Raw genomic sequence first — 56,007 nt, 5'->3', positions numbered from 1 at the left:
CTGTGGAAGCTCACCGGGGTGTACGCGGCCCCGGGCTGGACGGACGGCGAGGACCCCGACGAGGACATCGCCTTCGCGACGGTGGCCCCCCTGGACGGCCGGCGGATCGAGGACGTGGTCGGGGGCTTCCCGGTCGCTCCGCGGCAGCCTGCCGACGCCAGGGTGTCCGTCGTGGGCTACCCGAGCCGCGCCGATTCCCCGCTGTACTGCGCCAACGCCACGACCCTGTTCTCCGGGACCCAGCGCCGCATCGAGTGCCCGGACCTCAGCGGCGGCACCAGCGGCAGCCCCTGGCTCGTCGACGGCGCCCTGGCGGGGGTCCTCGGAGGCCACGAGGGCGGCGGGACCGTGCCGGAGGTCTCGTACAGCGCGGTCATGGGCGACCGGGCCGTGGAGCTCTACCGCGAGGCCTCCGCCGGCGGCTGACCCGGGGCCGGGCGCAGCTCGGGAGAGGGTGGCGGCGGGGCGGGCGGTCAGCCGGCGGGGCGAGGCGGTCAGCCGGCGGGGCCGATCGGCGCGGGGGACTCGAACCAGGTCGGCTCGTCGCGCAGGGCCTGGCGGATCCGGTCCACCGCGAAGGACTCCAGCGGCTCCGGCAGCGCGTCCGGTGCGAACCAGGCCACCTCCAGCGACTCGTTGTCGTTGACGCGGGCCTCCCCGCCGGTGGCCCGGCAGCGGAAGGTGATGTCCTGGAACTGGCAGACGTCCCCGTTCGGGTAGGTGATCGGCGGGAGCATCTGCACCAGCACCACCCGGTCCGGTACGCACCGCACGGCCGTCTCCTCGTACACCTCGCGCACCGCCGTGTCGGCCGGCTGCTCCCCCGGTTCCGCGATCCCGCCGACGACGGACCACCGTCCGGTGTCGGCGCGCCGGCCCAGCAGGACCCGCCCCCGGTCGTCGACGACGACGGCGGTCACCCCGGGCAGCAGCAGCAACTGGTGACCGGCGGTGGCACGCAGGGTACGGATGAAGTCGGGTGTGGTCATGCCCCGACCCCCTGCGAAGACCGGGCGGACCGGGCGGAACGGCGGGCGAACGACCAGCCGAGGCCGCCCAGGGCCACGGCCAGCAGCACGTACTCCGCGAGCGGGCCGAACCGGGTGGCCGGCGTCCGCGCGGAGCGCAGCGGGATCTCCGCGACCAGGGCGTCGGCCGTGAACATCTTGGTCTGCTGCACGATCTCGCCGTCGGGGCGGATCACGGCGCTGACCCCGCTGGTGACGGGGACCAGTACCGTCCGGCTGTGCTCCACGGCCCGGACCCGGTCCATGGCGAGCTGCTGGTAGGTCATCTCGGTGCGGCCGAAGGTGGCGTTGTTGCTGGGCACCGCGATGACCTGGGCGCCGGCCTGGACGGTGGAGCGGACCGCGTCGTCGAAGGCGGCCTCGTAGCAGGTGACCATGCCGACTCCGCTGCCCGCCATGTCGAAGACGCCGGGCTCCTTTCCGGGGCCGAAGTCGCGCCGCACCCGGTCCACGTCGGAGCTGAAGAGGCGGACGAAGGAGCGCATCGGGATGCGCTCGCCGAAGGGCTGGATCTTGCGCTTGTCGTAGGTGTCCACGGGGCCCTTGACCGGGTCCCACAGGATCATCGTGTTGCGCAGGGGGCCGGTCTCCGGGGCCAGTACGGAGCCGATGGCGACGGGCACCCCGATGGTCTTGACCGCGTTGTCGATGACGCCGTAGGCGTCGGGCTCGGTGTACGGGTCGATGTCGGAGGAGTTCTCCGGCCAGACGACGAAGTCCGGCTTCGCGACCTTGCCGAGCTTGATGTCCTGGGCGAGCTGGATCGTGCGGTTGGCGTGGTTGTCCAGGACCTGGCGGCGCTGGGCGTTGAAGTCGAACCCGGCGCGCGGGACGTTGCCCTGGATGACGGCGGCCACCACGGTGCCGTCCTCGGCCGCGTCGGAGACCAGCGGCGCGGCCGCCAGTGCCCCGGCGAGCGGGGCGGCCACGGCGGTGGCGGCGAGCAGCGCGGCGGTGGCCCGGCGGGTGTCGGCGCCGACGATCAGGACCTCGTACAGCCCGAATCCGCAGAGGGCCACGGCGAAGGAGAGCAGCGGGGTGCCGCCGACCGCGGCGAGCGGCAGGAAGACCCCGTCGGGCTGGCCGAAGGCGAGCTTGCCCCAGGAGAAGCCGCCGAAGGGGGCCCGGGCGCGCAGGGCCTCTCCGGCGATCCAGACGGCGGCGCCCCACAGCGGCCAGCCGGGGAGCCGGCTGACGAGGGCGATACCGAGGGTGGTGAGGCCGATCAGGAGGGATTCGAGGGTGACCAGGGCCAGCCAGGGGACGGGGCCGACGCCCTCACCGGTCCAGACGAGCAGCGGCAGCAGGAAGCCGAGCCCGTGCAGCACGCCGAGGCCGAAACCGGCCCGCGCGCGGCGCCCGTACAGGCACCAGCCGAGGAGGGCGAGGGCGAAGGGGGCCAGCCACCACAAGGGGCGGGGCGGGAAGCTGAGGTAGAGCAGCACTCCGGACAGGACGGCGAGCACGGGCCGCACCGACCGGGCGGCCCATCGCCGCACGGGCGCTTGCGTCCGCACGCCGTCTTCCGCCTCCGCCTGTCCCCGCGGTTCGTTCCCGGCATCGTTCCCGGCATCGTTCCCGGCATCGTTCCCGGCATCGTTCCCGGCTTCGTTCCCGGCCGCGCGGGTCGCACTGCTGCTCATCTGGCGGAGTGTACGTCCCCTCACTGTGCAGGTGACGGAGTCAGTGGGCCAGGGCGCGCAGATGGGTGCGGATCACACGTACGGCGTTCTCCGCGTCGTCGACCGTGACGGTGAAGAGCTTGCCGTCGCCGAGCCGCAGTACCAGGGCTTCCCCGCGCCGGACGATGACGGCGGTGCCGCGCTCGGGACGCCAGCGGTAGCCCCAGCCGCCCCACTGCTGCGGGGTGACCAGGGGCGCGTACTCGGCCGCCGCCACCTCCGCGAGCCGGATCTTCCGGCGCGGCACGCCGATGTGCCCGCAGCGCACCTCGATGGCCTCGGCGTCGACGGTGACGGCGGCGTGCACGAAGGCGAGGGTGCCGAAGAGGATGAGCAGGCCCGCGGCGAGGCAGCCGATCACCGCCATGAGCAGCGCGACGATGCCGGAGTCCCAGGCGTGGTCGACGGCGATCTCGATGCCGAGCGCGAGACAAGCCGCACCGGCTCCGGCGAGGACCCACTGCACGCGGTTGGAGGCCCGGCCCGTCCAGAGCGGACCCGAGGGATGACCCGTCATGTGTAGCAGCGTACTCACGTTCCACAGGGATGCCACCGGCCTTCTCGCCCTGAATCGCGGTTGAGGACCCGTACGGACACATGTGGATCTTATGGACGCGCCTGGCGGACATGCCGGCGAGGAAGCGGAACGCCGACCGGCCTCGAGCGGCACGGGCCGGGCAAGATCCGGCTACCTGCCGCTCGGCACCACCAAGAACCACCTCCCGACCCGTGACGCACTGCTGCGTGCGGTCGCCGAGCGCTGCCTGGAGCACGACCGGGCACTCGCCACCCGGCTCGCGGAGGCCGGCCCCGGACCCGCCCACCGGGCCGGACCCGCCGCACCGACCGGACACCCTGGCCTCGGCCGGGCTGGACGACCTGGGCGCCGTCGCCCATGGTGTCCTGGACCGCGTATGTCCCGGACCTCAGGAGGAGACCCCGTGACCACCCGGATCGACCGTGCCGTCGGCGCCGTGCTCGGCTCGGCGGCCGGGGACGCGCTCGGCGCGCCCTACGAGTTCGGCCCCGCCGGGCAGTTGAGCGCCCGCGGCAAGGAGATGCGCGGGGGCGGCGGCTGGGATCCGGGCGAGGCCACCGACGACACGCAGATGGCGGTGCTCGTAGGGGAATCCCTGCTGGACTCCGGCGGGCTCGAACTCCCGGACATCTTCGACCGGTTCCGGCGCTGGGCGGCCGGGGACCCCAAGGACATCGGGCTGCAGACGGAGATCGTGCTGACGAGCGGCGACCCGTGGGACCTGGCCGCCGCGCTGCACTTCCAGACCCATGCACGGGCAGCGGGCAACGGATCCCTGATGCGCGCCTCGACCTCGGCGGTGTACTTCGCCCCCTCCGGGCGGGAGCCGACCATGGACGCCGCCCGGCGGATCGCCGCGCTCACCCACGGGGACCGTGCCGCCTGGGAGGGCACGGCCGTCCTGCACGAGCTCGTACGCGTGGCCCTGGACGGCGGCGACCCCCTCTCCGCGCTCCCCGCGACGCTGGCGCACGTCCACCCGGACCACCGCGAGCGGTACGCGCGGGTCCTCGCCCCAGACTGGCATCCGGAGCTGGCCACCGAGTTCAACGGGGCGGTGTGGCCCTGCCTGGGCTCGGCGGTGTGGGCGCTGCGCACCACGACCGGCTTCGCGGACGCCGTACGGGCGGCCGTGGACCTGGGCGGCGACACCGACACGGTGGCGGCGGTCACCGGCACCCTGGCCGGGGCGCGGTACGGCGCGGCGGCGGTCCCGGAGTCCTGGACGGCCCTGTTGCACGTACCCGTGCCGGGCTACGGGGATCGCGTGCTGGACGCCGCCGGGCTAAGGGAACTCGCCCGGCGCCTCGCGACGGCCGGGGCCGCCGCCCGGGAGGCGTGAGCCCGCCGGGCGGCGGTGCGGAACCGTCAGGCTCCCGTGGCGGTGCCCGGGCGGATGACCATCAGGACGGTCGAACGGCAGGGCGGACAGGCGCAGTTCATCGTCCAGGACCCCCCGCCCGCATCCGCCGGGCCCAGCGCCTCCTGGAGACCACGCAGCATTCCGTCGAACGCATAGGCGCCCAGTTCGGCTTCGGTGCGCGCACCGCTTTCCGCGACCGCTCCGAGCGCACCCACCGGGGTGAGCCCCCACGCCTACCGCCGGGCCTTCGGCTGACCGCCGTACCGCCCGGCGGCACCGCGTCCCGGAACGTCAGGGCGTCATCCCGACAGGGCTTCGCGGCGGTGATCACTCCGACCCGCCAGCAGACGCCCCTCGGCGTATCCGAGGGCGGGCTCCGGCAGCGTGCCGGGGCGGCCGCTGAGCAGGACGGTCAGGCTGCCGGTGTGCGGCAGGCCGGGCTCCGGGCGGGCGCCGAGGCGGCGCAGGGCCTGGACGGCGACGGGCTCGGCGGAGCCGTGGAAGACGAACGCGCCGCCGCCGGTGCGCCGGTCGAGCGCGGCGCGGATGGGGGATTCGACCAGCTCGTAGTGCGTGCAGCCGAGCACCACGTCGGTGACGTCGGCCGGGGTCAGCGCGGCGGCCGCGGCGACGGCCCGTACGACCGCGGCCTCGTCGCCGGCCTCGACGGCGTCGGCCAGCCCCGGGCAGGGCACCTCGGTGACGCGCGCCCCGTCGGCGAAGTCGCGGATCAGGCCGCGCTGGTAGGGGCTGCCGGTGGTGGCGGGGGTGGCCCAGATGGCCACGCGTCCTCCGGCGGCCGCGGCGGGCTTGATCGCCGGCACGGTCCCGATGACCGGGATCCCGGGCTCCAGTGCGGCGCGCAGCGCGGGCAGTGCGTGGACGGAAGCGGTGTTGCAGGCGACGATCAGCGCGTCCGGCCGGTGCGCGGCGGCGGCCCGCGCGACGGCGAGGGCCCGGCCGGTGAGGTCCTGCGGGGTCCTCGGACCCCAGGGCATCCCGTCGGGGTCGCAGGACAGCACCAGCTCAGCGTCCGGCCGCAGCCGGCGCATCGCGGCGGCCGCGGCGATGAGGCCGATACCGGAGTCCATGAGGGCGATCTTCACTTGGTCACCTTAATCGATCCCCCCACCCGACCCGGGGCAACGGGCACGCCACTCCCTGTGCCACGCCACCCCTCCCACGGCCGCGAAGCGGCTCCCACCCACCGACCCACCGACCCAGCACTCGCACCCGCACCCGCACCCGCACCCGCGGTGAAGCGTCCCCCGGGCCCGGTCTCGCCCCCGCCCCGCGGCGCCGAGGCACCACGTGGCCTCGGCGCCCACCACTCCCCGGCCGTCGGCAGAAGCACGCACCCGGCCGGACCCGCGCCGCCGAATACCCCGGTGTCCCGCGGCCCCCGCGGTGCCGCTCGCGGCAGACTGCCGGCATGGGTTACCTCCTCGTCGCCGCGTGCGCCTCGCTCGTCGTCTGGCTCTGGCTCACCCTCGGGCAAGGCATGTTCTGGCGGACCGATACGCGCCTCCCGCCCCGGCAGGCCCCGGCCCGCTGGCCGTCCGTCGCGATCGTGGTCCCGGCCAGGGACGAGGCCGAGGTGCTGCCGCTCAGCCTGCCTTCGCTGCTCGCGCAGGACTACCCCGGCGAGGCCGAGGTCATCCTGGTCGACGACGGCAGTACGGACGGCACCGCCGCCCTCGCCCGGCGCCTCGCCGACGCGCAGCCCGGACTGCCCCTCACCGTTCTCTCCCCCGGCGAGCCCGGTGCCGGCTGGACCGGGAAGCTCTGGGCCCTGCGGCACGGCATCGCACACGCCCGCTCCGGGGCCCGCCCCGGCCCCGACTCCGCCCCGGGTTCCGGCCCGGCCCCCGGCCCCGACTTCCTCCTCCTCACCGACGCCGACATCGCCCACGCACCCGACAGCCTGCGCGAGCTGGTCTGCGCCGCGACGGCGGCCGATCTCGATCTGGTCTCCCTGATGGCCCGGCTGCGCGTCGTCAGCTTCTGGGAGCGGCTGATCGTCCCCGCCTTCGTGTACTTCTTCGCCCAGCTCTACCCGTTCCGCTGGATCAACCGCCCCGCCGCCCGCACCGCGGCCGCCGCCGGCGGGTGCGTCCTGCTGCGCACCGGGGCGGCCGTGCGGGCCGGGGTCCCGGAGTCGATCCGGCAGGCCGTCATCGACGACGTCTCGCTCGCCCGGGCGGTCCAGCGAACCGGCGGGCGGATCTGGCTCGGGCTCGCGGAGCGGGTGGACAGCGTGCGCCCGTACACCTGCCTCGCGGACCTGTGGCGGATGGTCTCGCGCAGCGCCTACGCGCAACTGCGCCACCACCCCGCCCTCCTGGCCGGGACGGTGGCCGGGCTGGTCCTGGTCTACCTCGTGCCGCCGGCCGCGCTCCTCGCCGGCCTCGCCGCCGGCCGGCCCGCCGTCGCCTGGGCCGGAGGCCTTGCCTGGCTGCTGATGGCCGGCACCTACCTGCCGATGCTGCGCTACTACCGCCAGCCGGCGGTCCTCGCACCGCTCCTCCCGCTCACGGCGCTGCTGTACCTCCTGATGACCGTCGACTCGGCCGTGCAGCACTACCGAGGACGCGGAGCGGCATGGAAGGGCCGTACCTATGCCCGCCCCAGCGACGCCTGAAACCGGACTCCACCCTTCAACTTCACGTCGTCCGAGGTCAGTGGGTTGTGACGCTTCGTCAGCGGCGGCCCGGCGCACGATCCGTGCAACACCCAACCGGTGAGTACGAGTAGGAGCAAGACGGGGCGGAAGTGACGAAATCGTGCACGTGAACGTGAAGTGAAACCTGTGGCCCTGACCTGCGAATATGCAGGTCAGGGCGGTGTTGACGGAACCTCGCTATGGACCCGGTGAAGTCGTGGGCTTAACTTAGGTCCATGACCTCCCCCCGCTCCACTTATGGCGGCGGTTACTACTCCGCGCCCTCCTTCCCGGACACCCCTATCTACGACTCGCTCGTCGCCGAACGGGGTACCCCGCAGATCGCCCCGATCCGCGTCCCCGCCGCCTACGACTCGCCGAGTGCCGGCTACTCGAGCGGTGGGTACCTCCCGGCACTCGCCTCAGCGCTCCCCGCACTGCCGGCAGCGCTGCCGCCCGCCCGCCCGCAACAGCAGCAGGCCCCGGCGTACGGATACCCGTACCAGCAGCAGGCCGCGCCCCAGCAGATGCCGCACATGCAGCAGATGCCGCAGCCCATGTCGATGCCGATGCCGCTCCAGCAGGCGCCGGTGCCGTACGTGCCTCAGCAGCCGCAGCCGTTCGCGGCCCGCACGGGTTACGTTCCGCAGCCCCAGCCGCAACAGCCCCGTCCGGTCGCCATGAGCACCGGGTACGAGGCGATGCGCCCGGCCGCGCCGCGTCCGATGCCGGCGCAGCCCGCGCCCGTGCCGGCCGCCTCGTTCGAGGACCCGTACGGACGTCCGTACCAGCCGCAGGGGCGCGGGTACTGACCGGCGCGTCCGGCCGGCTCCTTCCGACGAGGTCGCCGTGGAGTCCGTGAGGGCGGCTGGCAGAATTTCCCCATGGTGAAACTGCGTGTCCGGTCGCTCCACGTCCATCCCGTCAAATCGGTGGCGGGGACGGCACCCGACGAGGTGGCCGTGGAGCCCTGGGGCCTGTCCGGTGATCGCCGATGGGCGGTGGTGGACGGGGAGGGCACGGTCATCACCCAACGCCAGCAGCCGAGGCTGGCCTTGGCGCGGGCCCGTCCGCTGGGGGGCGGCGGGTTCGAGGTCTCGGCGCCGGGCATGGCGGACCTGACGGTGGAGGTCCCGGGGCAGGGTCCGCCGGAGCCGGTGATGCTCTTCGGCAAGAAGATCGGGACCGTGACGGCGGCGCAGGAAGCCGCCGACTGGTTCACCGCGTACCTGGGCGTACCGGCACGCCTGGTGCACCTGGACGACCCGGCCGTACGGCGGCCGGTGGATCCCCAGTACGCGCTGCCCGGCGAGACCGTGAGCCTTGCCGACGGCTATCCGCTGCTGATCGCCACCCTCGCCTCCCTGGACGCGCTCAACGCGCTGATCGCACGGGGCGACCACCCGGACGAGGGGCCCCTCCCGATGAACCGGTTCCGCCCGAACGTGGTGGTGTCCGGAGCCGAGGAGTGGGCCGAGGACCGCTGGGAGCGCGTCGCGATCGGCGACGCCGTGTTCCGCGGGGCGCGCGAGTGCGGACGCTGTGTCGTGACGACCACCGACCAGACGACGGCGCTGCGGGGCAAGGAACCGCTCCAGACCCTGGCCAGGCACCGGCGGATCGGGAAGTCCCTGGCCTTCGGGCGGCTGCTGGTTCCGGTGCGGCTGGGCACGGTGCGGGTCGGCGACGAGGTGCGCGTCCTGGCGTGAGCGCCTCCGCGGGGACGGTGACGGGGCCGGTGCCGGGGGACGGGGCGGCTCCGCGGGAGGCGGGGCGGAGGGCCGGTGGGGACCACCCGGATTGACACCTTCGAGGGGCTCTGGCGTCACCCTGGAACCAACCACCACTGCCTGCCCGTTGGAGCATGCGGGACGTGAGCACCGGACCGGGTGACACACGTCTCGCACGTCCCGGAATGCGCGTGGCCGGGGCGTGCGGGAGGCTGGGACGGCAGGCAGGCGCAGACTGGCAGAAGTAGGGGGAGCCGGAGCGTGCGGACAGCAATGGGAGTGTGGCGGTGGCGGCGCAATCCGCTGCGCCGCCAGACGGATCTATTCGAGGCCTGGGTGGCCTTCGCGACGCTGCTGTGCGTCCTGTTGGTGGCTCCGGCCATCGGCTGGGCGGCCGGCCTGCGGGTGGACGGCACCTTGCAGCGGGCCGCGCGCGAACAGCGCGACGAGCGTCATCTCGTACCGGCGGTGGTGGTCCGGCCGACACCGGATCCGCTCCTCGGCGCGGCCGCCGATCCGGCGGCTCAGCGCCAGACGCCGCAGCGTACGCAGATCGTCGCGTCGTGGACGGCGCCCGACGGCAGCAGCCACCAGGGCACGGTGCCGGCCGCGGAGGAACCGCCGCGTCCCGGCGACCGGTTCCGGATATGGACCGATGCGCACGGCCGCCTGGTCGGACAGCCCCTCGATCCCTCGTCCGCCAGTTTCCACGCGGGCATGGCCGGGCTCGCTGCGGCCCTGGGCATCGCCGCACTGGTGGAGACGCTTCGCCGCCTGGTCGTACGAAGGCTCATGCATCGGCGGTACATCCGGCTGGACCGCGCGTGGGCCGCGGCGGGACCGGACTGGGGCCGGGCGGGCGCGGGCAGCTGACCTGGCAACTCACCGGCCCCGCGCGCGCTACGGTGGAGCGCCGGAGCGGCTGCTCCGATCGCGGCCGTCGAGCCCGTCGACCCCGTGGAACCGGGGTACCGGCGGGGCGATCGAGGCGGACACGCACAACAGTGGACACACGGAACACGAGGGTGGGGGCACGACAGCACCATGGCTCAGGGCACGGTCCAGGTGACGCACGGCGGTTCCTCGCGGTGGCGTCGCCGCTCCGGTGATTATCCGACGCTGACCGCCGCGCTGGCCGTGGCGGGCGACGGCGACGTCCTGTCCATCGCGCCCGGCACCTACCGGGAGAATCTGGTGCTGAACCACGCCGTGACCCTGCGCGGTCCCGAGGGCTCGCTGGGTTCGGTGCGGATCGCTCCGCTCGACGGCGTCGCGCTGACCGTCCGCGCCTCGGCCGTCATCCAGGACCTCCACCTGGAGGGCCAGGACCCCACGGCGCCCGCGCTCCTCGTCGAGGACGGCTCCCCCGAGCTCACCGACCTGCGGGTGAGCACCCGTTCGGCGGCGGGCATCGAGGTCCGCGGGAGCGGTGCCCGGCCCCTCGTCCGGCGCTGCACGGTGGAGAATTCCGCCGGAACCGGCATCGCCGTCCTGGACGGCGGCGGCGGGGTGTTCGCCGACTGCGAGGTCGTGGCCGCCGGCCAGACCGGGGTCTCCGTGCGCGGCGGCGGCCGCCCCCGGCTGGAGCGCTGCCGGATCCACCACGCCACGGGCGCCGGCATCGCCGTGACCGGCGACGGCTCGGGCCTGGAGGCACTGGGCTGCGAGGTCTACGAGATCAAGGGCGCCGGGGTGCAGATCGCCGCGCGGGCCACGGCCGTGCTCACCGATTGCGCGGTCCACCGCACCTCGGCCGACGGGGTCACCCTCGACACGGACGCCGTCCTCACGCTCGCCGGCTGCGATATCCACGACATCCCGGAGAACGCGGTGGACCTGCGCTCCCGCTCCGTGCTCACGCTCAGCCGCACCACCGTCCGCCGCTTCGGCCGCAACGGCCTGTCCGTATGGGATCCGGGCACCCGCGTCGTCGCCGACGCCTGCGAGATCCACGACAGCACCGGCGACTACCCGGCCGTCTGGATCAGCGACGGAGCCGGGGTCTCGCTGGACTCCTGCCGGGTGCACGACGTACCGGACGCCCTGTTCGTACTGGACCGGGGTTCGCGGGTGGACGTCGTGGACAGCGACATCTCCCAAGTGCGCAACACCGCCGTCTCGGTGAGCGACGGGGCGACGGCCCAGCTGGACGACTGCCGGATCCGGGAGGCGGCCACGGGGGCCTGGTTCCGCGACCACGGCAGCGGCGGCACGCTCGCCAACTGCACCATCGACTCCGTCCAGACCGGCGTGATCGTCACCAAGGGCGCGGATCCCGCGCTGGAGCGGTGCACGGTGAGCTCCCCCGCCGAAGCCGGGTTCTACGTGTCGGCGGGCGGGCGCGGCACCTTCACGGCGTGCCGGGTGACGGGCAGCGCGGGCTTCGGTTTCCACGTCATCGACGGCTGCCGGACCTCCCTGCACCGCTGCCACACCGAGCGCTGCGCGCGCGGGGGCTACGAGTTCGCGGAGGACGGCCCGGTCGCCGAGGACTGCACGAGCGACGAGTCCGGACCGCGCCTCGCCGCCCGGTCCGCCTCCGGCGTGGGCGCCGGCTCGGGTGCGGGGATGGCGGCGGCCGGGGAGCGTACGGCGATCCGTACGGTGTCGGCCGCGCCCGGCCCCGTGGCTGCGGGCACGGCCGAGCGGGTGCCGGCCCAGCGGCCGGCCGACGAGGCGGACGCCACCGCCACCGCGACCGGGCAGCCCGCGGCCCGCGGTTCGGTCGAGGTGCTGGGGCACCTCGACGCGCTCGTGGGGCTGGACAGCGTCAAGCGCGAGGTCCGCGCGCTCACCGACATGATCGAGGTGGGCCGGCGCCGCCAACAGGCGGGGCTCAAGGCCGCCTCGGTCCGCCGCCACCTGGTCTTCACCGGCTCCCCCGGCACCGGCAAGACCACGGTGGCCCGGCTGTACGGGGAGATCCTGGCCTCCCTCGGGGTGCTGGAGCGCGGCCACCTCGTGGAGGTGTCGCGGGTCGACCTGGTCGGCGAGCACATCGGGTCCACCGCGATCCGCACCCAGGAGGCCTTCGACCGGGCGCGCGGCGGGGTGCTGTTCATCGACGAGGCGTACGCGCTGGCGCCCGAGGACTCGGGCCGCGATTTCGGCCGCGAGGCGATCGACACGCTGGTGAAGCTGATGGAGGACCACCGGGACGCGGTGGTGGTGATCGTCGCCGGGTACACGGCGGAGATGGACCGCTTCCTCACCGTGAACCCGGGAGTGGCCTCCCGCTTCTCCCGGACCATCACCTTCGGGGACTACGGGCCCGATGAGCTGCTGCGGATCGTGGAGCAGCAGGCCGAGGAGCACGAGTACCTGCTCGGGGAGAAGACCTCCGACGCACTGCTGACGTACTTCACCGACCTGCCCAAGGGGCCCGCCTTCGGCAACGGCCGCACCGCGCGCCAGACCTTCGAGTCGATGGTCGAGCGGCACGCGGGGCGGGTCGCTCAGCTGTCGGAGCCGGACAAGGACGATCTCACCCTGCTCTACCCGGCGGACCTTCCGGAGCTCTGACCGCGGGCCCCGCAGGCCTCTCGGAGCCCCTCACAGGTCCCGGCGCATGCACACCCGGGGCCAGCGGTCGAGCCCGTGCACGGCCTCGCGGTCGCGGATCTCCCGCAGGCCAGGGCCGAGGCCGCCCTCGTCCAGGGTCCGGAAACCGCACCGGGCGTAGTACGGGGCGTTCCACGGTACGTCGGTGAAGGTCGTGAGGGTCAGCGCGGCGGCGCCCTCCGCCGGGGCGCGCTCCGCGAGGTGTTCCAGCAGGGACCGTCCGATGCGGCGGCGGGCGAGGTCGGGGTGCACCGACACCTGCTCGACGTGGAGGTTCCCGTCGACGCGGTCGGCGAGGAGATAGCCGACCGGGGTCCCCGTCCCGGCGCCCTCGGCCGCGACCCAGGCCAGCCCGGCCCGGTGGTAGCCGAGGAGTTCCTCCAGTGGAAGCGGTTCGTCGTCGGCGATCTCCGGCATGCCGATGGTCCGGAAGCATTCCCCGGCGGCCCGCTCGATGTCCTGGAGGAGGGACAGCTCGTCGACGTGCGCTGCTCTGAAAAGCATGTACGGCATTGTCCCGGGCGGGACCCGGTCCGCGAAACGGGTTCACCGGCCCGTCGGCCACGCCATCCGAGCCACCCCATCGGCCGCCCATCGGCCGCCCCATCGGCCGCCCATCGGCCGCCCCATCGGCCGCCCATCGGCCGCCCATCGGCCGCCCATCGGCCCAACCCCTCTGTCGCCGGCTCGGCTTACCCCGTGGCGGACAACTGACGGACCGACAGCTAAGGTGACAGCCCGCCGGATGCCACCGGCCGTCCGCCGAACCGAGGGAGTGCCGCCATGGCCCGCCGACTCCGCCCCGTAGGACTGGACTTCATCGAGGTCGCCCCCACCCGCCTGGTCTTCTCCGGCCGGACCACCGCGGCTCCCGAGGACGTGTACCGGGCACTGGCCGAGGAAGTCGAGGGCTGGCCGCGCTGGTTCCGGGCCGTCACCCTGGCCCGGCCCACCCACGGCGGCGCCGGGCGCGAGGTCAAACTGGCGGGCGGGGTCCGGTTCCAGGAGACGATCATGGCCGCGGATCCGGAGCGGCGCTACGCGTACCGGGTCGACGAGACCAACGCCCCCGGCATACAGGCCCTGCTGGAGGAGTGGCGCCTCACCCCCTCCGGCTCCGGCACCCACGTCCAGTGGACCTTCGCGGCGGACGGCCCGACCCCCGTGCGCTTCGCCCTCACCGCGGCCCGGCCGGGACTCGGCCACTCGTTCCGCTCGGCGGTCCGCGCGCTGGACCTGCGGCTGGCGGCGCGGCGGCGCACGGCGGACCAGGGAAATCAGACGGATCCGGTGGATCCGGTGGATCAGTAGGAGCCGTCCGGCCGACGGGGAACGGTCAGATGGACCGCGGGATACGTTTCGGCCAGGTCTCCGCAGCCCCCGGCCGTCCACACCCGCGTGCTGAACTCCTGGAGGGTCAGGGCAGTCCCTCCCCCCTCGAAGTGGACCCGGGCGCAACGCCCGCACTACCAGACCCGGTTCCAGAGCCCTTCGGCGGCGGCGAGGTCCTGCCTCAACTGGGACGCACGGGAGCGAGCCGGCCGGCGCCCGCCCGTCCCGCTCCGGCCGGTCGTACTCGATGCCCGCCATGGTTCCCCCGAGGCCGCGCCGTGAAGGGCCGCCACGGTTCAGAGGCGAGGACGGGCAGCACCCCGATGCAGCCCGCGGTTGCGTTGTCCGGCTCGTCGGGGGCCGCGAGGGCTTTGGACAGTGCCGAGTTCTCCTCGCGGGTCGTGACGCTGTCGTCCTCGCCGCCACCGCGCACCACCCGCATCGTGGCCTTGGCCCGCAGGTACGCGGCGGACACGCCGAGCACCTGGTCCTCCCGGCCGCACCGGGGGCAGGACGACGGCCCGGCCCCGTCGCGCGTGCGCCCGCGGTACCGCCGCCGCTGCCCGTGGTCTCCGTCATCGCTACCCGTCCCCGCCCCGCCCTGTCGGGCGTCGGGGATCAATCGAACTGTGGATATCGGTGAGATTGATCATGGGTTCCCAGCACCCTGTGGCCGGACACTCCCCCTACTTGCAGGCTCTGCGCTGATGGGCAGGGGCTGCGATCTGCCTGACAGGAATTGGCTCAAAACTTATCGTACATCCCATGATTCATATTGATTGATTCCGGCGACATCGTCCGAGCAAATCGATTCTGCGGTCAGAAGCCTGCGTAATGTGCCGTCCACACAAGAGGCGATTCCGTTAGACGAGGAACGCCGGACGCCACCAACCTCCCCACAGGAGTTGGCTCCTTGATGACACTGCACCACATTCCCTATGCGCCGCAACGGCGCACAATGACGGCCTGGATCGCGGGGGTACTCACCCTGCTGATCGCTGTTGCCGTTTTGGTAGTGACGCCTACACGAGCAAATGCAGCAACAGCTGTCGAGCTGGGCACCGCGGAAAGCTTCGCGGTACTGGCCGGTTCGACGGTCACCAACCAAGGTAATTCCGTGGTCACCGGGGACGTCGGTGTCTCCCCGGGTTCGGCCGTCACCGGATTCCCGCCCGGGACGGTGGTGGACGGGACGATCTACACCGGTGAGGCGGCAGCAGGAGCGAAGGCCGACCTTGGCACTGCGTACGACGACGCCTTCAGCCAGCCCACGGAATTCAACCTTTCCGCGGCGCCCGTGACTCCCACGCTGTCTCCGCGCACCTACGCCGTCGAGTCCGGTCTCCTGGTCAACGGTGTCTGGACCCTGGATGCCCAGGGCAACCCCGATGCCGTTTGGGTGTTCAAGGTTCCTGCGGGCCTGACAACGGCATCCGGGAGCAGCATCGTCCTTCAGAACAGCGCCCAGGCGTGCAACGTGTTCTGGGTGACCGACGAATCGGCGACGCTCGGATCCGGCTCCACCTTTGTGGGCACCCTCATGGCGCTCACGGCGATCACTGTCAACAGTGGGGCGACCGTCGAGGGCCGTGTGCTGGCCCGCACCGCGGCCGTGACGCTGAACAACAACCTGATCACCAGGCCGGAGTGCGAAAGCACCACCACCACGACCACGGGTGATGCCGCGACGACCACGACGACGACCGGTGACGCCGCGACGGGCGACGCCGCGACCACCACGACCACGGGTGACGCCGCCACGACCGGTGACGCCGCCACGACCGGTGACGCCGCGACGACCGGTGACGCCGCGACGGGCGACGCCGCGACCACCACGACCACGGGTGACGCCGCCACGACCGGTGACGCCGCGACGGGCGACGCCGCGACCACCACGACCACGGGTGACGCCACCACGACCGGTGACGCCGCCACGACCGGTGACGCCGCGACGGGCGACGCCGCGACCACCACGACCACGGGTGACGCCACCACGACCGGTGACGCCACGGGCGGACACGACGACTGTGACTACCCCGGTAAGCCCGGTAAGCCGGGTAAGCCGGGCAAGCCCGGTAAGCCGGGTAAGCCCGGCCACCACCACAAGCCGCAGAAGCCCGGCGACTACTGGCCGGGCCATCCCGATGTGAACGAGGTGCACGTTTCGCACTGTCCGCACTGAATGTAAGACCGGCGGCGTGCGGCGGATTTCATCAATCCCGCCGCGCGCCGTCCGGGGAAGCAGGAACAGCAGGTGCGAGCAGTCGGGATGGGAAGGGCTGGGTGGGGCCGTGTTGAGTGGTGCTGAATCGCCACATGTGAAATGTCCGCAGCGGACCGGCGCTGAGCCGGCAGCGCCGAAGGACAGCGGCGGGGAAACGGGTAGCCCCCGTGGGAATTCAGGGCCACCCCGCCCGCTGAGCGCCGGAACGGGAGCTGCAGTGGCCCTGTGTCTGGCAGTGACCCTGGTCCATGTACTCCTGGTGTTCCTGTACGTGGCGCCTAGGAATGCCATCTCGAATGCGTACAGCCAGCAGGTCAACGCGTGGGTCCGGCCCGTTTTCGAGCAGAACTGGCGGCTCTTCGCCCCGAATCCGCAGTCCGTCAACCGGCAGATCTCGGCGAGGATCAGGCAGACGGCGCCGGACGGCAGCGTACAGGTGAGTGGCTGGATCGATCTGACTGCTGCGGACGATTCCGCCGTCAGGCACAACGTCTTTCCGAGCCATACGGCACAGAACATGCTGCGCCAGGCTTGGAATTCGTACCTCAAAACGCACGGCGCCGACAATCGGCCGCACTCAGATCGGGCTCTGATGATCGAGAAGTATCTGCGCAACATCGCAGCGGATCGCGTCGCCGCCCAACGCGGCGGCACCTTCGATTCCATCCAGCTGCAGGTGGTCTCGCGGCCTATCGCCGCGCCCGGCCAAGCGGGTGGGCTCCGCCCGGCCGCCGAGGCACCGACGCGGGCCGAAATCCGGCAGCTGCCCTGGTGGAAGGTGGCCCCGCATGCAACGGACTGAACAGGAATCGGTCGCGGCGCCAGCGGCGTCCGAACTCATCACCGAGCGGGCGGCCGTACGCATGCCTCAGCGCGCACTCGACCGGCTCCATGCGTTCCTCGCCTTCGTGACCGAGCGGCCGGTCTCCCTGTACGCGGCGGCGGTGTTGCGCATCGGGTACGGGCTGCTCTACCTCGTCTTCCTGCTCCGCGAGTTCCCACACCGCAACGAGATGTGGGGCCCAGGTTCACCGTGGACACCCACGCTGGCCAGGCAGATGTTCGACCAGAGCGGGTGGGCCAGCGTCCTGACCTTGTCCGACAGCCAGGTGTACTTCGAGGTCTGCTACGTCCTGGCTCTGGTCACGTGCGCGCTGTTCCTGCTGGGCTGGCGGACGAGGGCGGTGTCCGTGCTGTTCGCAGTCGTGGTGGTGTCGTTCCACGCCAGGGCGATCTTCATGGCGGACGGCGGGGACAACCTCATGGTCCTCATGACTGTCTACCTCGTCTTCACCGCGTGCGGCCGGCGCTGGTCCCTCGACGCCCGCAGGACCCGGCTCCAGGCGTCGGCGGGCAAGACTGCGGGCCCGGGGGGCGACGGTCTCCGGCGCCATCTCGGTGACGCCCGCATCATCTTGACCACCGTGCTGCACAACTGCGGCATGTTCGTCATCGCCGCCCAGGTCTGCTTCCTCTACGGATGCGCGGGCCTGTACAAGGTGCAGGGCCCCAAGTGGAGCGATGGCACCGCCCTCCACTACGTGCTGAACATCGACCTGTTCCGGCCTTGGCCGGAGCTGTCCCAGATGATCGCCGGCCATCACGTGCTGATCGCCGTCGTCGGCTATCTGACGGTGCTGGTGCAGGTCGCCTTTCCGTTCGTCCTGTTCGGCAGGTTCAAATACCCGGTCCTTGTTCTGCTGTTGGGCATGCATGTGAATATCGCGGTGCTCATGGGACTGCCACTTTTTTCCGGCGCGATGGTGGTCGCCGATGCCGCATTCCTACCGGACCGCTTCTACCGGAACCTGGAACGGCTGTGGCAGCGCACGATCCGGCGCACAGGTGGCATGGGAGCGGAAATCCCGGTCGGGACGCTACCCGCTGCAGTACCGACGCAACCCTCACCGAAGTAGGGCCTCAACGACCCGGGTTCCCTCGCATCCGGGCGGGGAGAGAGCAGGAGGCCGTGCCGCCCGGCAGGCGATGGCGGTTCTTCGCGACAACCCGGTAGATGCCACGTGCGATCCAGTTGACGGGCGGCAGCCGGAGTACGAGCCCGAGCCACCACCCGCGCCTTCGTCCGCACATCAGCATGGCGGACAGGGCGCGCGTTCCCCCGTAGACCTTGCCGCCGCCCGGGCTGATCCAAAGGACCTCGCGGTCGGCTCTGTCTTCGGTGACATTCAGGGCGGCGAGGTCGGCATACTGCCACGGGACGAATTGCACACGCGGGCGGATGGTGCGCCGAACGACCTCGATCGTTCGGCCGCAAAAACCGCAGTCTCCGTCAAACAAGAGAACGGGCTCGCTCGCCATCTGGGCTCCCCTTGACCAACGGGCTGCGTTGAAGAACCCCAGTGTGCGGTGATCAGAAGCGGATTGGCGAGCAACACGACCTACGGAGCGTCTGCTGATCCGAAGTTTGGTTACCGAAAGACAGGACCAGTGCCTGTAGCACTGCGCTGTTTTCAGATCGCCAACTGATCGGGTGACGGGCGTGGGGTGCGCAACACGCTACCTCGCCGATGTGGAGAGAGCTGTCTGCTTCCGGGGAAGGCCACGGCTACAGACCTGTCCCGGTACAGCGGGTTGAGTTCCTCGTCGAAGACGCCGGCCCGGTCGTGGTGGCCGGCGAAGGCGCGGGAACCGTCGACCCGGCCGCCGTGGCGGGCGGCTTCCGTGAGCTTCGAGTCCTGCCCGGCGTCCTCCAGCCGCTCGGTCATCAGCTGCCCGGCCGCGTCCACAGCGCGCACCCGCCCAGCCAGGTGCTCCTCGACCGGCTCATCCGGACTGAGGCCGGCGAGGACGTCCTCGGCGACGCCCTCCCACTGCTTGCCGTCCAGCAGCCTCGCCCGCGGGTCGGCCCACCGGTTCGACGGCGGGCCAAGACGTCCCGCCGGTTCAGCGCCCGGAACAGCCGTTCCAGCCCGCACACCACGTACGCGTCCCGGTCCACCGCCCCCTCGGGCAGCCCGGGGTTGGAGTACACCGCCTTGCGCCAGGCGGCGGCACCAGCTTCTGATCGTCTTCTCGCGGCAGCAGCGGCTTGGCCTTCACCTTCCGCCGCGCCAGCGCGGGCAGCCGCTTCACCGCCTCAAGCACTCGCTTGCCGCCGGAGGCCGCCCCCAGCGCAGGCGACTCCCCCAGCAGCGACAGGAACGGGTGCACGCAGCGGACGGTAGTCGACCGGGCACGACATCAGTGAGCCGTCACTCGAACCCCTGCGCGGAAGATCCATTCCGTGACAGAGCGCCCGACCCATGATCCATCTCACCGATAACCGCGGTTCGATTGATCCCCGGCGCCGCTGTCCTGTCCCGCTCCGCCCGTGCCACGCCCGAAGCCGGCACAGCGCAGTCAGCGGCCGCGGCCCCGGACAGGGAAACGTTTCAGCCGACGGGCTCGCTCCACACGCCGGTCGCCAGCATGGTGTCGAGCGTCCGCGCGTACGGCGCGATGTCGAGCCCCTGCTCCGCCAGCCACTCGTCGGAGTAGTACTTGTCCAGGTAGCGCTCGCCCCCGTCGCAGAGCAGGGTCACGACGCTGCCCGTGCGGCCCTCCGCCACCATCTCCGAGATGATCTTCAGCGCGCTCCACACCCCGGTACCGGTGGAACCGCCCGCCTTGCGGCCGATCACCCGCTCCAGTGCGCGGCACGCCGCGACGCTCGCGGCGTCCGGGACCCGCATCATCCGGTCGATGGCCCCGGGGACGAAGCTCGGCTCCATCCGGGGCCGGCCGATGCCCTCGATGCGCGAGCCGCAGTCGCTGGTGGCGTGCGGGTCGTTCCGGGTCCAGCCGTCGAAGAAGCAGGAGTTCTCCGGGTCCGGGACGCAGATGCGGGTGTCGTGCTGCATGTAGTGCACGTAGCGGGCGATCGTGGCGGAGGTGCCGCCGGTGCCGGCCGTGGCCACGATCCAGGTGGGCTCGGGGTAGCGCTCCAACCGCAGCTGCTGGTACATCGATTCGGCGATGTTGTTGTTGCCGCGCCAGTCCGTCGCCCGCTCCGCGTACGTGAACTGGTCCATGTAGTGACCGCCGGTGCGGGCGGCGAGCTCGGCCGACTCCTCGTACATCTTCATCGAGTCGTCGACGAAGTGGCATTCGCCCCCGTGGAATTCGATGAGCCGGCACTTCTCGGGGCTCGTCGTACGCGGCATGACGGCGATGAAGGGGACGCCGATCAGCTTGGCGAAGTAGGCCTCCGATACGGCGGTGGAACCGGACGAGGCCTCGATGACGGGGCGGCCGGGGCGGATCCAGCCGTTGCAGAGGGCGTAGAGGAACAGGGAGCGGGCGAGGCGGTGCTTGAGGGACCCCGTCGGGTGGGTGGACTCGTCCTTGAGGTAGAGGTCGATGCCCCAGGCCTCCGGGAGCGGGAAGCGCAGCAGGTGCGTGTCGGCGGACCGGTTCGCGTCCGCCTGCACCTTGCGGACGGCCTCTTTCAGCCAGGCGCGGTAGTCCGCGTCGCTGTGGTCGACGTCGATGGTCGTGGCGGTCGTCCCGGTGGTGCTCATGCGCCGTGCTCCTTCGTACTTCCCGATGTCGCGAGTGCTCGGCGGGCCCGGCGCCTCTGCGTCTTTCGCCGCCCGCTTTCGCAATGTACCCCCCTCACCTGCACAAACAGTCACTTTGGGGATCCATGCGGATCGCTTTTGGTCGCTTTCGGTTGCGAGCGGGCCCACAGTGGGTGACCCTGGGGAGGCGTCACCGAGGGTGCAGCACCCGTAACACTGATGTCGGGGAGTCGCAGCCGTGATCAGTCATTCCCGCAGGCACTGCGTCGTCGAACTGCAGGCCCTGCCCATGCGGATCGGACAGATCCGTCGAATCGTTTCCGCGCAACTGCGCCACTGGCAGCTCGACCCGCTCATAGACCGGGCTGCGCTGGGTGTGACGGAGCTGCTCAGCAACGTCCACCGCCACGCGCAGCCACACAAGACCTGCACGGTCGAGATCGAGCTGCGCCTCGGCCGGCTGACGGTCTCCGTGTACGACAGCGACCCCCGCCTGCCGATGCTCCGGGGTTCCGCCGCCGCCGAGACCTGCGGGGCCGCACGCCTCGCGGAGATGTCCCCGGTCGACGCCCTGGAGACCTCCGGACGCGGGCTCGCGCTCGTGGAGGCGCTCAGCGAGGCGTGGGGAGCCCGGCAGCAGGACGACTGCACGGGCAAGGTGGTGTGGTTCTCCCTGCGCGCCACTCCGGCCACCCCCGGCGTCGCCGCACCGGAACGCCACCCGGTGCTCCTGGCCGAGAAACCGGGGCCGCACACCGATAAGCCCGTACGGGACCCCGCGCCGGCCCCGCCCGTCGCCGCACCCGCCGCCGAGCCGGTCTCCGCCGGCCTGTCGGTGAGCGCCTCGATCGGCGCCCGGCCCGGGTAGCCCCCGGCCGCCGCGGCCGCCCGGAGGGGGCGCTGGGCGGTCAGGCCGCCGTGCCCAGCGTCCCGAGGGGGTCGTCCAGCACCGGCTGCCACGCCAGCTCGGCGGCGCCGACCAGGCTGTTGTGGTCGAGCGTGCACGGCAGGATCGGCACGCCGCCGCTGCGTCCCCACAGGCTGCGGTCCGCGACCACCGCACGCAGCCGCTCGGGGTCGGCGTGGAGCAGCTCGCGGTGGAGTCCGCCCAGGATGATCCGGTCCGGATTCAGGATGTTGACCAGGCCCGCGAGGCCCAGGCCGAGCCGGTCGATGAGCTCCTCGGTGGCCGCCCGTACCCCCGGGTCGGCGGACTCCTCGCGGAGCAGGTCGCGGGCCTGCTGGAGCAGCGACACCTCGGGGCCCGGGGTGCGCCCGGCGGCGGTGAGGAAGGCCAGCGGGTCGGCCTCCACGTCGAGGCAGCCGCGGCTGCCGCAGTGGCAGGCGCGCCCCTCCGGGTTCACGGTGAGGTGGCCGACCTCCAGAGCCAGGCCCGAACTCCCGCTGTGCAGGCGGCCGTCCAGGACCAGCGCCCCGCCGACCCCGCGGTGCCCGGTGGCGACGCACAGCAGGTGCTGCGCGCTGCGGCCGGCGCCGTGGCGGTGCTCGGCGAGCGCGGCGAGGTTCACGTCGTTGCCGGTCAGCGCCGGGCCGTCGATGCCGGCCTCCTTCACGCAGTCGGCGAAGATGGCCCGGACGGGGGAACCCGCCGGCCAGGCCAGGTGCAGCGGGTTGAGCGCCGTCCCCTCCGGCTCCGCGACCGCCGAGGGCACCGCGAGGCCGGCGCCGATGCAGCGCCGGCCGGTCTGCGCGAGCAGCGCGGCCCCTGCTTCGACGACCGCGCCCAGGACCTGAGCGGGGTCGGCCGACACGGGGACCCTTCCGGGGGCCGTGGCGACGATCCGGCCGCCGAGGCCGACCAGGGCGGCCCGGAACCCGTCCGAGTGCACCTGCGCCGCCAGGGCGACCGGGCCGTTCTCGTCCACGGAGAGCCGGTGCGAGGGCCGGCCCTGGGTTCCGCCGGCCCCGCCGGGGCGGGAGTCCACGCGGATCAGACCGAGCGCCTCCAGCTCGGCGGCGACGGCGCCGGCGGTGGCGCGGGTGACACCGAGCTCGGCCGTCAGGACCGCGCGGGTCGGAGCCCGGCCGGTGTGGACGAGCTCCAGCGCCGGGCCGAGCGCGCCACGGCCCCGCTCCAGCTTGGTCCGCGCGGAGCCGGCCGCGGTGGCGGCCGCGGAGGCCGATGCAGCGGACGCCGCCGGCACGGACTCGGACGCGGCCGACGTCGCCGCCCCGGATGCCGCCTGCGTCGCGGACGCGGACCCCCTGGAGGTCACAGCCCCGGACTCCGTCGGCGCGACCGGCGCGCCGGCCCTGTCGGATCCCTCGGCCGTGTCGGCCCCCTCGGTCCCGTCCGTCCCAGCGGACACCGTGGTCACATCCCCCACCCACCGCGGGGCCCCGTTGCCGTTCATGACAGCGATCCTCGCATGATCGGAGCGTCGAGGACGCCGCCCGCTAGCCCAGCCCGCCGACCCGCAGCGTGATGTTCAGCCGCCCGGTCAGCCCGAGGCCCGGCGGAGCGGTGCCGGGCAGGACTTTCGGCACCCCGTGATAGGCCCGTCGGACCGGCCCGCCGAAGACGAACAGATCCCCGCTGCGCAGCTCGACGTCCCGATACGGACGCCCCCGCGAGGCGGTGTTGCCGAAGCGGAAGAGGCAGGAATCACCCAGGCTCAGCGACACCACGGGGGCTTCGGAGCGCTCCTCGGCGTCCCGGTGCATGCCCATGCGGGAGTCGCCCTCGTAGAAGTTGACCAAGGCGATGTCGTACGCGACGCCCTGATCCGGGGCCCGCCCGTAGGCGGCGGCCACGGCGTCGCGTCCCAGTCGCGCGAGCCAGTCGGGCATCGCCTTGACCGGCGCGCCGTCCCCGTCGACGGCCGTGGGCGCGTATCCGTACGGGTACCAGTGCAGCCCCAGGCACACCTGCCGGGCGGTCATCGTCCCCCCGCCCGGCGTGCGCACCGTCCGCAGCCCGGCGGGCGGCCGGGCCCATTCCCGGCAGGCTTCCAGCAACTCGCGCTGCCGACCGGGCCCCAGCCAGTCGGGCACGTGCACGGCGCCGGGCACGATCTCGGTCCGCTCGCGCGGGAAGAGCTCGCCGCCCAGGTGCTCCATGGCCTCCACCGCCTCCTGCACCGCCTTCTCCGCGACCCGCTCCGTGACCTCCATCATCCGTCGTTGTGCGTCCCCGCGGGCGGCTGCGAAACTCCTGGCATGGAGATCATCAGCTATGTGAAGACCGTGGCCCGCGAGGGCGAACAGCTCGCCGACGCCGCGGAACGGGCCGGTACGGACGCCCTCGTGCCCACCTGTCCGCAGTGGCGGGTCGCCGATCTGCTGCGCCACACCGGCTCCGTGCACCGCTGGGCCACCGGGTACGTGGCGCAGGGCCTCACCGAGCGGGCTCCTTTCCCGCAGGCTCCGGAGCTGGTGGGGGCGGAACTGCTGGCCTGGTTCCGCGAGGGCCACGCGACGCTGGTGCGGACGCTGACCGGATCCTCGGCCGACGCGCAGTGCTGGACCTTCCTGCCGACCGCGCCGCCGTCGCCGCTGGCCTTCTGGGCGCGGCGCCAGGCGCACGAGACGACCGTGCACCGGATGGACGCGGAAGCCGCCCTGGGCGTGCCCTTCGGGCCGGTGGACCCCGGCTTCGCGGAGGACGGGGTGGACGAGCTGCTGACCGGTTTCCACGCGCGGCCGCAGAGCCGGGTCCGCACGGCGGAGCCGCGCGTGCTGCGGGTACGGGCCTGCGACACGGGCGCGGTGTGGACCGTACTCCTCTCCCAGGAGCCGGCACGCACGGTGCTCGGGGACGCGGGCGGCGAGGAGGCCGACTGCACGCTGACGGGCGAGGCCTCCTGGCTCTACGCGGCACTGTGGAACCGGCAGCCGCTCACCGGCCCGGGCGTGACGGGCGACACGGAACTGGCCCGGCTCTGGGTGGAAACGGCCGGAATCTGACCCTCGGGCGCCCCCCGGGCCGCGAAGCGCCGGCCGGCGCGCCGGAGGCACCCTTGTGACGGCGCGGTCCGCGCGGAGAGACTGCGTGCATGGGAAAGCGCAGCCAGGCCGACCGGGACGCCATCACCATCGAGATCGTGTACGCCTTCGTGAGCGGCGGCTTCGCGGCCGCACTCGCCTTCGCGGCGCTGTACGGTCCCGCCCTGGCCTTCGACCTCTCCCACACCGCCGAGGGGACCCTGGCGACGCTGGGCGGCGCCCTGGCCGCGACGGTGTTCCTGCTCCGGATCACCCACGTCCTGTGGCGCTTCACCCGCCGCCCGGAGAACGAGAACGGCTGAGGAGCGGTTTTCCCCTGCAGAGGCCGGCCGACGTTCGTCGGGCTCCGCACGGGGCGGCCTGGTCGCAGGCCGAATTGCCCGCACACGGCAACCGGAAAGCCCTCGTAGCCTGTAGCGGTGCTGAACTACGACGAACTGACCGCGGCTGAGCGAGCGTTGTGGGATTCCTTCCGCGAAGGGCGGTGGGTGGATCTACGCACCGGGGCGCCGGGGGACGACGATCCCGCGCGAGGGGAGCATTGGGGGCCCGAACGCACGGTCCGCGCCGAGGTCGTGGCCGCGCTTCTGCTGGGCGGTACCGCGGAGCCGTCGGGCAGTGTCGCCTCCCTGCGTCTCGCCGGGGCACTGATCACCGGCCGCCTCGATCTGGCCGGTGCGGAGATCGGCCACCTGCTCTGGCTGAAGGAATGCCGGCTGGAGCATGCGGTCAGCCTGTACGCGGCCTCGACGCGGACGATCCGGATCACGAGCAGCTGGGTCCCCGGCGTGGACGCCGGACTGGCACGCATCGAGGGCCATCTCGACCTGGAGGGCTCCGTGATGGAGACGGGCCGTCTTTCCCTGATCAACGCCCATGTGGCCGGGGAGCTGGTTCTGGACGGGGCGCGGATATCGGCGTCCGGGCAGTGGGCGGTGTTCGCGGGGGGCCTGGTCATGGGCGGCGGCGTCTTCTGCCAGCAGGGCTTCACCGCGCGGGGCGGGGTGCGGCTGCTGGGTGCCCAATTGCCCGGCGGCCTGTTCATGCGGGGTGCGCGTCTGGAGAGCCCCGGCGGCATGGCGCTGATCGCGGACAACGTGACGGCCACGGTGGTGGACCTGTCCGAGGGCTTCAGCGCGACGGGGACCCTGCGGCTGCGGGGTGCTCAGATATCGGACCTGCTGACCCTTGAGGGAGCCACCCTCGGCGGCAGTGCCACGGCGCTGTTCGGCGTCGGGATGCAGGTGGGAACCTTCAACTTCGGTCTTGCCGCGGAGCCCGCGGGAGCGGTGGACCTGCAGGGTGCCAGGGCGGCCGTCCTGCACGACCGCAGGCAGAGCTGGCCCAAGGAGGTACGGCTGGACGGGTTCGTGTACGACTCCCTCCGCTCCGACAGGACCCTCCTGCACGAGGACGTGGCCCACCGCCTGGCGTGGATCCGCCGGAACCCCGGCTATGCCCCGCAGCCGTACGAGCAGCTCGCCGCCTGTTACCGCCAGGCCGGGCACGACGACGACGCCCGCAGGGTGCTGCTGGCGAAGCAACGCCACCGCCGCCGCACCCTCAACCCGCTCGGACGGGTGTGGGGATACCTGCTCGATGCGGCCGTCGGATACGGCTACCGGCCCTGGCTGTCCGCCTTGTGGATGACGACGCTCTGGCTGCTCGGCAGCCTGACGTTCAGCGCCCGCTCGCCGATCCAGACGAAGGCCGGAGAAGGCGCCCCCTTCAACCCCTTCGTCTACACCATCGACTTGCTCTTCCCCATCGGCGACTTCGGCCAGCGCGGCGCATGGCATTGGACAGGGGCGACCCAGTGGCTGGCGTACCTGCTGATCACCATCGGCTGGCTCCTCACCACAGCCGTCGTCGCCGGCATATCCCGCACTCTGAACCGGAACTGACCGAGGGTCGCTCCTAGCTGGCCCGCATGGATTCCCCGGCCGCGCGGCCCGCCCCGTCGACGGAGATCGGCGCATCCGGCGGCGACGGGCGGGCGCCCGGGGCCCAGGTATCGCTCCTGGTCCTGTACACAGCGCGGTGGGAGGAATGCCGCCGGTTCTCCGCGGACCTGGGGCTGACCTTCACCGCGGAACGCCACCGCCGGGGACCCGAGCACTACGCTGCGGTGCTCCCGGACGGCATGGTCCTCGAGCTCTACCCGGCCCGCGACGACCGTCTCACGGGCGCCCTGCGGCTGGGGCTCGCCGTCGACGCCGAGGTCACGCGTCCGCCGCTCGCCCCGGGGCGCCACCGGTTCGTCGACCCCGACGGCCGTACCGTCGAGATCAACGCCGAAGGGCGGACGGAGTGGCGGACGGAGTGCGGCTCAGCCCAGGGTTGAGGCGTACGAGGTCTGGGCGCGGTACTTCCAACCGGGCTGGGCGTCCCAGGGGTTCGGCATCTGCGCGCTGGTGGCGTAGGCGTAGCCCGCGCCGCGTTCGAAGGCCGTACGGAGCGTCGCGCGCATCGCGGAGGCGTCGGGCACCCCGTGTACGAGGTGCCAGAACGCGGTGCCGCTCGGGTCGAGTTCGGCGCCGGAGCGGTAGCCGGTGAGTGCGTTGAAGACGTTGCCGCCGAGCCAGCCGGCGCCCGTGTAGGCCGCGTACGAGTCCTCGAAGGTGACGAATACGTCGGCGGTGCGGCGGCCGGGCTCCAGGAAGCAGTCGGCGATGGCCGTACCGGGGTTGTTGACGACCAGGTCCGGCGCGCCGGGGGCGATGTCGTCCATGGTGTCCTGCACGTAGCGGCGGAGCTCCGCGTAGTGGTCGCGGACGGCGTTGGCCGGGCCGCAGTCGCGGCTGACCACGTCGAAGAAGATGCCGTCCACGTGGAGGCGGCCGTCTGAAGTCTTCAGGTAGTTGTCCACGGAGGCCCTGACCTCGGCGATGTCGCGGTTGCCGTGGTCGGTGTGGACGTAGCCGAGCACCTTGGTCTTCTCGCCGGTGGCGGTGGTCCCGGTGCGCAGGACGTCGGCGCGGGCCTGCCAGGGGGCGTCGAACGGGGAGTCGCCGTTGCCCGGGTTGAGGACCACGACCGAGGTGGCCGGGCTGGTGGCGGTGAGATCGACGAGCATCGGGTCGTCGGCCCAGACGTAGGCCGGGACGGCTATCTCCAGGCCCCGTACGCCCGCCGCCCGGGGCGTCGGTCTCACCTCGGGGGTCGGAGCCGGGGCGGGGGTACGGGCCTGGGCCCGGCTCGGCTCCGAGCTCGCCGACGCGGTGACGGCCGGCGCCGGCGCGGCCAGTAAGAGGGTGGCCAGGACGGCGTAGACGGCCTTCGCGGCGCGGGTCATGACTGCTCCTCGGGGCGACGGCAGGGCGGCGCCGGGGCGATGGCCGGGCGCCGGGGAGGACAGCCGGGAGGAAGCCCGGTCCGAGGAACACTAGACGGGCGGCCGGACGCGCCAGGGCCGATTCCCCCGCTTCGGTACGAGGAACTGACGAGCGAACCTTCCCCGCACCCGCCGGCGCGCCCCCACGGCGGTCATCCGGGCGACCCCCTCGCGCGGCCCCGCACCACGCTAGACGGCCGGCAGTCCGACCCCGTGCGCGAGCTGGTCGGCGGCGTGCGCGAAGAAGGCGGGACGGTCCTGGACGACCCGGTCGAACTGGCCGAACAGTTCGAAGGAGATCAGCCCGACCAGCTGCGCCCAGGCGGCGACCAGGGCCGCGGCGGCCTCGGGGGGCAGGCCTTCGGCGAAGTCCGCGGCCATGCGGGCGGCTTCGGGACGCAGCTCGGCGGGGAGCGGCGGGAGGGAGATGCCACGGCCCTCGTAGGCGGCACGGACGATGCCGATGAGGGTGATGCCCACGCGGGAGGCGGGGCCGATGGTGTCGAGCGGGGCGGTGTAGCCGGGGACGGGCGAGCCGTAGATGAGGGCGTACTCGTGCGGGTGCTCCAGCGCCCAGTCGCGGACGGACGCGCAGACCGCGGCCCAGCGGGCGCGGGGGGTGCCGTCGGCGGCGAGCGAGCGGGCGTCGGCGCCCTCGGCGGCGGCGCCGACGCTGTTGTAGGCGTCGACGATGAGGGCGGTGAGGAGCTCGTCGCGGCTGGGGAAGTAGCGGTAGAGGGCGGAGGAGACCATGCCCAGCTCGCGGGCGACGGCGCGCAGCGAGAGCTTGGCGGCGCCCTCCGCGGCGAGCGCGCGGCGCGCCTCGTCCTTGATGGCGGCGGTGACTTCGATGCGGGCCCGTTCCCTGGCCCCTCGCACGGTGCTCATGGAGATCAGTCTGCCACGCGGGCAGAGCACTGCCCAACAACGAGATCGGCGATCCGCTCCGAGAGCACTGCTCTTGTTTTGGGGCACCGATCCGTGCACACTGTTCTCAAGCGAGAGCAGTGCTCTCCCAAACGCCTCGGAGGCCACGATGAACGCGCCCAAGCCGTACTACGTCCAGGCCGGCCCGCTCGGCATCCGCTTCAACGCCCTCATCGGCAAGCTCGCCCGCCTCGGCATGAGCCTGGCCGGAACCGCCGAGCTGTCGGTGCGCGGCCGCACCTCCGGCAAGATGCAGCGGATCCCGGTGAACCCGTACCACCAGGACGGCACCCGGTACCTGGTCTCCGCCCGCGGCCACTCCCAGTGGGTCCGCAACATGCGCGCCGCGGGCGGCGGCGAGCTCCGTCTGGGCCGCTCCGTGCAGACCTTCACCGTCACGGAGATCACCGACCCCGCCGAGCAGGCCGTCGTGCTGCGCGGGTACCTGAAGAAGTGGGGCTGGGAGGTCAACCGGTTCTTCGACGGGGTCACCGCGAAGTCCTCCGAGTCCGAGCTCCGGGCCGCCGCCCCCGACCACCCCGTCTTCCGCATCACGGTCGCCTCCTGACGCGCCCGCCCGGGCGGCTTTCGGGGGCCCGCCGCCCGCCCGTCACCAGCCCAGGCCCCGAAACGCGGCGGCGGCCTCGCCGGCACACCGGCAAGACCGCCACACTCCGCACCTCGGCGCCACCGCTCCCCCACCGGGGGCGGCGACTCCGGCCCAGGCGCAAGCCTCGGCTCGGTCCCTGGGGTCGCCCCTGGGCTCAGGCCTTGTCCTCGCCCTTGCTGCCCCGAGCTCCGTCCTGCTCCCCGGATCCGGCCGCGGCCCCGCTCCCGGTCGTCTCCGTCCCGGATCCGCCCCCGCTCCCGCTCCCGGCCGCGCCCCGGCTCCGCGCCTGCCGCGCGTCGAGCACGTGCAGTGCCTTGCGCGCGACCGGGTACGTACGCACCATCTCGGCCAGCGTCAGCGAGCCCCGAGCGATCCGGGCGAAGGCCGTCCAGGCCGGCCGGAGGCCGGTGATCGCCGCGTGCAGCAGGCCCGGCTTGGCCTCGAAGAGCTCCAGCATCCGCTTGCCGACGCCCATCTCCACACCGAGCCCTGCCTTGACGGCGAAGGCGTAGTTGAGGGCCTGGCGGCGCGCGTCCACGGCGTCCTGGGCCTCGGAGATCTTCACGGCCCACTCCCCGGCGAGCCGCCCCGAGCGCAGCGCGAAGGAGATGCCCTCCCGGGTCCACGGCTCCAGCAGTCCGGCCGCGTCGCCCGCGACCAGGACCCGCCCGCGCGAAAGCGGCGAGCCGGGCTTGCGGCAGCGGGTCAGGTGTCCGGAGGAGAGTGCCGGCTCGAAGCCCGACAGGCCCAGCCGGGCGATGAAGTCGTCCAGGTACCGCTTGGTCGCGGCGCCTTCGCCCTTGGCCGAGATGACCCCGACGGTGAGGGTGTCGCCCTTGGGGAAGACCCAGCCGTAACTGCCGGGCAGCGGTCCCCAGTCGATGAGGACCCGGCCCTTCCAGTCCGCGGCGACCGTCTCCGGGACGGGGATCTCCGCCTCCAGGCCGAGGTCGACCTGGTCCATCTCGACGCCGACGTGGGCGCCGATCCGGCTCGCACTGCCGTCCGCGCCGACCACGGCCCGGGCCAGCACCGTCTCGCCGTCGCCGAGGATCACGGCGACGGTCCGCCGGTCGGGCACGGACGCCCCGTGCTGCTCCACCCGCGCGACGGCCGTACCCGTACGGACCGTGGCGCCGGCCTTCTCCGCCTCGGCGACCAGCGCCGCGTCGAACTCGGGCCGGTTGATCAGCCCGAACAACATCTGCTTCGAACGCCTGGTCCGGGTGAACTTCCCGTCCAGCGAGAAGGTGACCGCGTGGACGCGGTCCTTCAAGGGCAGCACGAAACCCGGCGGGAGCGCATCGCGCGAAGGCCCGATGATGCCTCCGCCACAGGTCTTGTACCGGGGCAGTTCCGCCTTCTCCAACAGCAGAACGCGCCGTCCCGCGGTGGCCGCCGCATGGGCGGCCGAGGACCCGGCCGGCCCGGCCCCGACCACGACCACGTCCCACACCTCGCCGGTCTCCCCGGGCGTCTGCGCGCCGGCCGCCTGAGCGGCCCGTCCTGCCTCCGCGTCGCGTACGTCGCCGCTGTCGCTCTCGTCGCTGCTCACGATGTGCTGCTGCTCCTGATCATGCGGTTCATGCCGTTGCTCCGATGCCGGTGAAATCCTACGGCGCGAGATCGACTGCCCTGTTGTGCGAGGATCGGAAGAGCCTTTTGCCGTAGCCCGCATACGCACACCCCGCGGATGCGGGACCCGTATACGTAACCCGTACACGTACACCAACGTCGCACCCAAGAGGAGCGTGCCCATGCCGTCTCATCCGATCGCCGAGACCGTCGCCTCGCTGATGCCCCGCGCCAAGCAGGAGCTGACCGAGCTGGTGGCTTTCCAGTCGGTGGCGGACTGGGCGCAGTTCCCCCAGAGCGAGAGCCAGGCCGCCGCGAACTGGGTGGCCGACGCGCTGCGCGCCGAGGGCTTCCATGACGTCGCGCTGCTCGACACCCCCGACGGCACCCAGTCGGTGTACGGGTTCCTGCCCGGCCCGGCGGACGCGCCGACCGTCCTGCTGTACGCGCACTACGACGTGCAGCCCCCGCTGGACGACGCGGCCTGGGTCTCCCCCGCCTTCGAGCTGACCGAGCGGAACGGCCGCTGGTACGGCCGCGGCAGCGCCGACTGCAAGGGCGGGTTCATCATGCACCTGCTCGCACTGCGCGCCCTGAAGGCCAACGGCGGCGTCCCGGTGAACGTGAAGGTGATCGCCGAGGGCTCGGAGGAGCAGGGCACCGGCGGTCTCCAGCAGTACGCGACGGCCCACCCCGAACTGCTGGCCGCCGACGCCGTCGTGATCGGTGACGCGGGCAACTTCCGTACGGGCCTGCCGACGGTCACCGCGACCCTGCGCGGCATGTGCCTGCTGAAGATCAAGATCGACACTCTCGGCGGCAATCTGCACTCCGGCATGTTCGGCGGGGCCGCCCCCGACGCCATGGCCGCCCTGATCCAGCTCCTGGCCTCGCTGCGCGCGCCGGACGGTTCCACCACGGTGGACGGGCTGGCCTCGGACGGTGTGTGGGAGGGGCTCCAGTACCCGGAGGCCGACTTCCGCTCCGACGCGAAGGTGCTCGACGGGGTCGAGCTGATCGGCGAGGGCACGATCGCGGACCGGCTGTGGTCCCGGCCGGCCGTCACCGTGCTGGCCATCGACTCCCCGCCGCTGGTCGGCGCCACCCCCTCGGTGCACGCGAGCGCGGGTGCGCTCGTGAGCCTGCGCGTGCCGCCGGGTGTGGACACCGCGGAGGCGATCAAGCTGCTGGAGGCGCACCTGGTGGCGCACACCCCGTGGAAGGCGCGTCTGGAGCTCGAAGTCGTCGGCCAGGGACAGCCGTTCCAGGCGGACACGGACAGCCCCGCGTACGCCTCGATGGCGCAGGCGATGAAGGCCGCCTACCCGGGCCAGGAGATGCAGATCAGCGGCATGGGCGGCTCGATCCCACTGTGCAACACGCTGACGGAGCTGTACCCGGACGCGGAGATGCTGCTCATCGGCCTGAGCGAGCCGGAGGCGCAGATCCACGCGGTGAACGAGAGCGTCTCCCCGGAGGAGCTGGAGCGCCTGTCGGTCACGGAGGCACTTTTCCTCGTCAACTACGCGGAGTCCAAGCGCGCCTGACGGTGCCGAAGGCCGTTCCCGGACGCTTCGCCCGTAGCGGACCACGCTGACGGCGCAACCTGCGCCGTCAGCGTGGTTCCCCCACGTACGTTCGAGTGATGGATCTCGTAGAAGTCGTCCCCGACCGCCTGCACATGCTCCGCTTCCCCATCGGCCAGGCCTACCTCTGGCGCGACGGAGCGGACCTGACCCTGATCGACGCGGGCCACGCCGGTTCGGCGGACGCGATCGAAGGGGCGATACGTTCCCTCGGGCTGCTGCCGGAGCGGCTGGAGCGGATCGTCGTGACCCACTGCCACGGTGACCACTTCGGCGCGGCAGGCGAACTCTCCACCCGCTGGGGCGCCCCGGTGCTGGCGCACCGGCTGGACGCCCCGGTCATCCGCGGCGAGCAGCCGGTTCCGGAGCCGGTGCTGCTGGACTGGGAACTGCCGCTGTGGGAGCACGCCCTGACGGTTCCGCAGGCCCCACCGACCGCGGTGGACCAGGAGTTGGAGGACCGCGAGATACTCCCCTTCGGCGACGGGGCGGTCGTCGTCCACGCTCCGGGCCACACCCCGGGCAGCATCGGCATCCATCTCCCCGCTCACGGCGTGCTGTTCACGGGCGACTGCATCGCCGGTGTCGTCCACGTGATGCTCGGCGTCTTCAACGTGGACCGCGCCCTGGCCGTCGAGTCGATGGTCCGGCTGGCCGCCCTGGCCCCCTCGGTGGCCTGCTTCGGCCACGGCGACCCCCTGACGTCGGACACCGCGGCCACCCTCCTCGCGGCAGCGGAAACGGCGGCGAAGGCGGAAGCCGGACCGGAGGCCGGGTCGGAGGCCGGAGCCGAGGCCGGGTCGGAGGCCGGGTCGGAGGCCGGAGCCGAGGCCGCACCCGCGGCTCAGTCCTCGCCGCACCCGACGGGCTGATCCGGACCGAGGGCCAGGGCCCGCCCCGGCCCCACGCCCACCGCTACGGAACCGCCCGCCCCGCCTCCAAGTACGCCGCCCGGCCCCGTTCACGGGCACGCAAGGCGCAGCGGAGCCTCTCGTAGCGCACCTGCGGCAGCAGGTCCGCCGCTTCCTCCTCCGTCACGAACCGCCAGGCCCGCAGCTCCGGGCCGGGCAGCCGCAGCCGCCCGGTCTGCGCCGCCGACAACCGGCCGCCGTCGAACAGCAGCCGCAGGCCTCCGTAGCCCGCCGGAGGCCCCGGCGGCTCCCAGTCCACGACCAGGAGCTCCGGGAGCCGCTCCAGTACGAGGCCGAGTTCCTCCTCGACCTCCCGTACGCCCGCGCACGCCGGCGCCTCGCCGGCCTCGACGACCCCGCCCGGGAACTCCCACCCCGGCTTGTACGTCGGGTCGACCAGCAGCACCCGGTCCGCGTCGTCGAAGAGCAGTACCCCGGCGGCCACCGTCTCGCGCGTCGGCGGCGGGGTCTGCACGATGTCGCAGACCCGGGCCGTGTCGGTGCGTACGGCCTCGGCGATCCGCTCGGCGGTCTCCCGTACGGTCAGGGTTCCGTTGTCGATGACGTGGGCGTCGGCCGCGAGCCAGCCCAGCGCGTGCTGGTAGGCCGGGATGTGGTCGTAGGCCCACTTCCTCACCCGCAGGTCCACGTCCGCGGTCGCCCCGGGCTCTTCCCGGGTCGCGATCCGCTCCCGAAGGATCGTTTCCTCTGGGGCGAGGAGCACGTGCCGCACCGCGATCCTGCGCGCCGCCAGCCCGCCGAAGATCTCGTCGCGGTACTCCTGCCGCAGGAGCGTCATCGGAACCACCAGAACCCCGCCCAGCTCCGCCAGCATCGCCGCCGCCGTGTCCACGACGAGCCGCCGCCAGCTCGGCAGGTCCTGGTAGTCGGACACCTCCGCGAGCCGTTTGCGCGGCAGCAGCACGCGCAGCGCGTCACCGATGAACTCCGGGTCGAACAAGGTGCTCTCCGGCAGGAGGCCGGTCAGCTCGCGCGCTGTGCTGCTCTTCCCGGCGCCGAAGGTGCCGTTGATCCAGACAATCACGTCTACCCCTCTCCCGATGCCCCCAGTGGCTTGCCCGCACCACCCTGCCACGGAAACCCCGGTGCTCCGCCGAGTGCATATCCTCAAGGTCAGGGGCCTGTCCGCAGCGTCGGGCCCGCACCACCACCGCGCCCGCCCTTCCGGAGGTCCGACACCGTGCCCCACAGCCGCCGCCCGTCCGAGCCCCGCTACGGCAACCGGCCGACCATGAAGGACGTGGCGGCCCGCGCCGGCGTGGGCCTCAAGACGGTGTCACGCGTGGTCAACGGGGAGCCGGGGGTCACCCCGGACACCGGGAAGCGGGTCCAGGAGGCCATCGACGCGCTCGGTTTCCGCCGCAACGACAGCGCCCGCGTCCTGCGCAAGGGGCGCACCGCCACCGTCGGCCTGGTCCTGGAGGATCTCTCCGATCCCTTCTACGGACCGCTCAACCGGGCCGTGGAAGAGGTGGCCCGGGCCCACGGCGCCCTGCTCATCAACGGCTCCAGCGACGAGGACCCCGAGCGCGAGCGGGAGTTGGCGCTCGCGCTGTGCGCCCGCCGGGTGGACGGGCTCGTGGTGATCCCGGCCGGGAACGACCACCGCTATCTGGAGCCGGAGATCAGGGCAGGGGTGGCCACGGTGTTCGTGGACCGCCCGGCGGGCCGGATCGACGCGGACGTCGTCCTGTCCGACCACTTCGGCGGCGCCCGGGACGGGGTGGCCCACCTGATCGCGGGCGGCCACCGCCGGATCGGCTTCATCGGTGACCACCCGCACATCCACACCGCGACCGAGCGCCTGCGGGGCTATCGTGCGGCCATGGCGGACGCCGGTCTGCCGGTCGACGGCTCGTGGGTCTCCCTCGGCACGACGGCCCCGGAGCGCGTCTCGGCCGCCGCCCGGTCGATGCTGTCCGGCCCGGAGCCGGTGACGGCCCTCTTCGCCGGGAACAACCGCGTGACGGTCACGGCCGTACGGGTCCTCGCCTCCCTCCCCCGCCCGGTGGCCCTGGTCGGCTTCGACGACTTCGAACTCGCCGACCTGCTGAACCCCGGGATCACGGTGATCGCCCAGGACGCCGCGGCCCTGGGCCGCGTGGCCGGCGACCGCCTCTTCCAGCGCCTGGCGGGCGCCGACCTCCCCCCGGCACGCATCGAACTCCCGACCCGGCTCATCGCCCGCGGCTCGGGCGAGATCCCGCCGGTCACCGGATGAGACCGTGGATGACGGGGACGGCTCCGCCCCCCGCTCCCAGACCAGCGAGCACCGACAACGCGCCGGGCACCCCGCCGAGGTGACTCAGCCCGCCGACGGTGACCCCCGCGAGCGCCGCGACCATCAGCACGACGGCGGCGTGCAGGGTCAGGAGCGGCGGATCGGGTTGGCAGCGCCCGGTGTTCGGGGATGCAGGTGGCTCAGGTGTGGTCATGCACCGATTGCAGCGCGCGGCGGACCCTCGCACCGCACGGGCCGAACGAAGTCGGCACGGCGCCGAACGGACCCCCGGCGCCGTCGAACGGCGCCGGACACCGGCGGGCACCCGAGGCGCTCCCCGCTGTTCGGGATTGTCCGGCGAAGGCGTGCCGGGCGCCCCTAACCTGGGCCGTGATGGAGAACAGCCGCGCATTCGAGGATGAACTCGCCGCCTTCGCGGCGGACTTGCGCCAACTGAGGATCGACCGCGGCAAACGCTCGTACCGCGAGATCGCCGCCCGCGCGGACAGGTCGCGCACCGGGATCCGGCTTCCGGTGGCCACCCAGAGCGATGCGTTCCGCGGCGGTCGGCTGCCTGGCCTGGACCGGCTCATGGGCCTGGTGCGGATCCTCCACGCGTTCGACGCCTTCGGCCACGACCAGCCCGTGCCCCCGCACGGCGCGCCCGAACTGGAGGTCTGGCGTCGACGCTGGCGCGATCTGGCCGCCCTCGCAGACCCCGTACACCGCCGCCGGGACCCCGGTGCGCCCCCGCTCTCCCCGGATCCCTCCCCGGCGCACGCGCCGTCCACGGCGCCCACGGCGAAAAGCCCCGCACCGGGACCGGCACCGGGCACGGCCGACCAGCCGGACCCCGCGGACCCGGCAGAGCAACCGGAGCGGACAGAGCTGACAGACGGGACACAGCGGACCGACCCGGCGGCCTCGGGCGAGTTCCGGACCGTGCACCGGCTCGTCGGACACACCCGCACCATCTGGCAGCTCGCCTTCTCCCCCGACGGCCGGACCGTGGCCTCGGCCGGCAACGACGGAACGGTCCGGGTGTGGAACGTCTCCGAGGGCCGGGCGGAAGGTGTGCGGACCGAAGGGCCGCGCACCGGCGGCCACTGCACCACGCCGGCCCTCCACGTCGCCTTCTCCCCCGACGGCGACCGGCTCCTCTCGGTCCTCGACGACGGCCTCGTGGACGTGTGGGACCCGGTGTCGTGGACCTCGCTGCGCTCGCCCCGTCCCCGGCCCCGCGTGGTCCGGGACCTCGACGGACTGGCGTTCACGGCCGACGGGAGCCTGTTCGGTGTCGTCCTCGTCGGTGACGAGGCGCACGTACGGAATCTGGACGCCGACAGCCCGGTGGGGCCGGTCCTCACGGACTGCGCCGGACTTCCGGAGGTCCTCGCCCTCTCGGCGGACGGCCGGCGCCTGGCGGCCGTCGACGCGTTCGCCTCCGTACAGCAGTGGGACACGGCCACCGGGCAGCCGTTCGGACCGGCCATGACCGGGCATTCGGACAACGTGGAGGCGCTCTCCTACTCCCCGGACGGGCGGCTCCTGGCCACCGGCAGCCACGACGGGACGGCCCTGGTGTGGGACACCGCCACCGGCCGCCCGCGCGGCCCCGGCCTCGTCGGACACGCGGGTGCGGTCAACGCCGTGGCCTTCTCCCCCGACGGGCGGATACTCGCCACCGCCGGGGGCGACCGGACCGTACGGCTGTGGGACACGGGGACGGGCGCGCCGCTAGGGCGGCCCCTGGGCGGCCACACCCTCGCGGTCAATGCCGTGGCCTTCTCCCCGGACGGACGGACGCTCGCCACGGCGGGCGACGACCAGGTCGTGCTGCTGCACCGCACCGGCCCCGATCCGCTGCTCCCGTCCCTCCTGTCGTCCAGCGGCGCCGCGGCGCTGACGGCCGCCCTGCGCAGGAGGGTCGCCGTACCGCTGCCCGCGTTGTCGCACCCCGTCGACGGCAAGGCCCTCGACCGGCTGCGGTTCTCACCGGACGGCTCGCTGATCCTCGCGGTGAGCGACGCGGGCCGACTGCTCGTGTGGGACCCGGCCGTCCCGGGCGAGCACGTCGAGCGGTTCGTGCCGCCCGGAGTACCCGCCTGGGGGGTGGAGTTCGCCCCGGACGGCGGCCTGGCGGACATCTGGACCTCCCGCGGACCGGCTCCGGCGATCGGACCGGCCGACCGCGTCCGGGTGTCCATGGTCGAGCACATGGCGTACTCCCCGGGCGGCCACCTGGTCGCCCTCACCCGTACCGACGGCACGGTGACGGTGCACGACACCCCGACCTTCACCCAGCGGGGCGGCCCGTTCGACCCGGGCGAGCCGGCTCACGGCGCCGAAGTGCGCTTCTCACCGTACGGCGGACTGCTGGCCGTCGTCGGGGAGCGGGTGCACGTGTGGGACGCCGCGACCGGCGCCCTCGCCTGCCGGCCGTTCCCCGAGCGGCCGGGCACGGTGCGTGCGCCCGCCGCGTTCGCGCCCTGCGGCGTGCGGCTCGCCGTCGTCGACCGGGACGGGGAGGGCGTCTCGCTGTGGAACCCGCGGACCGGCGAGGCGCTGGGACCGCTCCTGACGGGATGCCGGCCGGGCATCACTGCGCTGGAGTTCTCCCCCGGAGGCGGTCTGCTGGCCACCACGGGCGCCGACGGCTCGCTGCGGCTGTGGGACGCGGCGAGCGGGCGGTTCGCCGCCGCACCGCTGGGCGGCCGCGGCCCCCGGGCGACCTCGGCGGCCTTCTCCCCCGACGGGAGTCTGCTGGCGGCCGCCTGTGACGACGGCACCCTGCGGCTCTGGCTGGTGGCCGGGCCCTGAGACGCCGAAAGGCCCGGCCGGGGGCAGACCGGCCGGGCCTCGTGCGGAGGGCTACTCGCCTCAGGCGGTGGCCGTCAGGGTCGCCGAGCGGCGCGGGATGGCGAAGGCGTCGAGCTCCGCGCGGGTCAGGCCGGTCAGGGCGGTGACCTCGTCGGCGCCGACGGCGCCGCAGTCCAGGCCGCGGACCAGGTAGCCGGCCAGCGCCTTCGCGGTGGCGGGCTCGTCCATGACGTCGCCCTCGATCTTGGCGACGTAGGCCTTCAGGCGCGCGGCGGCCGTCTCGAGGCCCTCGCGGTAGAAGACGAAGACGGCCGCGTAGCGGGTCGGCAGGTGCGCCGGGTGCATGTCCCAGCCCTGGTAGTAGGCACGGGCCAGGGCGCGGCGGGTGAGGCCGTAGTGCAGCTTCCAGGCCTCGTGGACGTGCTCGGTGGTGCCGATCGGCAGGACGTTGGTCGAGCCGTCGGAGACGCGTACGCCGGTGCCGGCGGCCGCGACCTGCATGATCGCCTTGGCGTGGTCGGCGGCGGGGTGGTCGCTCGACTGGTACGCGGCGGAGACGCCGACGCAGGCGCTGTAGTCGAAGGTGCCGTAGTGCAGGCCGGTGGCCCGGCCCTTGGAGGCCTCGATCATGCGGGCGACCGCCGCGGTGCCGTCGGAGGCGAGGATGGACTGGCTGGTCTCGATCTGGATCTCGAAGCCGATCCGGCCCGGGCGCAGGCCGCGGGCGGTCTCGAAGGCCTCCAGCAGCTGCACGAAGGCCGTGACCTGCTCGGGGTAGGTGACCTTGGGCAGGGTCAGGACCAGCCCCTCGGGCAGGCCGCCGTGCGCGAGCAGGCCGGAGAGGAAGATGTCGGTGGTCCGGATGCCGCGGTCACGGACGTTGGACTCCATGCACTTCATCCGGATGCCCATGTACGGGGCGTTCGTGCCGTTGGAGAAGGCTTCGGCGACGAGGCGGGCGGCGCGGGCCGCGGCCTGGTCCTCCTCCTCGTCGGAGCGGACGCCGAAGCCGTCCTCGAAGTCGACGCGGAGGTCCTCGATGGGCTCGGAGGCGAGCTTGGCGCGGACGCGGTCGTAGACCGGGACGGCCAGGTCGTCGGAGATGCCCAGTACCTTGGCGAAGGTGGCGGCGTCCGGGGCGTGCTCGTCCAGGGCCGCGAGGGCCTGGTCGCCCCAGGTGCGGATGGTGTCCGCCGCGAAGACGTCACCGGGCACGTAGACCGTGTGGATGGGCTGGCGGGTGCCGGGGTCGCCCGGGTAGTGGCGCGCGAGTTCCGCGTCCACCGGCTTGAGGGAAGCGCTGATGCCCTCGCTGACCGCGCCTGCGAGGCTCGTCGCCACCTTCTCCTGCTGACCCATCGTGCACTCTCCTCTTTTCCGCTTCACGGAATCTTAGATCCGCATTACAGAATTTAGTCACGGGGTTCCGCTCAGTCAATGGTCCCTCCGCCGTCCTGGACAAACGACTCGGGGCCGTGCGGTGAGAAACACCACACGGCCCCGGAGACCACTTACCCGCAGGTCAACGCCTGCGGCAGGGTTCTAGCCCTTGCGCGCCTTGATCTCGTCGGTCAGCTGCGGGACGACCGCGAAGAGGTCGCCGACCACGCCGTAGTCGACGAGGTCGAAGATCGGGGCCTCGGCGTCCTTGTTGATGGCCACGATGGTCTTCGAGGTCTGCATGCCGGCCCGGTGCTGGATCGCGCCCGAGATGCCGGAGGCGATGTACAGCTGCGGGGAGACCGACTTGCCGGTCTGGCCGACCTGGTTGGAGTGCGGGTACCAGCCGGCGTCCACGGCGGCGCGCGAGGCGCCGACGGCCGCACCGAGGGAGTCCGCGAGGGCCTCGATGATGTGGAAGTTCTCGGCGCCGTTGACGCCGCGGCCGCCGGAGACGACGATCGCGGCCTCGGTCAGCTCGGGGCGGCCGGTCGACTCGCGCGGGGTGCGGGAGGTGACCTTGGTGCCGGTGGCCAGGGCGCCGAAGGTGACGGCGAGCGCCTCGACGGTGCCGGCGGCCGGAGCGGCCTCGACCGGGGCCGAGTTCGGCTTCACGGTGATGACCGGGGTGCCCTTGGAGACGCGGGACTTGGTGCTGAAGGACGCGGCGAACGCGGCCTGCGTCGCGACCGGACCCTCGTCACCCGCCTCCAGGTCGGTGGCGTCGGTGATGATGCCGGAGCCGATGCGGACGGCCAGGCGGGCGCCGATCTCCTTGTTCTCCGCGGAGGAGGGGAGCAGCACGGCCGCCGGGGACACCGCGGCGTACGCGGCCTGGAGCGCGTCCACCTTCGGTACGACGAGGTAGTCGGAGAACTCCGGGGCGTCGGCGGTGAGGACCTTGACGGCACCGTGCTCGGCGAGCACGGCGGCGGTGGCCTCGGCACCGGCGCCGAGGGCGACGGCGACGGGCTCGCCGATGCGGCGGGCCAGGGTCAGCAGTTCAAGGGTGGGCTTGCGAACGGCGCCGTCGACGTGGTCGACGTAGACGAGGACTTCAGCCATGGGGATGCTCCTGCGAATGCGAAGTAGTCAGGGGGTGTCGAGAGGGGGCCGAAGCTCTAGATGAACTTCTGGCCGGCCAGGAACTCGGCCAGCTGCTTGCCGCCCTCGCCCTCGTCCTTGACGATCGTGCCGGCGGTGCGGGCCGGGCGCTGGGTCGCGGAGTCGACCGCGGTCCAGGAGCCCTCGAGACCGACCTCGTCGGACTCGATCTCCAGCTCCTCAAGGTCCCAGGACTCCACCGGCTTCTTCTTGGCGGCCATGATGCCCTTGAAGGACGGGTAGCGGGCCTCGCCCGACTGGTCCGTCACCGAGACGAGCGCCGGGAGGGAGGCCTCCAGCAGCTCGCTCGCCGAGTCGCCGTCGCGACGGCCGGTCACGACACCGTCCTCGACCTTGACCTCGGAGAGCAGGGTGACCTGCGGGACGCCCAGGCGCTCGGCCAGGATCGCCGGGAGGACACCCATGGTGCCGTCGGTCGAGGCCATGCCCGTGACGACCAGGTCGTAACCGGCCTTCTCGATCGCCTTGGCGAGCACCAGCGAGGTGGCCATGACGTCGCTGCCGTGCAGGTCGTCGTCCTCGACGTGGATGGCCTTGTCGGCACCCATCGACAGCGCCTTGCGCAGCGCGTCCTTCGCGTCCTCGGGGCCCACCGTCAGGACGGTGATCTCCGCGTCGTCGGCCTCGTCGGCGATCTGCAGCGCCTGCTCGACGGCGTACTCGTCGAGCTCCGACAGCAGGCCGTCGACGTCGTCACGGTTGACGGTCAGGTCTTCGGTGAACTGCCGGTCGCCAGTGGCGTCGGGCACGTACTTCACACAGACAACGATCCTCAGGCTCACGCCGGCTCTCCTACCGCATCGACATTTCTGGTACCGCCTTGTTCAGGCAGCATAGGCGCCATCTCGGGCCGTTCCCGCCGGGGCGGCCCGCGCCCCGTTCAGGAATGTTACTCGTCAGTACACAGCGGGTTCCGCCAGGTTGCAAGGCCGGTGAACTGTGATCTGGCCAACGCCGGAGGAACCGGCCCCAGCAGGGACGATTCAGTCCCTCAACGCGTTGAAGCGCCCCTGGTGGTACAGCAGCGGGCGGCCCTCCCCTGCCGGATCCCGCACCGGGTCCCCGGCGGGGTCCCCGGCGACCGCCTCCGCGATGATCACCCGGTGCTCGCCGGCCGGGACCCGCGCCACGACCCGGCACACCAGCCAGGCCAGGACGCCGCCCAGGACGGGAACCCCGTGCGGGCCGGGCGCCCAGTCGGTGGCCGCCCCGAAGCGGTCGGCCCCGTTGCGGGCGAACAGGCCGGCCAGCTCCCCCTGGTGCTCGCCGAGTATGTGGACACCGAGGTGCTCGGAGTCCCGTATCCCGGGCCAGCTGGAGGACCCCGTGCCGATGGTGAACGACAGGAGCGGGGGGTCCGCCGATACGGAATTGAGCGACGTCGCGGTGAAACCCACCGGCCGGCCGCCGCTCTCGGAGGTGATCACGGCGACGCCCGCGGCGTGCCGGCGGAACACCGAGCGCAATAGCGCGGGCGAGCCGGGCAGGCCGGCGCCGGCCCGTGGGGACGGAGCCGTCGGAGCCGTCATGAAGGGGTTCCCCGTCCGTAAAGCAGGAGTTCATACCGCATATCGCAAGCCTGGCGATCTCTCGTGTACACAGTCAAGCCTCAACGGGCAGATGTAGGGCGCGTCACGCTGCGTGCGGACGTGCGTACCGGCTCACCGGACGCGCCGGGCGCCCGTCGCCCGCGCCGGCCGTGACACGCGCCGACCGGGGCCGCCCGCGCGTCATACGGCGGCGCCCAGTGCGGCGATCACATCCGCCTTGCGCGGCATTCCGGCGGCCCGCCGCACGATGAGGCCGGCCGCGTCCAGGACCAGTACCGTCGGGGTCTTCTCGATGCCGAGGGCCCGTACGAGGTCCAGGTTCTTCTCGGCGTCGATCTCGATGTGCCGGACGCCCGTGACCATGGCAGCGACCTCCTCCAGGATCCGCCGGGTGGCCCGGCAAGGCTGGCAGAAGGCGCTGGAGAACTGCACGAGCGTGGCCCGCTCCCCCGGCTCGGCGCCCAGTTCGGCGATGCCCAGCCGGCCTGCGCCCGCACCCTCGTCCCGCTCGCCTGCGCGCACCCGCACTCCCGTCTCACCGTCTCCGCCGTCGTTCGACCCGTACGGGTACTCGCCCATCATCCCGGTACGGTCATACGCTGATCGGAGCGCCCCGCGGACCCTCCGCATTCCCGGCGTGACGAGAATCTCCCCTGGCACGGGCGTCTGGGCTGGCCTGCGGCTCCCGTATGGGGCACGATCCCCATGGCCGCGTACCTACGCTGCCGTAACTTCCGGCCGGGAGCACCTCCAGGCAGAAAGCGGGGTCTCCCCACGATGGCTGAGTTCGTCTACCCCCCGGTTATCGGTGCGGCGCACACCCTCTTCCGTGCGCTCGACGTCCGCATCGACATGAAGGGCACCGAGAACATCCCGCGCAAGGGCGGGGCGGTTCTGGTGTCGAACCACATCGGCTACCTCGACTTCATCTTCGCCGGGCTGACCGCGCGCCCGCAGAAGCGGCTCGTCCGCTTCATGGCCAAGGAATCGGTGTTCCGGCACAAGGTCTCCGGTCCGCTGATGCGCGCGATGAAGCACATCCCGGTGGACCGCGCCCAGGGCGAGACGGCCTACCAGCACGCGCTCGACTCGCTGCGCTCCGGCGAGATCATCGGTGTGTTCCCGGAAGCGACGATCTCCCAGTCCTTCACGCTCAAGAGCTTCAAGTCCGGTGCGGCGCGCATGGCCCAGGAAGCCGGCGTCCCGCTGATCCCGGTGGCCCTGTGGGGAACGCAGCGGATGTGGACCAAGGGCCGCCCGAAGGACCTCAAGCGCAGCCACATCCCGGTGACGATGCGGGTGGGCGAGCCGCTGGAGGCGCCCACCGACCAGTACGCCGGGGCCATCACCCGTCGACTGCGCGAGCGGGTGCAGGAGCTGCTGGACGCCGCCCAGGCCGCCTACCCGGCCAAGCCCAAGGGCGCCGAGGACTCCTGGTGGCTGCCGGCCCACCTCGGCGGCACCGCGCCGACCCCGGAGCAGGTCAAGGAAGCCGGCTGAGGCCGGCCTGAGCCTTCCGCACGACCGCGGCCCCGCCTGATGGGCGGGGCCGCGGTCTGCCGTCGGGGGGCGTCAGCCCGGGTTCTCGGCGTGGGTCAGCGTCTCCCACGCCTCGAAGTGGTTCTCGGTTCCCGCCGGACGGCGGCCCTCGGTGAGCCTGCGGGTGTTCTCCATCGTGACGCCGAGCCGGGTGTGCAGGGCGTTGTACCCGACCTCGGTCGCCGGGCCCAGGCCCTTGGTCAGGCTCCCGCCGCACAGCCATGAGGGCACGGCCTCACCGAGTTCGTACTTGGCGTGGAAGCCCAGCGCGTGGCGGAAGCGGTCCTTGAACTCCGGGTACAGGTCGCGCCCTTGGATGCGCGAGGTCTCGGCCACGTGCATGGTCGCTGCGATGCCCATACCGGTGTGGCCGAAGTCCCGGCAGGTCTCCTGGGCCAGACCGTCGGCGAAGGTGCTCTGACCGTGCCAGTAGCCGATCAGCTCGCTCCTGGTGTCGATCGTGGAGCGCGGCGGGTACTTCGGCTGCGGCCCGTCGGAGGCCAGGTAGAAGTAGGCGGGCACCCGGCCGAGGTAGATCGCCATCGCCTTGTCGTAGCTCGCGCGGTCGTCGAGGTGGACGGAGATGCCGACGGCGGCGTCCATCATGATCAGTTCCCAGTTGCCGTTGCTGTTCGGCTTCCCGCCGATCACCTCGGGCAGGTAGACCTCGCGCAGCATCGTGGCGAAGCGCCCCTGGTTCGGCCAGCCGCCGGTGTAGGCGTGCTTGACGATCTCTGCGGCGCGCGGCCAGGTGGAGCCCGCCCAGCCGCTCTGCAGCGGGGCGTTGCTGTTGGTGTGGTCCTTGATCCGGGCGGACCACGCGTCCATCAGCTCGATCGACTTCTTCGCGTACCGGGCGTCGCCGGTGATGTACCAGGCGAGCGCGTCGGTGTACGCGGCTATGGCGTCCTCCCGCTCGTCGGTGCAGCCGATGTCGGGGTTGGAGTAGGAGCCGCACTCGACGACCTCGCGGGGCTTGGGCGTCCGCGACAGCGAGCCGTACCGGCTCGCGAGCATGGTGTCGAAGGCCGCCTTCCACGGCTGCTGCCCGGCCCGCACCTTGGTGCGTACGAAGTCCAGCTGGGAGCGGCTGTTCAGGACGCCGGGGTGGGCGAAGGCCGCGGGTGCGGCTACGGCTACGGCGGGGGCGTGGGGGGTGACGGCGGCGGAGGTGGGGGCGGGGGTCAGCGCCGCGACCAGGCCGAGGGCCGCGGCAAGCAGCCCGGCGGGGACTCCGTAACGCAAGGGAGCGCCTTCCTTCGGAGGGTCCGTGGGGGGATTCCTGCGGCCGAAGATACTCATGCGCATGCCAAGCGGACAACGATGTCAGACAGGAAGGTTTCCTATTGACCGAAAACAGCGATCCTTTCGCCATACACGGGTACGTCCGGATGCCGTAACCTCGCACCCCTCTGCCACGTCACCTGGCGAAAGGGGGCCGGAATGCCGGGGCTCGGGCGGTACTTGGCCGCCGCACTGGCGGCGCGCTTCGCCTCCGAGGGCATGGCCATGGCCGTCGTGCTGCTCGCCCTCCAGCGCACCGGGAGCGCCGCCCACGGCGCGTTCGTGCTGACCGCCTGGCTCGCCCCGCACGTGCTCGCGGCTCCGCTCGCGGGCGCCGCCGCGGCCAGATCGCGACGGCCCCGCGTCTTCCAGGTGGGAGCCCTGGCCGGATTCACCACGGCCGTGGCGGCGCTGGCGCTCCTGCTCGGGCGGGCCCCGACCCCGGTGGTGCTCGCGGTGGCGGTGCTCGGCGGCTCCTGTGGGCCGATGGTGACGGGCGGGCTGTCGAGCCTGGTGGCGGGGCTGGTTCCGGCCGGTCCCGCGCGCGACCGGGCGTACGGCTGGGACGCATCGACCTACAACGGCGCCGCGGTCACCGCTCCGGCCGCGGTCAGCCTGGTCGCGGCCTTCGGATCGGCCGGTCCGGCGATGGCCCTGCTCGCGGCTTCCGGCGCCCTGGCGGCGGCTCTTGCGGCAACCCTCCCCTACGCGGACCCGGACCCGGGACCCGCCCCCGGCGCACCGCGGGCCGGGCTGGGTGCCGGACTGGCCGCCCTGTGGCGGATCCGGGAACTGCGGGCCGTCACCTCGGCCACGACCCTGGCCTTCGTGGGCATCGGGGCGCTCACCACGACCGCGGTACTGCTGGCCACCGCGCTGGACAGCCCGGGCGGCGGCGGGGTGCTCATGACCGCCTTCGCCGTGGGCGCCCTGACCGGCTCCCTGACCCTGGGCCGGATCACGTCCGTGCCGCCGGGCCGGCTGGCCCGCTGGGCCATGGCGGCGACCGGAGTGGCGCTGACGGCGGCGGCGTTCACCCCGTCCGTCCCCCTCACGGCGGTGGCGTTCGCGGCCGCCGGGGTGTGCGACGGCCCGCTGCTGACGGCCACCTTGCGCATCCGCTCGGAGTTCGCGCCCCCGCAGGCACGGACCCAGGTGTTCACCCTCGGCGCCGGGCTGAAGGTGACGGCCGCGTCGACGGGCGCCGCGCTCGTGGGGCTCGCGGCCGATGCGCCGCCCTGGATCCTGGTGCTCGCGATCGCCGCCCTGCAACTGGCCGCGGCCCTGCTGCACACCGCGGTGGCGACGCGCGGCCCCGCACGTGACGCGGCCGCTGCTGCAGCCACAGCCGCCGGGCCACCGACTGCACGCCCGTCGACCACAGGCCCCTCGACTACAGGCCTGTCGGCAGGTTCCGCCACAACGCCGACCGGTCCGCGGACTCCTGGAGCGCCTTGAGCGTGACCGGATGCGCAGCCGCGTACAGCTCCGGGTGGTCGACCTCGCCGAGCTCCGTGCGGACGGGGAAGGCGAGTTGTTCGCGATCGAGGGTGAACTGGGCGTCCACACCCGGCTTGTTGCCCCGGGGATCCACGCGGGACCAGTCGTCCCTGCCGGGCAGGCGCAGCGCGACGAGGCCGTGGAGGACGAGGTTCGATCCGTCGTCGTCGCCCAGGAGCTGGTAGCAGAGGCCGGCCGGGATGCCCCGGGCCCGCAGCAGTGCGGTCAGCGCGTGGGCCTTCGCGTAGCAGATCCCGTTGCGCGTGGCCAGGACGTCGGAGGCGCGCCAGGAGACGCGGTCGTCGCCGGAGTCGGCGGAGTGCGGGATGGTGTCGCGGACGAACTCGAAGGCCGCCTTGGCGTATGAATATTCATCGCCCGTGGCGGTCCACAGGGCGTCGGCCGTCTCTTCGACCAGCGGATGACCGTGATCTACCACATCATCGGCGGCCAGATAGGCGGCGAGGTCAGTATGCTCCTGGATCATTTCCATGATCCAGGAGCATACTGATGCATGACTCTGCATGCCTATAGATTTTTGGCGTGGGGTTCGCGGAAGGGCTAGCGGGCCAGCTCTTCCTTGAGGGCCTGGAGGAAGCCGTCCACGTCCTCCTCCTGGGTGTCGTAGCTGCACATCCACCGGACGTCGCCCGCGATCTCGTCCCAGAAGTAGAAGCGGTAGCGCTCCTGCAGCCGACGCGAGACCTCGTGCGGGAGCCGCGCGAACACCGCGTTCGCCTGCACCGGGTAGAGGATCTCCACCCCGTCGGTCTCGCGCACACCGGCCGCCAGCCGCTGCGCCATCGCGTTGGCGTGGCGGGCGTTGCGCAGCCACAGGTCCTTCGCGAGGAGCGCTTCGAGCTGCACCGACACGAAGCGCATTTTGGAGGCGAGCTGCATCGACATCTTGCGGATGTGCTTCATCTGCCGGACGGAGTCCGGGTTCAGCACGACGACGGCCTCGCCGGCCATCATGCCGTTCTTGGTGCCGCCGTAGGACAGCACGTCCACGCCGACCGCGTTCGTGAAGCTGCGCATCGGCACGTCGAGCGAGGCCGCGGCATTGGCTATCCGGGCACCGTCGAGGTGGACCTTCATCCCCTTGGCGTGGGCGTGCTCGCAGATGGCACGGACCTCGTCCACGGTGTAGACCGTGCCGAGCTCGGTGTTCTGGGTGATCGAGACGACCTGCGGCATCGCCCGGTGCTCGTCCTCCCAGCCCCAGGCCTGCCGGTCGATGAGCTCGGGGGTGAGCTTGCCGTCCGGAGTGGGGACGGTGAGCAGCTTGAGGCCCGCCATCCGCTCGGGCGCGCCGCCCTCGTCGACGTTGATGTGCGCCGTCTCGGCGCAGATCACCGCGCCCCAGCGGTCCGTGAGTGCCTGCAGGGCCGTCACGTTGGCGCCGGTGCCGTTGAAGACCGGGTAGGCCTCGGCGTGCGGGCCGAAGTGGCCGCGGAACACCGTCTGCAGGTGTTCGGTGTACTCGTCGTCGCCGTAGGAGACCTGGTGGCCGCCGTTGGCCAGCGCGATGGCCGCGAGGATCTCCGGGTGTACCCCTGCGTAGTTGTCGCTCGCGAAACCGCGCACCGCCGGGTCGTGGTGCCGGCGGGCGTCGGTCTTCGCGGCGGACTTGCGTATCGCGGTCTTCACGGCTCCGGTCTTCACGGTTGGGGGGTGAGCCACAGGCGCTGTCCGTTCACATCGGTGGCGGGCCGCTCCCATACGCCGGCGATGGCCTCGGCCAGCTCCTTGACGTCGGTGAAGCCCGCGAACTTCGCACTGGGACGCTCGGCGCGCATCGCGTCGTGCACCAATGCCTTGATCACCAGGATCGCAGCCGCGGCGCCCGGACCGTCCTCGCCACCCGCCTTGCGGAAGGAATCCGCCATCGCGAGCGTCCAGGCCTCGGCCGCCGCCTTGCCCGCGTTGTACGCGGCGTTGTTGGCGACCGGCTTGTGCGCACCGGACTGGCTGACCAGGACGTAGCGGCCGCGGTCGCTGCGCAGCAGCCCGTCGTGGAAGGCGAGCGAGGTGTGCTGAACCGTACGGATGAGGAGCTTCTCCAGGAAGTCCCAGTCCGCGAGGTCGACGTCGGTGAAGGTCTTGCTTCCGCGCCAGCCGCCGACGAGGTGGACCAGGCCGTCGATGCGGCCGAACTCCTTCTCGATCTGCTCGGCCCAGGCCTTGGAGGCCTCCAGGTCGAGCAGGTCCACGGTGTCACCGGTGATGGTGGCGCCGCCGTGGGCGTAGCGCGCGGCGTCCACCGCCTCGGCGAGCCGCGCCGGGTCGGCGTCGGAGGCGACGACCACGGCGCCCGCCTCGGCGAGGCGGAGCAGGGTGGCACGGCCGGCGGGTCCGCCGGCCCCCGCCACCGCCACTACCGCCCCATTGAGCTTCCCGTTCCCGTTACCGGAGCCGTTCATCTGTGCAGCCTCCTGTGGGCGAGTGCTCACGCGGCGACCCGCGCGGCGTTCCCTGCCGTGATGCCCTTGGTCGAGGCGATCACGCCCTTGAGCTTCTTGGCCAGGGCCTCATAGAACATGCTCAGCGGAAACTCGTCCGGAAGCACGTCGTCCACGAGCTTGCGGGGCGGCTGCGTCAGGTCCAGGGCGTCGGGGCCCTTGGCCCACTTGGAGCCCGGGTGGGGAGCGAGGTACTCGGCGACCAGGTCGTACGCCTTGAACCAGTGGACGAGCTTCGGGCGGTCGATGCCGGCCCGGTACAGGTCCTCGATCTCGGCGCAGAGCTGGTTGGTGACCTGCGGGGCGCGCATCCAGTCGATCTTCAGCGTGTTGTCCGTCCAGCGCACGACGTCGTGCTTGTGGAGGTACGCGAAGAGGAGCTGGCCGCCGAGGCCGTCGTAGTTCCGGTTGCGGTCGCCCGACACCGGGAAGCGGAACATCCGGTCGAAGAGGACGGCGTACTGCACGTCACGGCCGTGCTCGTTGCCCTCGGACTCCAGCTTCACGGCCTCCTTGAAGGCGGTGAGGTCGCAGCGCAGCTCTTCCAGGCCGTACATCCAGAACGGCTGCCGCTGCTTGATCATGAAGGGGTCGAACGGCAGGTCGCCGTGGCTGTGCGTGCGGTCGTGGACCATGTCCCACAGGACGAAGGCCTTCTCGCAGCGCTCCTGGTCCTCGACCATCCGGGCGATGTCCTCGGGCAGCTCGATGCCCAGGATGTCCACGGCGGCCTCGGTGACCTTGCGGTAGCGGGCGGCCTCGCGGTCGCAGAAGATGCCGCCCCAGGTGAAGCGCTCGGGGGCCTCGCGCACCGCGATGGTCTCCGGGAAGAGCACGGCGGAGTGCGTGTCGTAGCCCGGGGTGAAGTCCTCGAAGGTGATGCCGAGGAAGAGCGGGTTGTCGTACCGGGTGCGCTCCAGCTCGGAGAGCCACTCGGGCCACACCATCTTCAGCACGACGGCTTCGAGGTTGCGGTCCGGGTTGCCGTTCTGCGTGTACATCGGGAAGACCACGAGGTGCTGCAGCCCGTCGGCGCGCTCGGCGGCCGGCGCGAAGGCCATCAGGGAGTCGAGGAAGTCCGGCACGCCGAAGCCGCCGTCGGACCACTTGCGCAGGTCCGCGACGAGGGCGCGGTGGTACGCGGCATCGTGCGGCAGCAGCGGCGACAGGGTCTCGATGCCCGCGATCACGCGCTCGACCGCGGCCGGGGCGGCGGCGCGGATGTGCGCCCCCTCGACCTCGAAGTCGATGGAGCCGTCGGCCGACTGCCAGGGCCGGATCTCCTCCACGGCGGCCTTGAGCTCGGGCCATGCCGGGTGGTCGACCACCCGGTCACCGGCGGTTATCACGGCGCCGCCGATACCCGGCACAAGAGTTTCCGTCATGTCACTTCCTCCACAGGAGAACCTCACGTCGCCACAGCGTAAACGTGGAGGCTCTTCCACTCAAGAGGAGATCCGGGAAATTATCCTGCGTCACCCCCGGTTTCACCGGAAGTCTTCCCGTTCTTATGCGTGGATTCGATGGCTTCGCCCAGTCGCGCCAAGGCCTGGCGTGCCTCGGGGAGCACTCCGGCCAGCGCGAGGAACCCGTGGAACATCCCGGGGTGGGAGTCAAGGACAGATCGGACCCCGCTCGCGAGCAGCCCGCGGTGGTACGCCTCCCCCTCGTCCCGCAGCGGATCGCAGCCGGCGGCCACCACGTACGCGGGCGGCAGCCCCCTCGGGTCCGCGGCGAGCGGGGAGGCCAGCGGATCACCGCCGTCGCCGTCGGGGCCGAGGTACTGCTCCCAGAACCAGCGCAGGTGCGCCGCGGTCAGGAAGTAGCCCGCCGCGTTGCTCCGGTAGGACCCGGTGTCCCGGGCGGCGTCCAGGCACGGGTAGATCAGCACCTGGAGCGCGACGGCGGGGCCACCGCACTCGCGGGCGAGGAGCGAGGAGGCGGCGGCGAGGTTCCCGCCCGCGCTGTCGCCGGCCACGACCAGGGCGGCCGGGTCACCGCCGAGTTCGTCGAGGTGCGCGGCGGCCCAGCACAGGGCGGCGTACGCGTCGTGCACGGCGGCGGGGAAGCGGGACTCGGGCGCCCGCCGGTAGTCCACGGACACCAGGACGGCGCCGGAGGCCCGGCAGAGCGCCCGCGCGGTGGCGTCGTAGCTGTCGAGGTCGCCCAGGACCCAGCCTCCGCCGTGGCAGAACACCACGGTCGGCCGGGGCCCGGGCCGGCGGTCCGGGTCGGGGTGGTAGACGCGTACGGGGACCGGCGGCGCCCCGGCCGGCCCGGGGACCTCCCGGTCCTCCACGGCGCCCACGACGGCCGGCCTGGCCGTCGCGGGCACGGCGGCGAGGATCCGGCGGGCTTCGCCGGCGTCGGTGACGCGCCCCCCGAGGTCGGGGAAGAGGGAGGCCAGCGCGTCGGCGTACGGACGGGCGGCGGGATCGAGCCGGTCACCCCGGGCGACCCCGCAGACCCCGGCGGCCGCAGCGGCTCCAGCGGCCCCGGCGGCCCTGGCAGTCACGTCCGTCACGTCCGTCACGGCGGCGCCCCTACGCACGCTGGCTCGCGAAGTGCGGGATGACCTTCTCGCCCCACTGCCGCAGCGTCTCCAGACAGGCCTCCTGCGGAACCGTCCCCATCTGGATCAGGCACATGATCTCGTCGGCCCCCGCCTCCCGCAGCCGCTCCACGTACGCGATCGCCTCGTCCGCGCTCCCGTAGGCGTGGTCCGCGTTGAAGGTGGCCGTGGCCGTGGGCCGCACCGGGATGTCCTGCTCGTGCAGCCGGGCCACGACCTGCTCGGCCGCCCTGCGCATCTCCGCCCCCTCGTCGGCTCCCGCGACCACGGCCTCGTCCGGCACCCCCGCCCCGCCGTACCAGTGGCCGATGGACTGCGCGAAGAACCGCTGCCCCCGGATCCCGATCCGGCGCGCCTCCTCGGGGTCGTCGAGCACGATCGTCGGGCAGAGCACCGAGAAGTGGTCGTTGACGGCCGTGGAGACGAAGCGGCCGCCGTCCCGGCCGGCGATCGCGGCGTCGTAGACGGAGCGCATCCCCGCGATGGACTCCGGCCCGGCGAATCCCATCACCAGCGCCCCGACGCCCAGCTCCGCCGCCTGCACCAGGGTCTCGGCCCGGCTGCACGCGAGGAACAGCGGCGGATGGGGCCGCTGGCTCGGCCGCGGCAGGATCGGGTGCGGATCGATGTCGATGAGCTCCCCGTGGTACTCCAGCTCGTCCTCCTGCCAGGCCTTCCCGATGATCCGCAGGGCCTCCTCGACCTCCGCCGTGGTGCGGTCCTTGTCCACCCCGCAGAGCGAGGTCTCCTGCACGGTCCCGCCGCGCCCGGCCCCGAGGTCGACGCGCCCGCCGGACAGCAGATCGAGCATCGCCGCCCGCTCGGCGACCCGGACGGGGTGGTTGAAGGCGAAGGGCATGCACACGACTCCGTGCCCGATGCGTATGGTGTTGGTCCGGGCCGCCACCCAGGTCAGGAAGACCTCGGGAGCACTCATGTGGGCGTACCACTTCAAGGAGTGGTGCTCCACGGCCCAGATCCGGTCGAACCCCATCTGCTCGGCGAGCACCGCCTGCTCGACGCAGTCCCGGATGACCTGGTGCTCCCGTTCCACGGTCGGGTCGGCGAGCTGAGCTTCGAAGATCACGGAGAATTTCACGATGCCTCCAGGGTTGCGTCCCGTACCCGGTCTCACTTCTATTCGAAATATGACTAGTAGTCAGACGTCGAAGAAGCAAGAGCTTCCGCCGACCGCCTGGGCGGTACTGGGCCTGCTCTCCTTCCCCGGGGAGCGGACCGGCTACGAGCTGAAGAAGTGGGCGGACTCCTCGCTGCGCTTCTTCTACTGGTCCCCAGCCATCAGCCAGATCTACGCCGAACTGCGCCGCCTGGAGGAACTGGGCTACGCGGCCTCCGTCCGCTCGGGGCCCGAGGAGGTGCGGGCCAAGCGCCGCTACGGCATCACCCCCGCGGGGCGCGAGGCGCTGGCCGGCTGGGCCTCCGACGTCGCCGAGGCGGGCCCGCCGGTGCTCAAGCACGGGCTCCTGCTGCGGGTCTGGCTCGGACACCTGGCCGAGCCGGAACGGCTGCGCGGGATGGTGACGGAGCATCTGGAGCGCACCACCGAGGAGTTGGCCGCCGTACGGGAGGCCCTGGCCCACGCGGCCGCCGAGCCGGACTGGGCCTTCCCGGTGCTCGCCCTGCGCTGGAGCGAGCGCCAGCACCTGGCCGAACTGGAGCTGACGCGGGCGCTGCTCGCGGATCTGGAGGGCCTCGGCGGGCAGGAACGTCAAGCCGGCGGGGACGCGCCCACCCCCGGGTGACCACGCGGGCCGCGCCGGGGGCTCCCCAGCCCCCGGCGAGCCCGTCAGGGACCGGCCGGACGGCGTTGCGGAGGCCCCGCAAAGGCGGTTTCATCGCACGCGAGGCGCACTAGCATGCGCCTCACATCGCGCGCGGCCGGTCGGGACACCGCGACCGCGCGGGGAGCCGCCGTCGACGGAAGGATGAGAACCTTGACTTTCCTCACCATCGGGCACCGCGGGGTCATGGGTGTCGAACCGGAGAACACCTTGCGGTCGTTCGTACGCGCGGAACGATCCGGCATGGACGTCATCGCGCTGGACGTGCGGCTCAGCAAGGACGGCGCCCTCGTCGTCCTGCACGACGCCGAGGTGGACCGGACCACGGACGGTTCCGGTGCCGTGGCCGATCTGACGCTTGCCGAACTGCGCGGGCTGGACGCCGGGGACGGCGAGCACGTGCCGGTCCTGGACGAGGTCGTCGAGGCGGTCAGCGCCCCGCTCCGGATCCAGGTCCCCGACCTCGCCGCCGTCGGGGCCTTCGCGGAGCTGCTGCTGCGCCGCGATCTGACCGGCCGGGTGGAAGTGGCCTCCTTCCGCGACGACGTGCTCGTGGAAGCGGCCCGCCTGGTGCCGGGCGTACGGACCGTGCTGTACGCGAACCAGACCCCGGCCGACGCCGGTGAGGTCGTCGCCCGGGCCGCCCTGGCGGGCGCGGAAACGGTGGCCCTCAACATCGGCCACCTCACCCTGCACACCGTGGAGGCGGCGCACGAGGCCGGACTGCGCGTGACGGGGTGGACGGTCAACACGCTGGAGCGGCTGCGGCTGGCGCGGGCCCTCGAACTCGACGGCGTGCTCACCGATTTCCCGGAGATCCGCTCCACGGGCCGCTTCACCGCCTGAGGACCGGGCACGGCGGTCCGCACGAGGCGCACGGTGGTCCGCGCACAGCGGGCGGCGGTCCGCGCACAGCGGGCGGCGGTTCGCCGGACGGCCCACGGGCGGCCCGCGGGCCCCGCCCCCGCGACTACAGCGTCTTGACCAGCAGTTCGAAGGCCAGGTCGTCGCGGAGCGGGACGCCGAACCGCTCGTCCCCGTAGGGGAAGGGGCTCATCTCGCCCGTGCGCTCGTAACCACGGCGCACGTAGAAGGCGATGAGCTCCTCCCGTACGTTGATCACGGTCATCCGCATCTCCTTGGCGCCCCACTGCTCGCGGGCGCGGCGCTCGGCCTCCGCCATGACCGCCTTGCCCAGGCCCCCGCCCTGCTGTCCGGGGCGGACCGCGAACATGCCGAAGTAGACGTGGTCGCCCCGGTGTTCGAGGTGGCAGCAGGAGACGATCCCGCCGTCGCGCTCCACGACGAGGAGCATGCCCTCGGGATGCCCGACGATCCGGGCCACGTCCTCGGCGTCGGTCCGCTGCCCGTCCAGGAAATCGGCCTCGGTCGTCCAGCCCCCGCGGCTCGACTCCCCCCGGTACGCCGATTCCACGAGCTCCACGAGCGCCGGGATGTCCGCCTCCACGGCGCTGCGGTAGGTCAGGGCCTGGGGGGCGGCGCTCGGCATCGAGGGCTCCGTTCTGCGCGAGGTCTGCGACGTGCTGCTTGCGGTGATCCCACAGAGCCTAACCGCGCCCGGCGTGATGGCCGCGTGAAGGGGGCATCTCTTCCCGTGAAGCCGACGAACCGGGAGGTTCCGCCGTGCACGGTCCCGCCACGTCCCTCTCCACCTCCGTCTCCGCCTGGCTCCTCGTCCTGCTCTGCGCGGCGAGCGGCGCGTACTGCCTGCGGCGCGCGAGCAGAGCCGGCGGCGGACCGGCGGCCGGGGAGGCGGCGATGGGGTTCGGCATGGCTCTGATGGCGGTGCCGCTCCGGCTGGGCGGCGGCTGGCAGGCGCCCGTGCTGGGCGCGGTCTTCTGCGGGGCCGCGCTGCACGCGCTGTGGCTGCTGCGCGGCGGCCCGCACCACGCGCACCACCTGCTGGGCTCGCTGACCATGGTCTACATGCTGCTGGCCCCGGGCAGCGGCTCGGGGGCGGGGTCCTCCGACCACACCCACGGGCAGGGCGCCGGGCTGCCCCTGCTCACCGGCCTGCTGCTCGTCTACTACGCCGGGTACGTGGTCCTGGGCGGTACCCGGCTGGTCACGGTCGGGGACGCCCACGGCGCGGGCGGCGCGG

The 56,007-nt window shown here is 72.6% G+C and carries 54 protein-coding genes and 2 pseudogenes (1 of these 56 only partly in view); 26 read left to right on the top strand and 30 right to left on the bottom strand.

All coding sequences use genetic code 11. The annotated features are described in order from the left end of the window. A protein-coding gene (locus ABZY57_RS12895) for a trypsin-like serine protease (RefSeq protein WP_356511129.1) crosses the window boundary here: on the top strand, positions 1-426 show its 3' portion. 354 nt of this gene lie to the left of the window's left edge; the window shows 426 of its 780 coding nt (coding positions 355-780); the start codon falls outside the window, past its left edge; it ends in the stop codon at positions 424-426. A gap of 68 nt (positions 427-494) precedes the next feature. Here the strand turns inward: ABZY57_RS12895 and ABZY57_RS12890 are convergent, their stop codons facing one another. From ABZY57_RS12890 to ABZY57_RS12880, 3 genes are read right to left on the bottom strand one after another with little or no spacing between them, the layout of a single operon-like run. Then, on the bottom strand, positions 495-989 hold the full coding sequence (locus ABZY57_RS12890) for an NUDIX domain-containing protein (RefSeq protein WP_356511127.1): 495 nt from the start codon (positions 987-989) through the stop codon (positions 495-497). Beyond that, positions 986-2,671, bottom strand: coding sequence for an apolipoprotein N-acyltransferase (gene lnt / locus ABZY57_RS12885; RefSeq protein ID WP_356511125.1), 1,686 nt, complete (start codon positions 2,669-2,671; stop codon positions 986-988). Before lnt ends, ABZY57_RS12890 begins: the two co-directional genes overlap by 4 nt. A 40-nt stretch (positions 2,672-2,711) precedes the next feature. After that, on the bottom strand, positions 2,712-3,227 hold the full coding sequence (locus tag ABZY57_RS12880) for a hypothetical protein (RefSeq protein WP_356511123.1): 516 nt from the start codon (positions 3,225-3,227) through the stop codon (positions 2,712-2,714). Between the two features lie 397 nt (positions 3,228-3,624). Here ABZY57_RS12880 and ABZY57_RS12875 point away from each other — a divergent pair, with 397 nt between their 5' ends. After that, a complete protein-coding gene (locus tag ABZY57_RS12875) occupies positions 3,625-4,590 on the top strand; it encodes an ADP-ribosylglycohydrolase family protein (protein ID WP_356511121.1) in 966 nt (321 codons plus the stop codon). 26 nt (positions 4,591-4,616) lie between these two features. Here ABZY57_RS12875 and ABZY57_RS12870 read toward each other — a convergent pair whose 3' ends face one another. Then, the gene (locus ABZY57_RS12870; protein ID WP_356511119.1) at positions 4,617-4,826 is read right to left on the bottom strand and encodes a hypothetical protein; all 210 of its coding nucleotides are present in this window, start codon (positions 4,824-4,826) and stop codon (positions 4,617-4,619) included. Between the two features lie 84 nt (positions 4,827-4,910). Continuing rightward, positions 4,911-5,717, bottom strand: a complete 807-nt coding sequence (locus tag ABZY57_RS12865; RefSeq protein ID WP_356511117.1) for an aspartate/glutamate racemase family protein — start codon at positions 5,715-5,717, stop codon at positions 4,911-4,913. 326 nt (positions 5,718-6,043) lie between these two features. Between ABZY57_RS12865 and ABZY57_RS12860 the strand changes: the two genes are divergently transcribed. From ABZY57_RS12860 to ABZY57_RS12840, 5 genes are all read left to right on the top strand, one after another. Beyond that, a complete protein-coding gene (locus tag ABZY57_RS12860; RefSeq protein WP_356511114.1) occupies positions 6,044-7,252 on the top strand; it encodes a glycosyltransferase in 1,209 nt (402 codons plus the stop codon). 257 nt (positions 7,253-7,509) lie between these two features. After that, positions 7,510-8,085, top strand: coding sequence for a DUF6643 family protein (locus ABZY57_RS12855; RefSeq protein WP_356511112.1), 576 nt, complete (start codon positions 7,510-7,512; stop codon positions 8,083-8,085). 72 nt (positions 8,086-8,157) lie between these two features. Next, positions 8,158-8,982 (top strand): MOSC N-terminal beta barrel domain-containing protein, encoded by an 825-nt coding sequence (locus ABZY57_RS12850; RefSeq protein ID WP_356511110.1) that lies wholly within the window; start codon positions 8,158-8,160, stop codon positions 8,980-8,982. A gap of 282 nt (positions 8,983-9,264) precedes the next feature. Further along, entirely contained in the window at positions 9,265-9,876 is a 612-nt protein-coding gene (locus ABZY57_RS12845; RefSeq protein WP_356511108.1) for a hypothetical protein, read from the top strand. 171 nt (positions 9,877-10,047) lie between these two features. Then, complete coding sequence (locus tag ABZY57_RS12840) at positions 10,048-12,525, top strand: right-handed parallel beta-helix repeat-containing protein (protein ID WP_356511106.1); 2,478 nt, start codon at positions 10,048-10,050, stop codon at positions 12,523-12,525. Between the two features lie 30 nt (positions 12,526-12,555). On the opposite strand, the gene ABZY57_RS12835 is transcribed toward ABZY57_RS12840, so the two are convergent. After that, positions 12,556-13,068, bottom strand: a complete 513-nt coding sequence (locus ABZY57_RS12835) for a GNAT family N-acetyltransferase (protein WP_356511104.1) — start codon at positions 13,066-13,068, stop codon at positions 12,556-12,558. Positions 13,069-13,347: 279 nt separating this feature from the next. Here ABZY57_RS12835 and ABZY57_RS12830 point away from each other — a divergent pair, with 279 nt between their 5' ends. Further along, positions 13,348-13,875, top strand: coding sequence for an SRPBCC family protein (locus ABZY57_RS12830; RefSeq protein WP_356511102.1), 528 nt, complete (start codon positions 13,348-13,350; stop codon positions 13,873-13,875). 202 nt (positions 13,876-14,077) lie between these two features. On the opposite strand, the gene ABZY57_RS12825 is transcribed toward ABZY57_RS12830, so the two are convergent. After that, positions 14,078-14,371, bottom strand: coding sequence for a hypothetical protein (locus ABZY57_RS12825; protein ID WP_356511100.1), 294 nt, complete (start codon positions 14,369-14,371; stop codon positions 14,078-14,080). 441 nt (positions 14,372-14,812) lie between these two features. Between ABZY57_RS12825 and ABZY57_RS12820 the strand changes: the two genes are divergently transcribed. The 3 genes from ABZY57_RS12820 to ABZY57_RS12810 all read left to right on the top strand — a co-directional run bounded on the left by ABZY57_RS12820 (position 14,813) and on the right by ABZY57_RS12810 (position 18,036). Then, positions 14,813-16,078 carry an ice-binding family protein gene (locus ABZY57_RS12820; protein ID WP_356511098.1) on the top strand — a complete coding sequence of 422 codons (1,266 nt, stop codon included), beginning with the start codon at positions 14,813-14,815 and terminating at the stop codon, positions 16,076-16,078. A gap of 301 nt (positions 16,079-16,379) precedes the next feature. Then, on the top strand, positions 16,380-16,922 hold the full coding sequence (locus ABZY57_RS12815) for a DUF5819 family protein (protein ID WP_356511096.1): 543 nt from the start codon (positions 16,380-16,382) through the stop codon (positions 16,920-16,922). A 61-nt stretch (positions 16,923-16,983) separates the two neighbouring features. Continuing rightward, entirely contained in the window at positions 16,984-18,036 is a 1,053-nt protein-coding gene (locus ABZY57_RS12810) for an HTTM domain-containing protein (RefSeq protein WP_356511141.1), read from the top strand. 4 nt (positions 18,037-18,040) lie between these two features. Here the strand turns inward: ABZY57_RS12810 and ABZY57_RS12805 are convergent, their stop codons facing one another. The 3 genes and pseudogenes from ABZY57_RS12805 to ABZY57_RS12795 all read right to left on the bottom strand — a co-directional run bounded on the left by ABZY57_RS12805 (position 18,041) and on the right by ABZY57_RS12795 (position 20,640). Further along, complete coding sequence (locus tag ABZY57_RS12805; RefSeq protein WP_356511094.1) at positions 18,041-18,439, bottom strand: DUF393 domain-containing protein; 399 nt, start codon at positions 18,437-18,439, stop codon at positions 18,041-18,043. 362 nt (positions 18,440-18,801) lie between these two features. After that, positions 18,802-19,291, bottom strand: a pseudogene (locus tag ABZY57_RS12800) (Tn3 family transposase); the annotation flags it as partial. Positions 19,292-19,512: 221 nt separating this feature from the next. Next, entirely contained in the window at positions 19,513-20,640 is a 1,128-nt protein-coding gene (locus tag ABZY57_RS12795) for a PLP-dependent cysteine synthase family protein (RefSeq protein ID WP_356511092.1), read from the bottom strand. Between the two features lie 238 nt (positions 20,641-20,878). Between ABZY57_RS12795 and ABZY57_RS12790 the strand changes: the two genes are divergently transcribed. Continuing rightward, on the top strand, positions 20,879-21,508 hold the full coding sequence (locus ABZY57_RS12790; RefSeq protein ID WP_356511090.1) for an ATP-binding protein: 630 nt from the start codon (positions 20,879-20,881) through the stop codon (positions 21,506-21,508). 40 nt (positions 21,509-21,548) lie between these two features. Here the strand turns inward: ABZY57_RS12790 and ABZY57_RS12785 are convergent, their stop codons facing one another. Continuing rightward, positions 21,549-22,739, bottom strand: a complete 1,191-nt coding sequence (locus tag ABZY57_RS12785; RefSeq protein WP_356511139.1) for an ROK family protein — start codon at positions 22,737-22,739, stop codon at positions 21,549-21,551. Positions 22,740-23,058: 319 nt separating this feature from the next. Beyond that, positions 23,059-23,712: an alpha-ketoglutarate-dependent dioxygenase AlkB gene (locus tag ABZY57_RS12780; protein ID WP_356511137.1), complete on the bottom strand. Its 654-nt coding sequence runs from the start codon at positions 23,710-23,712 to the stop codon at positions 23,059-23,061. A gap of 108 nt (positions 23,713-23,820) precedes the next feature. Between ABZY57_RS12780 and ABZY57_RS12775 the strand changes: the two genes are divergently transcribed. The 4 genes from ABZY57_RS12775 to ABZY57_RS12760 all read left to right on the top strand — a co-directional run bounded on the left by ABZY57_RS12775 (position 23,821) and on the right by ABZY57_RS12760 (position 26,950). Further along, the gene (locus tag ABZY57_RS12775; RefSeq protein ID WP_356511088.1) at positions 23,821-24,567 is read left to right on the top strand and encodes a maleylpyruvate isomerase family mycothiol-dependent enzyme; all 747 of its coding nucleotides are present in this window, start codon (positions 23,821-23,823) and stop codon (positions 24,565-24,567) included. Between the two features lie 89 nt (positions 24,568-24,656). Beyond that, on the top strand, positions 24,657-24,908 hold the full coding sequence (locus tag ABZY57_RS12770) for a DUF6332 family protein (RefSeq protein ID WP_356511086.1): 252 nt from the start codon (positions 24,657-24,659) through the stop codon (positions 24,906-24,908). A gap of 117 nt (positions 24,909-25,025) precedes the next feature. Next, on the top strand, positions 25,026-26,510 hold the full coding sequence (locus ABZY57_RS12765; protein ID WP_356511084.1) for an oxidoreductase: 1,485 nt from the start codon (positions 25,026-25,028) through the stop codon (positions 26,508-26,510). A gap of 26 nt (positions 26,511-26,536) precedes the next feature. Then, a complete protein-coding gene (locus tag ABZY57_RS12760; RefSeq protein WP_356511082.1) occupies positions 26,537-26,950 on the top strand; it encodes a glyoxalase/bleomycin resistance/dioxygenase family protein in 414 nt (137 codons plus the stop codon). On the opposite strand, the gene ABZY57_RS12755 is transcribed toward ABZY57_RS12760, so the two are convergent. Together ABZY57_RS12755 and ABZY57_RS12750 are read right to left on the bottom strand one after the other, a co-directional pair. Then, positions 26,936-27,901, bottom strand: coding sequence for a spherulation-specific family 4 protein (locus tag ABZY57_RS12755; RefSeq protein ID WP_356511080.1), 966 nt, complete (start codon positions 27,899-27,901; stop codon positions 26,936-26,938). The two genes, ABZY57_RS12760 and ABZY57_RS12755, sit on opposite strands and share 15 nt — an antisense overlap. Positions 27,902-28,129: 228 nt before the next feature. Continuing rightward, positions 28,130-28,828, bottom strand: a complete 699-nt coding sequence (locus ABZY57_RS12750; protein ID WP_356511078.1) for a TetR/AcrR family transcriptional regulator — start codon at positions 28,826-28,828, stop codon at positions 28,130-28,132. A gap of 148 nt (positions 28,829-28,976) precedes the next feature. Between ABZY57_RS12750 and ABZY57_RS12745 the strand changes: the two genes are divergently transcribed. Next, a complete protein-coding gene (locus ABZY57_RS12745; RefSeq protein ID WP_356511076.1) occupies positions 28,977-29,435 on the top strand; it encodes a nitroreductase/quinone reductase family protein in 459 nt (152 codons plus the stop codon). 196 nt (positions 29,436-29,631) lie between these two features. Here ABZY57_RS12745 and ABZY57_RS12740 read toward each other — a convergent pair whose 3' ends face one another. Then, positions 29,632-30,933: a geranylgeranyl reductase family protein gene (locus ABZY57_RS12740; RefSeq protein WP_356511135.1), complete on the bottom strand. Its 1,302-nt coding sequence runs from the start codon at positions 30,931-30,933 to the stop codon at positions 29,632-29,634. A gap of 301 nt (positions 30,934-31,234) precedes the next feature. On the opposite strand from ABZY57_RS12740, the gene ABZY57_RS12735 reads away from it, so the two are divergent. Beyond that, a complete protein-coding gene (locus tag ABZY57_RS12735; RefSeq protein ID WP_356511074.1) occupies positions 31,235-32,599 on the top strand; it encodes a dipeptidase in 1,365 nt (454 codons plus the stop codon). Between the two features lie 98 nt (positions 32,600-32,697). Beyond that, positions 32,698-33,378: pseudogene (locus ABZY57_RS12730) on the top strand (MBL fold metallo-hydrolase); the annotation flags it as partial. A gap of 175 nt (positions 33,379-33,553) precedes the next feature. On the opposite strand, the gene ABZY57_RS12725 reads toward ABZY57_RS12730, so the two are convergent. Next, on the bottom strand, positions 33,554-34,594 hold the full coding sequence (locus ABZY57_RS12725) for an NUDIX domain-containing protein (protein WP_356511072.1): 1,041 nt from the start codon (positions 34,592-34,594) through the stop codon (positions 33,554-33,556). 207 nt (positions 34,595-34,801) lie between these two features. Here ABZY57_RS12725 and ABZY57_RS12720 point away from each other — a divergent pair, with 207 nt between their 5' ends. Beyond that, a complete protein-coding gene (locus ABZY57_RS12720) occupies positions 34,802-35,791 on the top strand; it encodes a LacI family DNA-binding transcriptional regulator (RefSeq protein WP_356511133.1) in 990 nt (329 codons plus the stop codon). Here ABZY57_RS12720 and ABZY57_RS12715 read toward each other — a convergent pair. Beyond that, the gene (locus ABZY57_RS12715) at positions 35,781-36,005 is read right to left on the bottom strand and encodes a hypothetical protein (RefSeq protein ID WP_356511070.1); all 225 of its coding nucleotides are present in this window, start codon (positions 36,003-36,005) and stop codon (positions 35,781-35,783) included. The two genes, ABZY57_RS12720 and ABZY57_RS12715, sit on opposite strands and share 11 nt — an antisense overlap. Before the next feature lie 179 nt (positions 36,006-36,184). Between ABZY57_RS12715 and ABZY57_RS12710 the strand changes: the two genes are divergently transcribed. Then, complete coding sequence (locus ABZY57_RS12710; protein ID WP_356511068.1) at positions 36,185-38,611, top strand: hypothetical protein; 2,427 nt, start codon at positions 36,185-36,187, stop codon at positions 38,609-38,611. A gap of 60 nt (positions 38,612-38,671) precedes the next feature. On the opposite strand, the gene ABZY57_RS12705 is transcribed toward ABZY57_RS12710, so the two are convergent. From ABZY57_RS12705 to ABZY57_RS12685, 5 genes are all read right to left on the bottom strand, one after another. Beyond that, positions 38,672-39,970 carry an aldolase gene (locus ABZY57_RS12705; RefSeq protein WP_356511066.1) on the bottom strand — a complete coding sequence of 433 codons (1,299 nt, stop codon included), beginning with the start codon at positions 39,968-39,970 and terminating at the stop codon, positions 38,672-38,674. 183 nt (positions 39,971-40,153) lie between these two features. Continuing rightward, entirely contained in the window at positions 40,154-41,116 is a 963-nt protein-coding gene (locus ABZY57_RS12700; protein WP_250738899.1) for an electron transfer flavoprotein subunit alpha/FixB family protein, read from the bottom strand. A gap of 56 nt (positions 41,117-41,172) precedes the next feature. Then, a complete protein-coding gene (locus ABZY57_RS12695; protein WP_356511063.1) occupies positions 41,173-41,958 on the bottom strand; it encodes an electron transfer flavoprotein subunit beta/FixA family protein in 786 nt (261 codons plus the stop codon). A gap of 201 nt (positions 41,959-42,159) precedes the next feature. Further along, entirely contained in the window at positions 42,160-42,705 is a 546-nt protein-coding gene (locus ABZY57_RS12690) for a flavin reductase family protein (RefSeq protein WP_356511061.1), read from the bottom strand. A gap of 201 nt (positions 42,706-42,906) precedes the next feature. Then, positions 42,907-43,308, bottom strand: a complete 402-nt coding sequence (locus ABZY57_RS12685; RefSeq protein ID WP_356511059.1) for a thioredoxin family protein — start codon at positions 43,306-43,308, stop codon at positions 42,907-42,909. A 195-nt stretch (positions 43,309-43,503) separates the two neighbouring features. Here ABZY57_RS12685 and ABZY57_RS12680 point away from each other — a divergent pair, with 195 nt between their 5' ends. Continuing rightward, the gene (locus tag ABZY57_RS12680; RefSeq protein WP_356511057.1) at positions 43,504-44,226 is read left to right on the top strand and encodes a lysophospholipid acyltransferase family protein; all 723 of its coding nucleotides are present in this window, start codon (positions 43,504-43,506) and stop codon (positions 44,224-44,226) included. A gap of 72 nt (positions 44,227-44,298) precedes the next feature. Here the strand turns inward: ABZY57_RS12680 and ABZY57_RS12675 are convergent, their stop codons facing one another. Then, entirely contained in the window at positions 44,299-45,453 is a 1,155-nt protein-coding gene (locus ABZY57_RS12675) for an alginate lyase family protein (RefSeq protein WP_356511131.1), read from the bottom strand. Between the two features lie 255 nt (positions 45,454-45,708). Here ABZY57_RS12675 and ABZY57_RS12670 point away from each other — a divergent pair, with 255 nt between their 5' ends. After that, complete coding sequence (locus ABZY57_RS12670; protein ID WP_356511055.1) at positions 45,709-47,007, top strand: MFS transporter; 1,299 nt, start codon at positions 45,709-45,711, stop codon at positions 47,005-47,007. On the opposite strand, the gene ABZY57_RS12665 is transcribed toward ABZY57_RS12670, so the two are convergent. From ABZY57_RS12665 to ABZY57_RS12640, 6 genes are all read right to left on the bottom strand, one after another. Further along, on the bottom strand, positions 46,943-47,542 hold the full coding sequence (locus tag ABZY57_RS12665) for a transglutaminase family protein (RefSeq protein WP_356511053.1): 600 nt from the start codon (positions 47,540-47,542) through the stop codon (positions 46,943-46,945). The genes ABZY57_RS12670 and ABZY57_RS12665 overlap by 65 nt on opposite strands. A gap of 68 nt (positions 47,543-47,610) precedes the next feature. Continuing rightward, positions 47,611-48,714, bottom strand: a complete 1,104-nt coding sequence (locus tag ABZY57_RS12660) for a low specificity L-threonine aldolase (protein WP_356511051.1) — start codon at positions 48,712-48,714, stop codon at positions 47,611-47,613. Then, a complete protein-coding gene (locus ABZY57_RS12655; RefSeq protein ID WP_356511049.1) occupies positions 48,711-49,472 on the bottom strand; it encodes an SDR family oxidoreductase in 762 nt (253 codons plus the stop codon). Before ABZY57_RS12655 ends, ABZY57_RS12660 begins: the two co-directional genes overlap by 4 nt. Before the next feature lie 26 nt (positions 49,473-49,498). Next, positions 49,499-50,896 carry a DUF6421 family protein gene (locus ABZY57_RS12650; protein WP_356511047.1) on the bottom strand — a complete coding sequence of 466 codons (1,398 nt, stop codon included), beginning with the start codon at positions 50,894-50,896 and terminating at the stop codon, positions 49,499-49,501. Positions 50,897-50,976: 80 nt separating this feature from the next. Beyond that, positions 50,977-52,044 carry an alpha/beta hydrolase gene (locus ABZY57_RS12645; protein ID WP_356511045.1) on the bottom strand — a complete coding sequence of 356 codons (1,068 nt, stop codon included), beginning with the start codon at positions 52,042-52,044 and terminating at the stop codon, positions 50,977-50,979. Positions 52,045-52,054: 10 nt separating this feature from the next. After that, on the bottom strand, positions 52,055-53,182 hold the full coding sequence (locus ABZY57_RS12640; protein WP_356511043.1) for an LLM class flavin-dependent oxidoreductase: 1,128 nt from the start codon (positions 53,180-53,182) through the stop codon (positions 52,055-52,057). A gap of 49 nt (positions 53,183-53,231) precedes the next feature. On the opposite strand from ABZY57_RS12640, the gene ABZY57_RS12635 reads away from it, so the two are divergent. Continuing rightward, positions 53,232-53,846: a PadR family transcriptional regulator gene (locus ABZY57_RS12635; RefSeq protein WP_356511041.1), complete on the top strand. Its 615-nt coding sequence runs from the start codon at positions 53,232-53,234 to the stop codon at positions 53,844-53,846. A gap of 192 nt (positions 53,847-54,038) precedes the next feature. Then, on the top strand, positions 54,039-54,731 hold the full coding sequence (locus ABZY57_RS12630; RefSeq protein WP_356511039.1) for a glycerophosphodiester phosphodiesterase family protein: 693 nt from the start codon (positions 54,039-54,041) through the stop codon (positions 54,729-54,731). Between the two features lie 124 nt (positions 54,732-54,855). Here the strand turns inward: ABZY57_RS12630 and ABZY57_RS12625 are convergent, their stop codons facing one another. Continuing rightward, on the bottom strand, positions 54,856-55,395 hold the full coding sequence (locus tag ABZY57_RS12625; protein WP_356511037.1) for a GNAT family N-acetyltransferase: 540 nt from the start codon (positions 55,393-55,395) through the stop codon (positions 54,856-54,858). A gap of 134 nt (positions 55,396-55,529) precedes the next feature. Here ABZY57_RS12625 and ABZY57_RS12620 point away from each other — a divergent pair. Further along, positions 55,530-56,007, top strand: a 478-nt coding sequence (locus ABZY57_RS12620; protein ID WP_356511035.1) for a DUF5134 domain-containing protein, incomplete at its 3' end; no start/stop codon positions are given.

It is taken from the genome of Streptomyces sp. NPDC006450, assembly GCF_040612195.1.
GTDB lineage: Bacteria > Actinomycetota > Actinomycetes > Streptomycetales > Streptomycetaceae > Streptomyces.
This window is presented reverse-complemented; position numbering and strand designations above follow the sequence as displayed.

Bases quoted from the DNA above. Each gene is read 5' to 3' on its own strand.
- ABZY57_RS12860 (WP_356511114.1), top strand. From the start codon at position 6,044: ATGGGTTACCTCCTCGTCGCCGCGTGCGCCTCGCTCGTCGTCTGGCTC.
- ABZY57_RS12835 (WP_356511104.1), bottom strand. From the start codon at position 13,068: ATGCTTTTCAGAGCAGCGCACGTCGACGAGCTGTCCCTCCTCCAGGAC.
- ABZY57_RS12715 (WP_356511070.1), bottom strand. From the start codon at position 36,005: ATGACCACACCTGAGCCACCTGCATCCCCGAACACCGGGCGCTGCCAA.
- ABZY57_RS12670 (WP_356511055.1), top strand. From the start codon at position 45,709: ATGCCGGGGCTCGGGCGGTACTTGGCCGCCGCACTGGCGGCGCGCTTC.
- ABZY57_RS12770 (WP_356511086.1), top strand. From the start codon at position 24,657: ATGGGAAAGCGCAGCCAGGCCGACCGGGACGCCATCACCATCGAGATC.
- ABZY57_RS12680 (WP_356511057.1), top strand. From the start codon at position 43,504: ATGGCTGAGTTCGTCTACCCCCCGGTTATCGGTGCGGCGCACACCCTC.
- ABZY57_RS12805 (WP_356511094.1), bottom strand. From the start codon at position 18,439: ATGGCGAGCGAGCCCGTTCTCTTGTTTGACGGAGACTGCGGTTTTTGC.
- ABZY57_RS12760 (WP_356511082.1), top strand. From the start codon at position 26,537: ATGGATTCCCCGGCCGCGCGGCCCGCCCCGTCGACGGAGATCGGCGCA.
- ABZY57_RS12775 (WP_356511088.1), top strand. From the start codon at position 23,821: ATGGAGATCATCAGCTATGTGAAGACCGTGGCCCGCGAGGGCGAACAG.
- ABZY57_RS12635 (WP_356511041.1), top strand. From the start codon at position 53,232: ATGACTAGTAGTCAGACGTCGAAGAAGCAAGAGCTTCCGCCGACCGCC.
- ABZY57_RS12820 (WP_356511098.1), top strand. From the start codon at position 14,813: ATGACACTGCACCACATTCCCTATGCGCCGCAACGGCGCACAATGACG.
- ABZY57_RS12720 (WP_356511133.1), top strand. From the start codon at position 34,802: ATGAAGGACGTGGCGGCCCGCGCCGGCGTGGGCCTCAAGACGGTGTCA.
- ABZY57_RS12700 (WP_250738899.1), bottom strand. From the start codon at position 41,116: ATGGCTGAAGTCCTCGTCTACGTCGACCACGTCGACGGCGCCGTTCGC.
- ABZY57_RS12625 (WP_356511037.1), bottom strand. From the start codon at position 55,395: ATGCCGAGCGCCGCCCCCCAGGCCCTGACCTACCGCAGCGCCGTGGAG.
- ABZY57_RS12750 (WP_356511078.1), bottom strand. From the start codon at position 28,828: ATGAGCACCGTGCGAGGGGCCAGGGAACGGGCCCGCATCGAAGTCACC.
- ABZY57_RS12855 (WP_356511112.1), top strand. From the start codon at position 7,510: ATGACCTCCCCCCGCTCCACTTATGGCGGCGGTTACTACTCCGCGCCC.
- ABZY57_RS12650 (WP_356511047.1), bottom strand. From the start codon at position 50,896: ATGACGGAAACTCTTGTGCCGGGTATCGGCGGCGCCGTGATAACCGCC.
- ABZY57_RS12880 (WP_356511123.1), bottom strand. From the start codon at position 3,227: ATGACGGGTCATCCCTCGGGTCCGCTCTGGACGGGCCGGGCCTCCAAC.
- lnt (WP_356511125.1), bottom strand. From the start codon at position 2,671: ATGAGCAGCAGTGCGACCCGCGCGGCCGGGAACGAAGCCGGGAACGAT.
- ABZY57_RS12735 (WP_356511074.1), top strand. From the start codon at position 31,235: ATGCCGTCTCATCCGATCGCCGAGACCGTCGCCTCGCTGATGCCCCGC.
- ABZY57_RS12685 (WP_356511059.1), bottom strand. From the start codon at position 43,308: ATGATGGGCGAGTACCCGTACGGGTCGAACGACGGCGGAGACGGTGAG.
- ABZY57_RS12840 (WP_356511106.1), top strand. From the start codon at position 10,048: ATGGCTCAGGGCACGGTCCAGGTGACGCACGGCGGTTCCTCGCGGTGG.
- ABZY57_RS12665 (WP_356511053.1), bottom strand. From the start codon at position 47,542: ATGGAAATGATCCAGGAGCATACTGACCTCGCCGCCTATCTGGCCGCC.
- ABZY57_RS12890 (WP_356511127.1), bottom strand. From the start codon at position 989: ATGACCACACCCGACTTCATCCGTACCCTGCGTGCCACCGCCGGTCAC.
- ABZY57_RS12875 (WP_356511121.1), top strand. From the start codon at position 3,625: ATGTCCCGGACCTCAGGAGGAGACCCCGTGACCACCCGGATCGACCGT.
- ABZY57_RS12810 (WP_356511141.1), top strand. From the start codon at position 16,984: ATGCCTCAGCGCGCACTCGACCGGCTCCATGCGTTCCTCGCCTTCGTG.
- ABZY57_RS12710 (WP_356511068.1), top strand. From the start codon at position 36,185: ATGGAGAACAGCCGCGCATTCGAGGATGAACTCGCCGCCTTCGCGGCG.
- ABZY57_RS12655 (WP_356511049.1), bottom strand. From the start codon at position 49,472: ATGAACGGCTCCGGTAACGGGAACGGGAAGCTCAATGGGGCGGTAGTG.
- ABZY57_RS12850 (WP_356511110.1), top strand. From the start codon at position 8,158: ATGGTGAAACTGCGTGTCCGGTCGCTCCACGTCCATCCCGTCAAATCG.
- ABZY57_RS12755 (WP_356511080.1), bottom strand. From the start codon at position 27,901: ATGACCCGCGCCGCGAAGGCCGTCTACGCCGTCCTGGCCACCCTCTTA.
- ABZY57_RS12705 (WP_356511066.1), bottom strand. From the start codon at position 39,970: ATGGGTCAGCAGGAGAAGGTGGCGACGAGCCTCGCAGGCGCGGTCAGC.
- ABZY57_RS12830 (WP_356511102.1), top strand. From the start codon at position 13,348: ATGGCCCGCCGACTCCGCCCCGTAGGACTGGACTTCATCGAGGTCGCC.
- ABZY57_RS12745 (WP_356511076.1), top strand. From the start codon at position 28,977: ATGAACGCGCCCAAGCCGTACTACGTCCAGGCCGGCCCGCTCGGCATC.
- ABZY57_RS12690 (WP_356511061.1), bottom strand. From the start codon at position 42,705: ATGACGGCTCCGACGGCTCCGTCCCCACGGGCCGGCGCCGGCCTGCCC.
- ABZY57_RS12795 (WP_356511092.1), bottom strand. From the start codon at position 20,640: ATGAGCACCACCGGGACGACCGCCACGACCATCGACGTCGACCACAGC.